The 57254-nt window shown below is 64.6% G+C and carries 45 protein-coding genes and 1 pseudogene; 11 read left to right on the top strand and 35 right to left on the bottom strand.

The genetic code is table 11. The annotated features are described in order from the left end of the window. The coding region (locus ACK6AU_RS13040) for an efflux RND transporter permease subunit (RefSeq protein WP_409299548.1) at positions 1-312 on the top strand (312 nt) is incomplete at its 5' end. A gap of 100 nt (positions 313-412) precedes the next feature. Here the strand turns inward: ACK6AU_RS13040 and ACK6AU_RS13035 are convergent. The 11 genes from ACK6AU_RS13035 to ACK6AU_RS12985 all read right to left on the bottom strand — a co-directional run bounded on the left by ACK6AU_RS13035 (position 413) and on the right by ACK6AU_RS12985 (position 11346). Then, on the bottom strand, positions 413-922 hold the full coding sequence (locus ACK6AU_RS13035) for a GNAT family N-acetyltransferase (protein ID WP_409299547.1): 510 nt from the start codon (positions 920-922) through the stop codon (positions 413-415). Between the two features lie 72 nt (positions 923-994). Beyond that, complete coding sequence (locus tag ACK6AU_RS13030) at positions 995-1972, bottom strand: LysR family transcriptional regulator (protein ID WP_185698745.1); 978 nt, start codon at positions 1970-1972, stop codon at positions 995-997. 170 nt (positions 1973-2142) lie between these two features. Next, positions 2143-3102, bottom strand: coding sequence for a peptidylprolyl isomerase (locus ACK6AU_RS13025; RefSeq protein WP_409299546.1), 960 nt, complete (start codon positions 3100-3102; stop codon positions 2143-2145). After that, positions 3099-3599: a YbjN domain-containing protein gene (locus ACK6AU_RS13020; RefSeq protein ID WP_185698743.1), complete on the bottom strand. Its 501-nt coding sequence runs from the start codon at positions 3597-3599 to the stop codon at positions 3099-3101. Before ACK6AU_RS13020 ends, ACK6AU_RS13025 begins: the two co-directional genes overlap by 4 nt. Positions 3600-3618: 19 nt before the next feature. Beyond that, entirely contained in the window at positions 3619-4266 is a 648-nt protein-coding gene (locus ACK6AU_RS13015; protein ID WP_409299545.1) for a DNA repair protein, read from the bottom strand. A gap of 17 nt (positions 4267-4283) precedes the next feature. Further along, positions 4284-5990: a putative porin gene (locus tag ACK6AU_RS13010; RefSeq protein WP_185698741.1), complete on the bottom strand. Its 1707-nt coding sequence runs from the start codon at positions 5988-5990 to the stop codon at positions 4284-4286. A gap of 39 nt (positions 5991-6029) precedes the next feature. Further along, complete coding sequence (locus ACK6AU_RS13005; protein ID WP_409299544.1) at positions 6030-6746, bottom strand: energy transducer TonB; 717 nt, start codon at positions 6744-6746, stop codon at positions 6030-6032. A 3-nt stretch (positions 6747-6749) separates the two neighbouring features. Further along, positions 6750-7172: a biopolymer transporter ExbD gene (locus ACK6AU_RS13000; protein ID WP_185698739.1), complete on the bottom strand. Its 423-nt coding sequence runs from the start codon at positions 7170-7172 to the stop codon at positions 6750-6752. 11 nt (positions 7173-7183) lie between these two features. Then, positions 7184-9001 carry a DUF2341 domain-containing protein gene (locus ACK6AU_RS12995; protein WP_185698738.1) on the bottom strand — a complete coding sequence of 606 codons (1818 nt, stop codon included), beginning with the start codon at positions 8999-9001 and terminating at the stop codon, positions 7184-7186. Between the two features lie 21 nt (positions 9002-9022). Then, complete coding sequence (locus ACK6AU_RS12990) at positions 9023-10711, bottom strand: ShlB/FhaC/HecB family hemolysin secretion/activation protein (RefSeq protein WP_260497958.1); 1689 nt, start codon at positions 10709-10711, stop codon at positions 9023-9025. Between the two features lie 32 nt (positions 10712-10743). Continuing rightward, positions 10744-11346: a transposase gene (locus ACK6AU_RS12985; protein ID WP_409299549.1), complete on the bottom strand. Its 603-nt coding sequence runs from the start codon at positions 11344-11346 to the stop codon at positions 10744-10746. Positions 11347-12150: 804 nt separating this feature from the next. Here ACK6AU_RS12985 and ACK6AU_RS12980 point away from each other — a divergent pair. Beyond that, positions 12151-12594 (top strand): hypothetical protein, encoded by a 444-nt coding sequence (locus tag ACK6AU_RS12980; protein ID WP_409299543.1) that lies wholly within the window; start codon positions 12151-12153, stop codon positions 12592-12594. 34 nt (positions 12595-12628) lie between these two features. Here ACK6AU_RS12980 and ACK6AU_RS12975 read toward each other — a convergent pair. The 7 genes and pseudogenes from ACK6AU_RS12975 to ACK6AU_RS12945 form a co-directional block, all read right to left on the bottom strand. Further along, positions 12629-12827: pseudogene (locus tag ACK6AU_RS12975) on the bottom strand (hypothetical protein); the annotation flags it as partial. Between the two features lie 127 nt (positions 12828-12954). Continuing rightward, the gene (locus tag ACK6AU_RS12970) at positions 12955-13554 is read right to left on the bottom strand and encodes a LysE family translocator (protein ID WP_185698735.1); all 600 of its coding nucleotides are present in this window, start codon (positions 13552-13554) and stop codon (positions 12955-12957) included. Between the two features lie 71 nt (positions 13555-13625). After that, the gene (locus ACK6AU_RS12965; RefSeq protein WP_185698734.1) at positions 13626-15122 is read right to left on the bottom strand and encodes an efflux transporter outer membrane subunit; all 1497 of its coding nucleotides are present in this window, start codon (positions 15120-15122) and stop codon (positions 13626-13628) included. 21 nt (positions 15123-15143) lie between these two features. After that, on the bottom strand, positions 15144-16262 hold the full coding sequence (locus ACK6AU_RS12960; RefSeq protein WP_185698733.1) for an ABC transporter permease: 1119 nt from the start codon (positions 16260-16262) through the stop codon (positions 15144-15146). Between the two features lie 4 nt (positions 16263-16266). Further along, a complete protein-coding gene (locus ACK6AU_RS12955) occupies positions 16267-17409 on the bottom strand; it encodes an ABC transporter permease (protein WP_185698732.1) in 1143 nt (380 codons plus the stop codon). A gap of 9 nt (positions 17410-17418) precedes the next feature. After that, positions 17419-19188, bottom strand: a complete 1770-nt coding sequence (locus ACK6AU_RS12950; RefSeq protein WP_185698731.1) for an ATP-binding cassette domain-containing protein — start codon at positions 19186-19188, stop codon at positions 17419-17421. Next, positions 19185-20198, bottom strand: coding sequence for an HlyD family efflux transporter periplasmic adaptor subunit (locus tag ACK6AU_RS12945; RefSeq protein ID WP_409299542.1), 1014 nt, complete (start codon positions 20196-20198; stop codon positions 19185-19187). The genes ACK6AU_RS12950 and ACK6AU_RS12945 overlap by 4 nt, the downstream gene beginning before the upstream one ends. Before the next feature lie 112 nt (positions 20199-20310). Between ACK6AU_RS12945 and ACK6AU_RS12940 the strand changes: the two genes are divergently transcribed. Continuing rightward, entirely contained in the window at positions 20311-20946 is a 636-nt protein-coding gene (locus ACK6AU_RS12940) for a TetR/AcrR family transcriptional regulator (protein WP_185698729.1), read from the top strand. 5 nt (positions 20947-20951) lie between these two features. Here ACK6AU_RS12940 and ACK6AU_RS12935 read toward each other — a convergent pair whose 3' ends face one another. The 8 genes from ACK6AU_RS12935 to ACK6AU_RS12900 are packed head-to-tail and all read right to left on the bottom strand — an operon-like array spanning position 20952 to position 40483. Continuing rightward, complete coding sequence (locus tag ACK6AU_RS12935) at positions 20952-21734, bottom strand: thioesterase II family protein (RefSeq protein ID WP_185698728.1); 783 nt, start codon at positions 21732-21734, stop codon at positions 20952-20954. 2 nt (positions 21735-21736) lie between these two features. Next, on the bottom strand, positions 21737-23233 hold the full coding sequence (gene pltF, locus ACK6AU_RS12930) for an L-proline--[L-prolyl-carrier protein] ligase (protein WP_409299541.1): 1497 nt from the start codon (positions 23231-23233) through the stop codon (positions 21737-21739). Next, entirely contained in the window at positions 23230-24372 is a 1143-nt protein-coding gene (gene pltE, locus ACK6AU_RS12925) for an L-prolyl-[peptidyl-carrier protein] dehydrogenase (RefSeq protein ID WP_185698726.1), read from the bottom strand. Before pltE ends, pltF begins: the two co-directional genes overlap by 4 nt. A 1-nt stretch (position 24373) precedes the next feature. Then, the gene (locus tag ACK6AU_RS12920) at positions 24374-26008 is read right to left on the bottom strand and encodes an NAD(P)/FAD-dependent oxidoreductase (RefSeq protein ID WP_409299540.1); all 1635 of its coding nucleotides are present in this window, start codon (positions 26006-26008) and stop codon (positions 24374-24376) included. Between the two features lie 49 nt (positions 26009-26057). Further along, the gene (locus ACK6AU_RS12915) at positions 26058-31382 is read right to left on the bottom strand and encodes a type I polyketide synthase (RefSeq protein WP_409299539.1); all 5325 of its coding nucleotides are present in this window, start codon (positions 31380-31382) and stop codon (positions 26058-26060) included. Between the two features lie 49 nt (positions 31383-31431). Further along, positions 31432-38817 (bottom strand): beta-ketoacyl synthase N-terminal-like domain-containing protein, encoded by a 7386-nt coding sequence (locus ACK6AU_RS12910; RefSeq protein WP_409299538.1) that lies wholly within the window; start codon positions 38815-38817, stop codon positions 31432-31434. A gap of 36 nt (positions 38818-38853) precedes the next feature. Next, on the bottom strand, positions 38854-40203 hold the full coding sequence (locus ACK6AU_RS12905; protein ID WP_185698722.1) for an NAD(P)/FAD-dependent oxidoreductase: 1350 nt from the start codon (positions 40201-40203) through the stop codon (positions 38854-38856). A 13-nt stretch (positions 40204-40216) separates the two neighbouring features. Then, on the bottom strand, positions 40217-40483 hold the full coding sequence (locus ACK6AU_RS12900; protein WP_185698721.1) for a phosphopantetheine-binding protein: 267 nt from the start codon (positions 40481-40483) through the stop codon (positions 40217-40219). A gap of 486 nt (positions 40484-40969) precedes the next feature. On the opposite strand from ACK6AU_RS12900, the gene ACK6AU_RS12895 reads away from it, so the two are divergent. Both ACK6AU_RS12895 and ACK6AU_RS12890 read left to right on the top strand, forming a co-directional pair. Then, positions 40970-41965, top strand: coding sequence for a LysR substrate-binding domain-containing protein (locus ACK6AU_RS12895; RefSeq protein WP_409299537.1), 996 nt, complete (start codon positions 40970-40972; stop codon positions 41963-41965). A 29-nt stretch (positions 41966-41994) separates the two neighbouring features. Next, positions 41995-43521 (top strand): NAD(P)/FAD-dependent oxidoreductase, encoded by a 1527-nt coding sequence (locus ACK6AU_RS12890; RefSeq protein ID WP_260497957.1) that lies wholly within the window; start codon positions 41995-41997, stop codon positions 43519-43521. Positions 43522-43740: 219 nt separating this feature from the next. Here the strand turns inward: ACK6AU_RS12890 and ACK6AU_RS12885 are convergent, their stop codons facing one another. Then, a complete protein-coding gene (locus tag ACK6AU_RS12885) occupies positions 43741-44961 on the bottom strand; it encodes a contractile injection system protein, VgrG/Pvc8 family (protein ID WP_409299536.1) in 1221 nt (406 codons plus the stop codon). A 218-nt stretch (positions 44962-45179) separates the two neighbouring features. After that, complete coding sequence (locus ACK6AU_RS12880) at positions 45180-46283, bottom strand: polyamine ABC transporter substrate-binding protein (RefSeq protein ID WP_185698718.1); 1104 nt, start codon at positions 46281-46283, stop codon at positions 45180-45182. A 138-nt stretch (positions 46284-46421) separates the two neighbouring features. Between ACK6AU_RS12880 and ACK6AU_RS12875 the strand changes: the two genes are divergently transcribed. Continuing rightward, complete coding sequence (locus ACK6AU_RS12875) at positions 46422-47213, top strand: LuxR C-terminal-related transcriptional regulator (RefSeq protein WP_409299535.1); 792 nt, start codon at positions 46422-46424, stop codon at positions 47211-47213. Between the two features lie 77 nt (positions 47214-47290). Here ACK6AU_RS12875 and ACK6AU_RS12870 read toward each other — a convergent pair whose 3' ends face one another. Then, positions 47291-47650: a hypothetical protein gene (locus tag ACK6AU_RS12870; RefSeq protein WP_409299534.1), complete on the bottom strand. Its 360-nt coding sequence runs from the start codon at positions 47648-47650 to the stop codon at positions 47291-47293. A 154-nt stretch (positions 47651-47804) separates the two neighbouring features. On the opposite strand from ACK6AU_RS12870, the gene ACK6AU_RS12865 reads away from it, so the two are divergent. The 4 genes from ACK6AU_RS12865 (at position 47805) to ACK6AU_RS12850 (ending at position 51932) form a co-directional block, all read left to right on the top strand. Then, positions 47805-48650 carry a Suppressor of fused protein (SUFU) gene (locus tag ACK6AU_RS12865; protein ID WP_409299533.1) on the top strand — a complete coding sequence of 282 codons (846 nt, stop codon included), beginning with the start codon at positions 47805-47807 and terminating at the stop codon, positions 48648-48650. Positions 48651-48670: 20 nt separating this feature from the next. Continuing rightward, positions 48671-49084: a hypothetical protein gene (locus ACK6AU_RS12860; RefSeq protein WP_409299532.1), complete on the top strand. Its 414-nt coding sequence runs from the start codon at positions 48671-48673 to the stop codon at positions 49082-49084. Then, positions 49081-49938, top strand: coding sequence for a tetratricopeptide repeat protein (locus tag ACK6AU_RS12855; protein ID WP_409299531.1), 858 nt, complete (start codon positions 49081-49083; stop codon positions 49936-49938). The genes ACK6AU_RS12860 and ACK6AU_RS12855 overlap by 4 nt, the downstream gene beginning before the upstream one ends. A gap of 284 nt (positions 49939-50222) precedes the next feature. After that, the gene (locus tag ACK6AU_RS12850; protein WP_409299530.1) at positions 50223-51932 is read left to right on the top strand and encodes an amidase; all 1710 of its coding nucleotides are present in this window, start codon (positions 50223-50225) and stop codon (positions 51930-51932) included. Between the two features lie 60 nt (positions 51933-51992). On the opposite strand, the gene ACK6AU_RS12845 is transcribed toward ACK6AU_RS12850, so the two are convergent. Continuing rightward, complete coding sequence (locus tag ACK6AU_RS12845) at positions 51993-52541, bottom strand: hypothetical protein (protein WP_260497956.1); 549 nt, start codon at positions 52539-52541, stop codon at positions 51993-51995. Between the two features lie 123 nt (positions 52542-52664). After that, positions 52665-53021 carry a hypothetical protein gene (locus tag ACK6AU_RS12840; RefSeq protein ID WP_409299529.1) on the bottom strand — a complete coding sequence of 119 codons (357 nt, stop codon included), beginning with the start codon at positions 53019-53021 and terminating at the stop codon, positions 52665-52667. Between the two features lie 159 nt (positions 53022-53180). Here ACK6AU_RS12840 and ACK6AU_RS12835 point away from each other — a divergent pair, with 159 nt between their 5' ends. Further along, complete coding sequence (locus ACK6AU_RS12835; RefSeq protein WP_185698711.1) at positions 53181-53678, top strand: hypothetical protein; 498 nt, start codon at positions 53181-53183, stop codon at positions 53676-53678. Positions 53679-53714: 36 nt separating this feature from the next. On the opposite strand, the gene ACK6AU_RS12830 is transcribed toward ACK6AU_RS12835, so the two are convergent. The 4 genes from ACK6AU_RS12830 to ACK6AU_RS12815 form a co-directional block, all read right to left on the bottom strand. Further along, entirely contained in the window at positions 53715-55835 is a 2121-nt protein-coding gene (locus ACK6AU_RS12830) for a TonB-dependent receptor family protein (protein WP_409299528.1), read from the bottom strand. Positions 55836-55977: 142 nt separating this feature from the next. Continuing rightward, on the bottom strand, positions 55978-56196 hold the full coding sequence (locus ACK6AU_RS12825) for a DUF4287 domain-containing protein (protein ID WP_185698709.1): 219 nt from the start codon (positions 56194-56196) through the stop codon (positions 55978-55980). Beyond that, complete coding sequence (locus ACK6AU_RS12820) at positions 56193-56696, bottom strand: hypothetical protein (protein ID WP_409299527.1); 504 nt, start codon at positions 56694-56696, stop codon at positions 56193-56195. The genes ACK6AU_RS12825 and ACK6AU_RS12820 overlap by 4 nt, the downstream gene beginning before the upstream one ends. Before the next feature lie 129 nt (positions 56697-56825). After that, the coding region (locus ACK6AU_RS12815; protein WP_409299526.1) for an FGGY-family carbohydrate kinase at positions 56826-57254 on the bottom strand (429 nt) is incomplete at its 5' end.

Below are 57254 nucleotides of genomic sequence, written 5' to 3'. Positions count from 1 at the left end.
TCCTGTGGCTGGGGGGGGAACAAGGCGAACGGGTTCTTCGAGTTCGCCAGGGGCCGGGACGGCGAGTGCGTGGACTTGCTGGACGCAGCGCTGGAGGCCTGTCGCTTGCGCCTGCGGCCGATCGTCATGACGTCCCTGGCGTTCATCCTCGGCGTGGTGCCCCTGGCCATCGCCAGCGGCGCCAGCTCCGCCAGCCAGCAGGCGATCGGCACCGGGGTGATCGGCGGGATGATCACCGCGACCCTGGCGGTGATCTTCGTCCCGGTGTTCTTCGTGGTGGTGATGAAACTGGTCAAGCGCAGCTCGCGCTAACCGCTACCCGAGCGCGCAGCGGGCGCCAGCGGTGTACCGGGCCGATCGCGGTTCCACGGCCGCTACGCGCCCGGTCGCGGCCTCGCAGGTTCGGCAGCGGCTACAGATCGCGCAGGCGCGCCATGGCCAGCGCATCGACGTAGCGGCCGTCACGTACCGCGTAGTCGCGCAACTGGCCCTCGGTCTCGAAACCGAACTTGCGGTACAGGCCGATGGCCGCCAGGTTGTCGGCGTACACCGTCAGCTCGACCCGACGCAGGTTCATCCAGTTGTCCGCCACCTCCAGCACCGCCGCCAGCAGGCGGCTGCCGATGCCCTGGCCCTGCCAGGCCCGCGCCACCCCCATGCCAAAGCTCGCGCAATGGGAGCGCCGGACCCGCCCGATCTGCTCCAGGTTGCAATTGCCGATCACCACGCCCTGGTGCAGGGCCACCAGGGCCACCAGCCGCTCGTTGTCCAGCCCGAGGCGCTTGCGCCACAGCTCGCGGGACGGGTAAGGCATCTGCAGGGTCTGGCTGGCCACCGTCGGTTCACTGTAGAGCGCGGTCAAGCCATCGAGGTGAACCTCGCTGAAACGCTCGATGACGATGGTCGCGGGAGAACTGGGCATGGCGGGGCGTCCTTGTCGTTGGAGTGGCCATCGAGTGTAAAACGCCGGTCCCGGCCATGACGAGAATCTCCCTCAGGCAAACCAGTCCTCGCGCTCGGTGAAGGCATGCAGGATCAGGTCCACCAGTTGCTGGACCTCGGCCTCGTGCTGCACCTGGGCGTTCATCGCCAGCCAGGCGCGGCGCGGCATGCTTTCGCCGAACAGCCCGGGCAAGGCGGTCAGGCCCCGGTCGAAGCGGCTGATGTACCGCGGCAGCAAGCCGATGCAGGCGCTGCAGCGGATCATCTCCAGCATCAGCTCATAGGAATGCACGTGCACCACCCCGGCCAGCCGCGAATCCACCAGGCTGTTCCAGGGGCGGAAAGGTTCGATCTGCCGGTCGTGTTGCCACTGCACCAGCATGTAGTCGGCCAGGTCATCGACGCTGTCGGGACGCGCCGCGACCCGGGAGTAGCGCTTGGCGATGTGCGGCAGGTAGTCGATGCGCGCCAGGGGCATGGGTTCACGGATGGCGAAGCTGGGCCCCGGCAAGGGCGAGTCGGCGGCCCCCAGCCACAGCACCAGGTCAGCGCTCAGGGCCTGCAGCGACAGGTCGCTGTCGATGGAGATGATTTCCAGGCGCGCACTGGCGTTGCGCCGCAACAGGGCAATCAGGTCGCGCCCCAAGATGTCATGCAGGAGGGTCTCGGCCACCGCCAGGCGAATCAGCGGCTGCTCGATCACCGGCAGGCGCCGCTGGTGGGCCAGGGCGATCAACTGGGCCTGCAATTGCAGGCCTTCGCGGCTCAGGCTCAAGGCGTTGCCCTGGTAGCAGAACAACGCACGCCGCAGGTGCTCTTCCAGCAGGGCCAGTTGCTTGCGCAGCAAGGTGGCCTTGATGTTCAGGCTGCGGGCGGCCTGCATGAAGCAACCACAACGGGCGCTCACCAGGAAATACTGGGCGACCTGCGGATCGATCCCGGCCGCCAGGGCCAGCCAGGCTTCCCGGGGTTCCTGGGGAACACTGTAGGGAACAACGCCCTGGAGTGGAGCAGGTTCGAGAAATGACATCGGTGACTCCCTGTCTTGTTGAGTGTTGCGTCCTTGGCTTGCGCCGGTGTTGGCAGCAAGCAGGCCGTGACGGCACGCCCCACTTCCTGCCCTGCCCTGAAACCGCGTGGACCGGGCCACGACGCCCCGCGAGACGGCGCCAGCCCCTGGCCCCGCTCCACGCGGGCCGGTTACTGAGTCTTTTCCTCCAATGCCTGGTTGAGCGCCGCGCCATCGATACTCAGCGTCGCGGTGTTGAGCATGCCCTCCAGATAGGCCTTGGCGATCTGCTCCTGGCGCTGGGCCCGCAGGGCCTGGACCAGGCGCTCACGCACCTCGTCCAGGCTGGCGGTACGCGCCGGTTGCAGCTCGGTCAGCTTGAGCACATGGAAACCCGCCGCGCTCTGCACCACCTCCGATACCGCGCCGACCTTGAGCCGGGCCACGGCGTCGCGCACCTGGGGCACCAACTGCTGCAGGGGCTGCAAGCCCGAGTCGCCCCCGTGCCGGGCACTGTCCGGGTCCTGGGAATACTGCGCAGCCAGGGCGGCGAACTCATCGGGCGCGGCCTGGGCCTTCCTGGCGATCTCCTGGGCCTGGCGCCGCACCTGCTCCAGCGCCTGGGGCTCGGGCACCGCCAGGAAGACCTGGCTGACCCGATACAACGGCGGGGTCAGCCAGGCCGACTTGCCGCTGTCGTAGGCCTGTTGCAGTTCGGCGGCGCTGGGGTAATCCGCCGGCACCTGGCTGACCGACTGCATGTAGTCGCGAAAGACGATCTGCTCGGTGGCAGCGCGGGTTTGCTGCTCCACTTCCGGGCGTTGGCGCCAGCCCTGGGCATCGGCCTGCTCGAGCACCGCCTTCTGTGCCAGGCGCGAACGGATCCAGGTCTCCAGGGCCGGGCGATTGCCGCGCAGTTGAGCCCGGGCCTCCTCCGGCAGGCTGGCGAACAGCGCCTGGAGCTCCGCCACCGCCACCTGCTGGTTACCCAGGCGCGCCACCGCCGGGGTATTCGCCAGTTGCTGCTGCAGCGCCGCCGGGGCCGGCTGCTGGGCCGCCACCGGATCGCTGCCCGGACGCAAGGCCAGCCCCAGGGCCAGGCCCAGCAGGGTCAGCGCCCCGGCACCGACCACCAGGGTCGGCTTCTTCACAGGACCACCGCCTCTGCCGCGCCACTGGCCTGCGGCGTGCCGGCTGGCTCGACCTGGGCTTGGGCCTGCAGTTGGGCGGCCTGCTGGCTGTACTCACGCAGGTAGACGATGAACTCCTGGAGCAGGCGGTCCCACAACTCCAGCTGGCTGCGCAGGTGGGTATCGCTGACCCCAGCCACCACCACGTCCATTTCCATCACCAGGAATTCACCCTGCAACGACAGCCGGGCGAAGCGCCGCGAGGCGTTCCACAGCTCCGCCAGGCCGGCCGGCAACTCGCCTTGGACGCGCAACGCACAGCTGTAGGTGAAGTCCACGTAGTGCCCGGCCTCTGCCGCCGGGTTGCCGAAGCGCACGGCATAGCCGATGCCCTGGCTGGCGCTGAGCAACTGCACGATACCGTTCTGTTCGGTGTGGTTGACCCGGTAACCGGCGCCTTGCAGCAGGTCGGTCAGGCTGTCGGTGGTGACGCTGGTGATCAAGGTGGCTTGTGTCATGTCTGTTCTTCCCTGGTAATCAATGAGCGCTCGCCGCCCGTGGGGCGTCGAACTGAGTCTGGTACAGGTCATCGCCGAAACCCTGGGCCAGTTCCTCGAACTTGACCCTAGCACTACCTGCGAAAGGCTGGCGGATCTTGACCACCTCGGCCACGTCGATCTTCTCGTAGGCCGTGAGGATTTCCTTGGCGACGCCGTACATCCGTTGATTCTTGACTGCGCATTGCTGCACTTGTGTGTCACGTTCGTTCAATTGCGCCTGCAGCTTGACCCGCTCGGCCTCCTTGCCCCGGGCCAGCACCAGCAGCTCGTCGTAGGCTTTCTTGAACTTGCCCAGTTGCTCGCTGTTGGCGGCAGCCTGGGCCTGGGCCTGGCTCTGCAGGTTCTGCTGCTGGCCGGCCAGTTGCTCGGCCACGCCACGGCTCCTGGCCAGTTCGGCGGTGAGCTGCTTGACCTGGGCCAGGGCCTCCTTGGCCGCGTTTTCCGCCGCCAGCCGCGCGGCGGCGGCCTGGGCCTGCTCGCTCTGCAAGGCCTGCAACTGCTGGGTAGTGCTGCGCAACTGGGTGCGCAGGCGCTCTTCCATGCCTTCGGCGGCGGCGGGCGCGCTGGCCAGCGCGCCCCAGGCCAGCAACAGGCCCACGGCCCCTGCCCTCGTCCGGCTGTTCATAACCTTCCTCCCTGCGCTTAGAAGCGCGTATTGAGTTCAAGCTGCATGACGTCGACTTCATAACGCGGCCCGTAGACTTCCGAGGCGCTCATGTAGCGGGCCGTGGCATAGATGTTCTTGTCGATGCCGTAGTTGCCACCCAGGAAGTAGCCCTTGGCGTTGGTCCCGCCCAGGTGGAACGAAGAGTCGTTGAAGCCGTCGGGCAAGGCGTCGGGCTGGATGTACTTGTAGCCGGCCAGCAGGTTCCAGTCGCCGGCCTTCTTCATTTCCAGGGCATTACCCAGGGTGAACTGCAGCATCAGCGCATTGGCGCCGCTCTCGAACTCGCCATTGCGGTTGATGTTGTTGACGATCTGGCCTTCGCTGCGCTTGAGCATCTCGGCCTTGTCGTAGGCCAGGTTGCGGATGTAGTTGCCCTGGGTGCGCAGGCGCAGGTCATCCGGCAGCTCGGTATCCCAGGCCAGGTTCAGGTCCAGCACGTCGAACTTCGAGGCCAGGCCCACGTATTGCGGTTGCGGGGTCAGGCCGGGAGTGGCCGGGTTGGGCGCGATGTTGCGCAACAGGAACACGCTGTTGCCCTTCTGCATGAAGGCCACCCGCGAGCCGTCGGTATCGCAGCCCGGGGCGCCGGCCCAGGGCGTGCAAGGGCTGGAGCGCTGGCCTTCGATATCGTCGAAGCGGTAGTAGGCCAAGGCGCCCTTGAGGCTGTTGCTGCGGTTGATCTTCCAGTGGGCGCCGATCTGCCCGCCGAACAGCCACTTGGTGTCGCTTTCGTTCTTGTCGAAGCCGTTGCTGGTGGACGTGTCGTTGGTGTACTCCACCGGGAAGGCGCCGACCGTGCCGAACAGCCCCCAGTCGCTGTCGAGCTTGTGGTTGAAGATTGCCGCCACGCCGTCGAAGTTCAGGTCGTTGGAGTACAGCATGTCGGTGGAATAGAACGGGTTGGCGATCCGTCCGCCGGTCAGGGTCAGGTCCTGGGTGGCCTTCCAGGTCAGGTAGCCCTGGTCGAGCCAGATGTCCTTCTTGCCGAAGCCGCCGCCCAGGGTCTGGGTGGTGGACACCGGGTTGTTGTCCGAGCCGGTGCCGATGCGGATGCCCGCGGTCCATTCCGGCGAGATCACCGCCTTCATCCCCAGGCGCGCCCGCAGGCGGAACAGGTTGTCGCGGTCCTCGCGGGTATTGAGCAGCGGCGGCAGCTTGCTGTTGGTGTCCTTGTTGACGTCGTAGGGGCCGCTGTCGTTGAGCTTGGCGTAGTCGACGATCTCGTTGCTGTTGTTGTCGGCGAAGAACCGCGACTCGTTGCGCAGGCGAATGTCGCCATCGAAGGTGATGCGCGAGACCCAGTCCGGGAAGGTGTTGGGCTGGGCCCAGTTCTCCTGCTTGGCGGTGGCCATGACCTCGGCCTTGACCTGGTCGCGGATCTGGTCACGGACGATGGCCGGGACGTATTGCACCCGCACGTCCCCCGGCGCGGCCGCAGGTCCGCCGGCGGCCACCGCAGCCACCGCGGCGTTGGCCTGGCGAGCCTGCTGGGCCTCCTTCTCGGCCTGGGCGATCAGGCCGTCGGCCTGTTCCTGCTTCAGAACCCCCTGCTGCACCAACAAACGGATCAGGTTGATCGTGGCGTTCTCCGAAGGCGCGGCCGCCGCGGCCGTGGCCTGGCCGGCCAGGCCCAGGGCGACCATGCCGAGCGCCAGGGTCAATCGATTCAGGGTGGAAATCATCTGCACACAACTCCTGTAGAAACTGCAAAAGGGGTTCGATCAATTCGGGCGCCGGCCCTTGAGGGACAGGCGCACAGGCAAGGTCAGGGAAGCCGGCATGCGCTCCTTCAGGCGCGGCGTGGCCCGCAGCGCCGCCAGCACCTGTTCGTCGGTCTGGGCATCGCCGCTGGAGTGGGCCAGCAGCACCCGGGTGACCTGGCCGTCAGCACCCAGCCACAGGTCCACCTGCAGCGAATAGGCCTTCTTGCGCAGCTCCGGGTCCTCGCGCAGCGCGCGCTGGAAGGTCGCCGCCAGGTATTGCTTGTAGGTCCCGGTGCCCAGGCCGCCGCCACCGGAGCCGGCCATGCCGCCGCCCTTGCCGGCGCCGATGTTGAACGCGTCGCCGCCGGCCTGGGCGTCGCCATCGATCTGCATCGGGTTGGCCAGGTCGTCCGCCGGCGATGGCGGCGCCTCTTCCTCGGGCTTGACCTCCTCGGGAGTCGGCGTGGGTTCGGGCTCCGGCACCTTTTCCTCCACCGGTTCCGGCTCCTTGGGCTTTTCCGGCGGCGGTGGAGGTGGCGGTGGTGGCGGCGGCAACGGGATGATGGTCGGCACCTTCGGCGCTTCCCGGCGCACCCCGGCCATGTCGTTGGCCCACTGCCACAGCAGCCAGGCGGCGACGCCGGCCAGCAGCAGCCCGAGGCCCCACTTGAGCAGGCGTATGCTTTTCGGCTTTTGCTGAACCGGTGGCAGCTGGATAGGTTGTTGTGCGGTCATGACTCAGCCCTGGGGTTTGCCGGTGACCAGCCCGACCTGGGACAGCTCCAGGCGGCGCAACAGGTCGAGGACCTCGATCACCTTCTGGTACTGCACCGTGGCGTCGCCGCGGACGATGATCGGGAAGTCCGGGTTCTGCGCCTTCTCGATGCGCAGGCGCTCTTCCAGCTCGCCCAGGGTCACCGGGTAGGCATCGAGGAACACCTGGCCGCCGTCGTTCACCGAGATGGCCTTGGTCTTGGCCTGCGACAACGACACCGAGGCGCTGGCCTTGGGCAGGTGGATCTGGATGCCCGAGACCTGGGCGGTGGCGGTGAGGATGAACATCACCAGCACCACCATCAGCACGTCCACCAGGGGCGTGATGTTGATGCTGTCGACGGCGGCATCGTCTTCGTCGTCATGGGAGGCGTTCACGGAAGCCATGGCAGTTCTCCTCAGGCCGGGATCGATGCGTTGCTGTGGCTGACCCGCCAGTGGGCGTTCTCATGCTGCTGGCTCTCGCCGTGCAGCTCCGCCAGGCGGGTGATGAACTCGTCGACGAACACCCGCATGTCGGCCCCCACTTCCTTGTTGCGGGTGATCAGGCGGTTGTAGCCGAACAGTGCCGGGATCGCGACGAACAGGCCCATGGCGGTGGCCAGCAAGGCCGCGGCCATGCCCGGGGCGATGGCGTTGATGTTGACGTCGCCGGCCATGGCGGTGCCGAGGAACACCACCATGATCCCCAGCACCGTGCCCAACAGGCCGATGTAGGGACCGCCGGCGATGGCGTTGGACAGGGTCGAGAGCCTGGCGCTCAGCTGCTGGTTCTCGCGAGTGCGCACCCCGTCCATGGAGCAGCGGATGGCTTCGATGGTGGCCGCCGACACCGACGAGGTATCGGCGCCCTGCTCGCGGCGGGTGCGGATCTCCTTGACCGCCACCAGGTACAGGCGCCACAGCGAGGAGTGCTCCAGGCGCACGGCCAGGGCCTGGTCATCGGCGAACATCTCAAGACGGGTGCCGACCTTGGCGAACTGCTCGCGAAACAGCGTATTGGCGGCGCTGACCCGGCTGACCATGCGGTTCTTGCGCAGCATGATCACCCACGACTGGATCATCATCGCCACCAGCACCAGGATGATCACCCAGGCGTCCACCGGCACCGCCTTGAGCAAGAAGCCCAGGCTGCCGAAGCCGAAGCCCGACTGCTCTTCATCGACACCGTAGGCCACCAGTTTCGACTCGGCGCCCTGGGCGCTGGCATCGGCCAAAAGCAGCGCCGCGGGACGTGCCACCTTGGACAGGCGCAGCTCGTCCATGGCTCCGGTGAACGGCAGGAAATGGCTGGCCTCGGCCCCTGCCGCGGCCGGCAGGTCGGCGCCGATGGCCAGCGGCGAATTGAACGACGGGATGGCCTGGGCCAGGCTCGCGGTTTCCCGGCCATTGACGTACAGCGCCAGGCGGCTGCCCTCGCCGCTCAGGGCCAGGTGCTGCCATTGCCCCGGATTCAAGGGCTGGGTGGATACGGCGCGCTGGCCGTCCACTTCCACGAACGGCATGCCCTGGTTGACCCCGACCAGCAAGCTGCCGGCGCCTTCGCGCCGGGCCAGCAGCAGCTGTTCGCCACTGGCCTGGTCCAGGCGGACCCAGGCGCTGAAGGTGAAGGCGCCGCCGGCATTGTGCTGCAGCGAGGGGCTGGCCGGCAGCAGCAATGGCTGGCCACTGAACTGCAGGGCACGGCCGATCACGCCGTCGATACTCGCCCCGGTGGCACCCTGCGCGGTGTTGCCATAGGCGGTGGTGTCCTTGGCCGGGATGCCGTTGCCACCCTCGAAATGGTAGATGGCGGTGTAGCTGGGATCGAAAGTCAGCTGGCCGTTGGCGGTGGCCGGGGCCTTCTGGTTGCCGTAGTACATCCAGATGTCCTGGCGCTGGCCACCTTCGACCTTGGGCACGTCGACCCAGATCAGCGCCATGCCCATCAGGGGGTCGAAGCTCTCGATCTGGTGGTTGAGCACGGTCTTGTCATCGGCGGCGACGAAGCGCAGGTCGGAGCCGTCTTCCTTGACCCCGTCGAAGGTGAAGTTGCCGGTATGCAGGCGTACCAGCAGCGCGGTACGGCCCAGGGCCTCGTTGATGGCCGCCCCCTGGGGCGTGGTATCGACACTGATCTGCTTGCGGTAATGCCAGTCGTCCTGCCACCAGGCATGGGCCGTGGCCGGGAGCACGAAGCCCAGGCAGATCAACAGGCTCAGGAATAAGCGTTGCATGGAAGGGTTCTCCGTAAAAAGTCAGAACGTGGCTTGCACACTGAAGTGCAGGCGCGGGTCGTATTTCTGAGTGTTGGGGCCGTCCTTGAGGGGGTAGCCCCAGTCCAGGCTGCCGGACAGCCACTTGCTCAAGCTGGCGCGGGTGCCCAGGCCGACGCTGGCCAGGCTGTATTGGTCTTCCTGCTCGGGCAGTGGCTCATGCAGGCTCAGGCGCGCCCCTTCGGCGAAGGCGTAGAAGCGCCACTCCTGCACGTAGCTGCCGAGGAACTTGGCCAGGGACGGCGTGCGCAGTTCCTGGGAGAACAACCAACCTTCGTCGCCGGTGCGCTCGGCGGCCAGGTAGCCACGCACCGAGGTGGCGCCACCGGCGGAGTACTGTTCGTTGGAGACCAGCGGGCCCGAGGCCAGCTGGAACGCGGTCTTGGACGCCGATTGCCAGTCGTTGGCGAAGGTGTAGGTGAAGCTGGCGTCGCCCTTGAGCACCGAGAAGCTGGCGCTGGCTTCGTCACGCTTGTAGTGGAACTCGCGGGCGTCACTGCCATAACCGAAGAAACGCCGGGTACCGATCACCAGGTTCAGGCCCAGGCTCAATTGCGACTTCTCGCTGTAGCGGTAGCCGTTGTAGCCGAAGGTCAGCGGGGCGTACTTGAGCGGGATCTGGTCGCTGCTGCGGCCAAAGCGCATCTCTTCATCGAAGTCCTTGAAGTCCACGCCCGCCGACAGCGAGTTGGCCCAGTTGGCGCTGGCCGGCAAGGCATAGATCGCCGCGACCCCGTAGGAATGGCCCTTGCCCAGCACGTTGCTGCCGCCGATGGTGGCGATGTTGCTGTCGGACTGGTAGCCGGAGAACTGCAAGCTCCAGCGATCGCTCAGGGGAGCGGTATAGGAAGCGGACCAGACCTTGGCGTTGGAGGTGTCCTGGGGCGCAGTGAAGAAGGTCAGGGAAACGCTGTGGCCCAGTTGCCAGAGGTTGTCGTAGCCGACACTGGCCACGGTGCGCAGCTTCTCGGTATCGGCGCTGTAGTCGTTGTTCAGGCCGATGCTGGCGCGCCAGGGATTCTTGTCTTCCACCTGCAGGTCCACATCCATGGTTCCCGGCCGCTGGCCTTCGCGCACCAGGGGCATGACCTGGCGCCCAGCACCGCGATTGAGCCCCGCCAGCTGGTCCTGCACCGTGGCGAAGTCCGGCACCTGGCCCTCTTGCAGCGCCGGCACCTGCTCGCGGATCTCCACTGGCGAGTAGTGCTTGGCGCCCACCACGCGCACCCGGCCGACCCTGGTCTCGCTGACTTGCAGGTAGACGATGCCGTCCTCGACCTTCTGCTCCGGCAACTCGACATACACCGACTGGTAGCCGCGGGCCTGGTAGACCTTCTGCAGCGCATCGCGGGCGCCCTCGATGTCGCTCAGGGCCTTCTGCGGCCCGAGGAACGGATACACCGCCTCTTCGATGGCCCGGGCGTCGAGCACGGTATTGCCGCGCACGAAGTACTCGTTGACGTCCACCAGGCGCGCCGGGGCCTGGGCCTCCTGCGCAGGTTCGGCCGGCCCCTGGCCGCCCTCCTCGGCCTGCACCGCCGGCGCCAGCGCCAGCCATGCCAACCAGCCGCACAACGGCCACCAGCGCCCGCTACTGCCCGGTCGTCCTGATTTGCCCGAATACTCCACACCGCCCCCTAGAAGTCTGAAAATTGGCGCGCGCACGCGCATTGCCGTCGCCGTCTGCACAGCGTTTGGCCGATTCAATTGCTGGTGATCGAAGTGTTGTCGTGACGTGCCAGCCAGGTATGCAGCAGCGCGAAGTTCAGCGAGAACTCCGGCATCTGCAGCAAGGCTTTGCAGAACACTTCACCGATGATCTGGTGGATCAGGTGCACCGCCCGAGGGTTGTTCAACAGCGCGGCGATATCGCGGCTCAGGACACTGAAGCTCCAGACCTTCTGGTTCAGGCCCAGGCCGACGAACCAGCGGAACAGCAGGTTGTAGTTCAGCTGTTCGTAGAGCTGCTGTTCGCTGGGCACCGAGTACAAAAGCTGCAGCAACAGGATGTGCATCACCGTGCGTGGGGCGATGCACAGGCCGGCCTCGGCATTGAGGGTCTCGAACAACTCGGCATGGCGGTCCAACAGCTCTTCGATCTGCGGGCGCAGCAGCACCAGCGAATGCCCTGGCGGGATGTAGCTGGACACCTCCTTCAAGGCGCCCTGCCAGTCATCCTGGGAGACGATCCAGACCCACGGCGCCCCATAGCGATAGACCGAGACCGGCTTCTTGCGCGCCGCCTCGACGATCTTCGACAACCGCTGGTCCAGCTCCTGCATGCCCACTTTCGAGTAGCGTTCCATAGTCCCCATAGCCTCACTCCCGGCGTCCCGCCTCGGCTTAGAAAAGTGGCCTGGCGGCCCCCTCAAGCGCGTTACATACCCAAGACGTGCGTGGCGATGGGCTACCGAACTTTTGTCATAAAAGCTTCATTCACAAGCTGGGCAGCAGCCTGAAGCCGTCCGCCAGGTGGCGCGGTGGGTCGGGGGCCTGCGGCCGCTGCGCGGTGGGTCGCAGCCCCGTGTAGCCGCTGCCGCAGGCTGCGCATGACCGCGCAGCGGGCACCCTGGCAGTGGGTCAGGTGGGTCGAGGTTCCACGGCCCCTGCACGACCGGTCGCAGCCTCGCAGGCTCGACAGCGGCTACAGCCGTTTGCAAGCCCGGAGTGGTGGGTCAGGCGGAGCACAAAGGCAGGCACGAGCCACCACAACGCAGCCCAGGCGTTGATCGAAGGCTTCGAGTCACTGTTGGGGGAAAAAACATTCTGGCAAATGGCTTCACAAGAACAGCTCTGTCCGGCCATGCGGGAAATGCTCAATTATCACGGACACGGGCGCCTGGAGCCTCGACCTGCCTGACCTCGCCCGGCTGTTTGGCGAGCATACGCAGAGCGACGGAATGACCGTCTCGAGGCTGGCCGGTTTTGCCGGACCTGGACCTTGCAGGCTACGGGTTTGCCGATCAGTGTGTTTCGACCAGGCAGTGACGACAGGATCAATGGTCCATTCCGGCTAAATGCTGTATTACGTTGCCGACAACAGCGACCGGTAAGCCCCGCTGGAAAATCACCACGACCATCCATCCCCGCGCAGGAAACGGAACCACCCCATGAAGTTCATTTCGGCAGGCAAGCGCGTCGAGCCGCGGCGGGTCGGCTATCGGAGCCTGGGTTTCGGCGAAGCCACATCCCTGGAGACAACCCCCTTTGAGCTGCTGATAGCCCCTGGGGAGCTGGCCCAGGGCTTTATCCAATGCGCCGACGGGTTCATCAGCCAGTGCCGGGACGATGACCTGGCCCAGGGTTTTGCCGACATCGTGCACTTGCAGCGACTGGGCTACCCGAAGTTCGAAGACCTGCTGGCGAACCAGCCGCAGCTGGCAGCCGGGCTGATCAAGGACTACCTCTACTTCGACCTGCTGCATGCACTGTTCCCCAACACCAGCGCACTGGCGCTGGTCATCAACGAGATCGCCAGCGTCCTCGTCGCGAAGAGCACAGTGACCATCACCGGCCTGGCGTTTCCCGTCGATCACCGACACTCAGCGCACTGACCTGCCGGCGCGAACCTTAGCTGGTCGTTTGCAACAGGCGGGCCATGTCCAGCAGGTAGGCGGCCCGGGCCTGGCTGTCGAGATCTTCCAGGCTAGGCACCACCGGCAACAGCAGGCAGTAGTCCGCCAGGAACTGCGCATCCCCCCATGAACGAGCCCGAAGGCATCCGGCCAATCACCTGGTCATTGGCGCCCTGGCGGGCCAGTTCGACACGTTGCGAAATCAGCGACATTCATTGCCCCTTGATAGGGGGCCCGGCCTCGGCCACCAAGAAGCAAGTGCTCAAGCCTCGCTCGAAAGTGAGCGGTTCCATACCGGCAACCCCATGCTTCTACAGTGGCCTGGCACCGGCCTACGGCCTACACCGCACGCACGACGGTGTAGGTCAGCGTGGCCGAGAACAGCGCCAGGACGATGGCCGTGCCCCTGGAAAACAACGGGCCCGATACCCGGCCCAGGTATTGCGCGCGAATGCCGGCACCGAGGGAAACCCAGAGCAAGGCGATGGGTGCCAGCGCCAGGAAGAATGCGCCCAATGAAGGAACGAAACTCCCCACGTTGGCAAACGAAGTGGCCGGGAAAATCACGCTGGCAAAGATCAGCCCCTTGGGATTGAGCACGGTGGCGATCAGCAAGTGGCGCGGCCAATTGTCGAAGCGCTCGACCTGATGGGCGCCACGGGTCGAGGTCTTCCAGGTCTTCAGGGCCAGCGCCGCGATGTAGCAGGCACAGGCCAGCTTGATCAAGTGGATCAGCCACGGATGGTCCTGGGACAACAACGCCAGCCCCCAGCCCCAGGTACAGATCGAGACGGTGTAGCCGAGCATCTCGATCAGCACCAGGGGCAAGGAGCGCCACACACCGAACTTGAAGCCCGAAGCCAGCAGCAAGGTATTCGAGGGGCCTGGCACTATCAGTATCAGGGATGAGAACAGCGCGATCTTGTAGAGGTCGTCCATTGGTATGTTTTCCTATTCCGTCAGGAAAGTCGTTCTTGTTCGAGGAAATGCGGCTACTGCGTTGCCACCGGTCAGGTGGAGCGCCCACCCACGGATTTGTAGAGGCTGATCAGGTGCGTCCGGAGCTGGCTGTCGCTATCGACCAGGTCGCGCTGGGCCTCGAGCAGGGAACGCTGGGCATCGAGTTGGTCCAGGTAACTGGCATCCCCGGCGGCGTGCCTGGCACGGGTCCACTCGTAGGCGCGAGCCTTGCTGTCGTAGCTGTCCTTGAGGTGTGCCACACGCCGGTACTCGTTGTGGTAGCGGCTCAGGGCATCGTCCACCTCCTGCCATGCCGCCAGCACGGTCTGGTGAAACGCCACGGCCGCCTCCTGCTGTTCGAGCTTGCGCAGGACCACGGTCTTGCTGCGTCGCCCGCGGTCGAACAGCGGCAGGTCCAGGCGCGGCCCCACCGACCAGCTTCGGCTGCTCCAGTCGGCAAACTTGCCGCCTTTATAGGATTCGAAGCCGAAGTCGGCCCCCAGCATCACGCTGGGATAGAGTTCTGCCTCGGCTACTCCGATGCCGGCCGTGGCCTGGTGCAACCTGGCTTGCGCGGCGCGAATATCCGGACGCTCGCGAGCCAGCTCGGCCGGCAGCCCCAGCCGCAAATCCGGCAATGAGTTGCCAGGAGCCGGCCCGGGTGAGCCGGCCAGCAAAGCGTCCAGAGCACCGGGACGCTCGCCCAGCAATACGGCGATGCGGTTGGCCGCCTGGGTCTGTCGTGCCTTCCAGCCGGGTATCTGGGCGTTCAAATTTGCCAGTCGCGCCTCCTGGCGCTCCACCGCAAAACCGTCCTCCTCGCCTTCACGGGCCTGCACCGTCACCACTTGCAGGTGCTCGGCGAGGATCTTCGCTTCCTGCTCCAGCAGGCTGGTCTGGCGCTGCGCGGTACGCACCTCGATGTAGTTTCTCGCCAGTTCGCTGGAGACGCTGAGCAGTACATCGTCCAGGGTCGCGGCAGCGCTATCGACCTCGGCCTCGGCGGCTTCGCCAAGGCGCGACACCCGCCCCCAGATATCCAGCTCCCAGGAAACGTCGAACCCGGCCTGGTACAGGCTGTAGGGATCGGTCAGGGCCTTTTCCAGGGTCTGGCGGTCGCCGCCCAGGGCTTCGAGCATGCGATTGTTCGGGGCATACCGGCTTTGCCGATTCCTGGAGGCCGCGCCGGAGAAAGACACCTCGGGCGTCTCCAGGGATGCGACGATCTGGCGCTGCAACCGGACCTGGGCAAACCGCAGCAAGGCGGTATGCAGGTCCGGGTTGTCCTCCCGCACCCGGGCCTGCAGGCGGTCCAGGACCGGGTCGCCAAACACCTGCCACCAATTGCCGTGGCTGCCTTGGGCGGCGGTCACGGATGGCGCTCCAGGTGCTGCCGGCAACGCCGGTCCACTGTGCCAGTCCGTCCACCGATCAGGGCTTTGCACCTGGGGCGCCTTGAAGTCAGGACCGACGGTGCAGGCCGAGACAGCCATCAGCAGGGCCGCCGCCAGCCCATTGAGCAGATATGCAGAATGAATCGTTTTCATGACGTTCCTTATCCAGCCAATTCAAACCAATCGATTGCGAAACAGCCAGGCGGCCAGTGGCAGGGTCACCAGCGCCACGGCGAACATGGGCACCAGGTTCGCCGAGACATCGGCCAGGCTCGCCCCTTCCAGGTAGATCCTCCTGACCAGGTCGATGGCGAAGCGCAGCGGGTCGAGGTAAGTCAGCCATTGCAAGGCCTGGGGCATGCTATGCACCGGGGTGATCAGCCCGGACAGCAGGATCAGCGGCATCATCAACACGAAGGTGTACACCATGGCCTGCTGCATGTTGGCCGAGAGAGCAGATATGGACAGGCCGATCCCCACGCAGGCGCTGGTGAACACGAACAACCCCAGGTACAGGTCCAGCACGGAGCCGATCATGGGGATCTCGAACCAGAACAGCCCGACCAGCAGGATCAGGCTCGATTGCAGCAAGCCGATCAGCACCGAAGGCAACGCCTTGCCCAGCAAGATCACAAAGGGGGTGAGTGGCGTGACCAGCAGTTGGTCGAAGGTGCCTTGCTCACGTTCCCTGGCCACCGAGAGCGCCGCCAGCATCAGGGTCTGGATCATGCTCAAGGCGGCGATCAGGCCAGGCACGATGTTCCAGCGGGTCTGCAAGTTGGGGTTGAACCAGGCACGTGTTTCCAGGCGTACGGGAGCGTTGGCGGCCCCCAGGAACTGCTGGTTGAAATCACCCACCAGGTTGGCGATGTGCCCGGCCGCCATCCCGGCGGTCGTGGAGTTGCGCCCATCCAGCACCAGCTGCAGGCCGGCATTGTCCTGGCGCGCCAGGCGCTCGTCGAAGTCCACGGGGATGTGCAACACCAGCAGCGCCTCGCCACTATCGATGGCCGGGGCGATCTCGCCGACGCTGGTCAGCGTCGCCGCCCGGGCAAAGACCCCGGAAGCATCGAAACGCGCGATCAGTTCCCGCGAGGCACGCCCCTGGCTCTGGTCCAGCACCGCGTATGGCACGTAGTTCAGGTCGTAGGTCGCGCCATAACCGAAGAGCAGGGACTGGACGATCGCCGGAGCGATCAGGATCACCCGGTTGGCCGGGTCCTTGACGATGGCCAGGATCTCCTTCTGGATCAGGAACAACAGCTCGCGGAGGAAGTTCATCAGCTTGTCCATTGGCTCACCCCACCTTCTTGCGCGTGCACAGGCGTGCTGCGTTCAACAGGAACACCGCATAGACCGCGAGGATCGCCAGGTTCTTCGCCACCAGCGCCCAGTTGTTGCCGGCCAGGAACAAGGTCTTCACCAACTCCATGAAATAGGTCGCCGGCAGGATCGAACCGACCATGCGGATGAAGGTCGGCACATTGCGCAGGTCGAACAGGAACCCCGAGAGCATCAACGCCGGCAGGAAGCTGAAGATGATCGCGATCTGGCTGGCCAGGAACTGGTTGCGGGTCTTGGCCGAAATCAGCAGGCCGATGCCCAGGGTCACCAGCAGGTACAGCATGGAACTGAACAGCAGGAGCAACAGCGATCCCTGGATCGGCACCTGGAACAACAGCCGCGCGGAGACCAGGCACATCACCAACCCCAGGAGTCCCACCACGAAATACGGAATGATCTTGGCCAGCAGGATCTCGATCGACTTGACCGGGGTGACGAACAACGACTCGAGGGTGCCCCGCTCCCATTCCCTGGCCAGCACCAGGGACGTCAGGAAGGCTCCCACCAGCGTCATGATCAGGGCGATCAGCCCCGGAACCAGATACCAGGTGCTGCTGTTGGCGGCGTTGAACCACATCCGCTCCACCACCAGCACCCGTCCCGAGGGTGGCGCCTGCCTGGTGCGTTCCAGGTACTGCTGCTGCCAGACCGCCAGCGCCCCCCTGACATAACGCCCGAGGGTCGCCGCGCTGTTGGCATCGGCGCCATGCAGCAACAACTGCAAGCGAGCGTCATGCCGTTCGAGCCGCCTGGAGAAATCGGCCGGAACCCGAACGATGCCATCGACCCGACGCTTGTCCATCAGTGCCTGTGCCTCGACCATGCTGGTGACCCGGGTGACCGAGAAGTAGGTCGAGCTCTCCAGCTTGGCCACCACATCCCTGGCCGTGGGCGAGCTGTCTTCCAGGACCACTGCCAAGGGCGTGTTGCGGATATCCAGCGACAAGCCGTAGCCAAATATCAGGATCAGCACGATGGGCAGGATCACACCGATGGCCATGTTGCTCTTGTCCCGCAGCAACTGGCGGAACTCCTTCCTGGTCAGTGCCAGCAGCCTGCGCCGCATACCCGATCCCGCGCCATTGAAGTCGGACATACTGGCTCCTTAGTGCGCCGCGGCCCGGGCTTGGGCCCGGGCACGCTCGACGACGGCGATGAATGCACTGTTCATGTCGTCCAGTGCCTGGTTGTCCTGGTGACGGACTTGTTCCGGGGTGCCCAGGGCCAGCAAGCGCCCGGCATCCTGAATCACGATGCGGTCGCAATACTCGGCCTCTTCCATGAAATGGGTGGTGATGACGATCGTCGTGCCGCTTGCCGCCAAGGCGGTGATCCGTCGCCAGAAAGCCCGCCGGGCCAGGGGATCGATGCCGCTGGTGGGCTCGTCGAGAAACAGGATTTCCGGCTCGTGCAACAAGGCGACCGCCATGGCCAGGCGCTGCTTGTAGCCACCTGGCAGCTCGCCGCTGCGCACATGTTGTTGTTCGCCCAGTTCGAACTGCTCGAGCATCTGCGCCATCCTGGCCCGTAGCCGGGCACCATGCAGGCCATAGGCGCCGCCGAAGAAACGCAGGTTCTCCACGGCCGACAGGTTGGCGTACAGGGCGAACTTCTGCGACACGTAGCCGATGCGACGGCGTGCCGCGGCCCGCGCGGTGCGCAGGTTGACCCCGGCCACCTCCAGGTAGCCACTGGAAGCCGGGAGCAAGCCGCAGAGCATGCGGAAGGTGGTGGTCTTGCCCGCCCCGTTGGGACCGAGCAAGCCGAAAATCTCGCCCTTCAGGACTTGGAACGAGGTGCTTGCGACTGCCGTGAAATCGCCGAACTTGCGCACCAGGTCGCGCACCTCTATGACCACCGGACGCTGTAGGGCGGCCTTTTCCTGGCTGTCGTTGGCCGCTGGCTGTTGCGTCCCATCGACCGCGACGGTTTCCTTGGCCTGCTGCCTGAGCAGCACCATGAAACCATCCTCCAGGCGCGCCGCCAGGGCCTGGGGCGCCGCCAGGCCGGCCAGGGACTCGATCTGCGCCAACTCCGCCTGGGCGCTGCGGATGAAGCGCACCTGGCCACCTTCCGGCACCGCATCGACCACGTGCTCGCGATCATCGAGCAGGCCGGCCTGCAACGCCCTGGCGGGGGTACCGTTGGGCGGTGCAACGCCATAGCACATGCCTTGCGCCAGCTGGCACAGCTGTGCGGGTGGCCCCTGGGCGATCATTTGGCCCTGGTACAACACGAAGACCTGGGCGCAGCGCTGGGCCTCGTCCATGTAGGCGGTACTGATCAGCACCGTCAGGTTCTCCTGCTCGATCAACTGCTCGATGATGCTCCACAGCTCCCGGCGCGACAGCGGGTCCACCCCTACCGTCGGCTCATCGAGCAGCAACAGTTGTGGGGAGCGCACCAGAGTGCAAGCCAACCCCAGTTTCTGTTTCATGCCGCCGGAAAGCTGCCCGGCCAGGCGTCCACGGAACCGCTCCAGGTCCATCATGTGCAAGAGCCGGGAAAAGCGCTGGTCGCGCTCCGGACCGCAGACACCGTGCAGATCGGCATACAGTTCCAGGTTCTCCTGGATGGTCAGGTCCTCATAGAGCCCGAATTTCTGAGGCATGTAGCTGATGCGGTCCTGCACTTGCTGTGGCTGCGCGCCGACATCCAGGCCCAGCACGCTCAACTGGCCCGCGTCGGCCTGCATCAACCCGGCGATCAGCCGCAGCAAGGTGGTCTTTCCCGCGCCGTCAGGACCGACCAGGGCACTCAACTGGCCACTGGGAACCTCCAGGGATACCCGGTCCAGGGCTAGCTGTTGCCGGGCGCCGGCCTTGAAGTGCTTGACCAGTTCGGACGCCTGGACCGTAGCCACCGCGGCGCTCATGGCGTGTCCTCGGCACCCGGCGCCTGGTCGAGGTAGACGGTAGCCGGCATGCCCAGACGCAAGCGATCGCCAGGGTCCTTGACCAATATCCGGATCTCGTAGACCAGGCTGGTGCGCAGGTCCTCGGTCTCGACCGACTTCGGGGTGAATTCGGCGACCGAGGAGATGTAGCCCACCCGGCCGTCGATGGCCTGGTCGGGAAAACTGTCGGTGAACACCCGCGCGGGCTGGTCCGGTCGGACCTGGCCGAGCTGGCGTTCGTTGACATAGGCGCGGACCCATTTCGGATCGGTCAGCGCCAGGGCGAATACCGGTCGCGCCGGGGAAGCCATGTCGCCGGGTTCGAGCAGGCGGGTGCGTATCCGGGCCTGGGTCGGGGCCTTGAGCTGGGCCCGGGCGAGGTCATGTTCCAGCAGATCGAGATCGGCCCTGGAGACCTGCAGGTCGGCTGCTGCCTGGGCGATGTCTTCGTCCCGTGGGCCGATCTTGGCCAGGGTCCAGGACTCACGCTGTTCCTGGACCTGGGCCTTGGCCACTCGCAAGCGAGCGGCCGCCTGATCCAGGCGCTGCTGGCTCACGCCCTTGCCCTGGGTGTCGTCGGCGATGCGCCGCAGGCGTTGGTGTTCCAACTGGGCCAATTGTGCTTCGGCCTGGGCTGCCTCGAACCGCGACCGGGCCTGCTCGACCTCCTGGGGCCGGGTACCATTCTTCAAGCGCAGCAATGCCTGTTCCTGGGCATTGATCCGGGCCCTGGAGCGGGCAATCTCCAGACGCAGCGTGCGAGTGTCGAGCTCGGCCAGAACCTGGCCGGCCTGCACCAGGTCGCCCTCCTCGGCATGCAGCGCCGCGATCCGTTCACTGCCTTCGAACGCCAGGGACACCTGGCGGATGTCGACGTTGCCATGGAGCTTGAGGCGCCCGTCCGACTCTCCGGGCTGGAGGAGAAACCAGGAAACCCCTGCCGTTACCGCCAGCAGTACGGCAACCCCTGCAATCAACTGCTTCTTCATCCATGAGTCCTTTGTTTGCCAAGGCCTAATTAAAATTCAATTTGAATTGAAATTGAAAAATAACAGATACTGGCCGTGAAGCAACCCCCTATGCCCGACCATGAGGAACCCCATGAGCACTCGACGCAGAGCCGGCAGAAGCGACGGCGAACACACCAGAATCCGCATCCTCGAGGTGGCTGCCCGGCTGTTCGCCCAGCACGGCTATGCCGCCACCGCGAGCAAGCTGATCTGCGAAGAAGCCGGCGCCGACCTGGCCGCCATCAACTACCACTTCGGCAGCCGCGAGGAACTGTACAAAGTGGTGCTGATCCAGGGGCACCAGCAGTTGGTCGACGTCGAGATCCTGGCGCGCATCGCCCACAGCGAGGAACCGGCACAGGCCAAGCTCGATGTGTTCATCGACACCCTGGTCGACCGGGTACTGGATGAGCAAAGCTGGCAAAGCAAGGTCTGCGCCCGGGAAATACTGTCGCCTACGGTTCATTTTTCCAGCCTCATCCAAGAGGAAGTGATGCCCAAGTTCCGCCTGCTGGAGGCCATCATCAGCCAGATCACCGGCTTCGCTCCCGGCGATCCCGCGCTGGCCCGCTGTGTCATCAGCATCATTGCACCGTGCCTGATGCTGGCGGTGATCGACCGCCAGCAGGCCAGTCCGTTGCAGGCCGTGCTGCGGCACGATGCGCACGCCCTGAAAACGCACCTCAAACTGTTCGCCCGATCCGGCCTGGCGTCCATCGCCCCATGAGCCACTCAACTCACCAGGCTGCCGGCCGCTTGGTGCAGGGCGCCCCCCAGGACAACCTTCACCCGGGACATGACCTGGCCATCGAGGAAGAAATGCCCACCGGGAAAAACGAACTGCTCGAAACCGCAGCCCGCGTACTCCCGCCATTGCCCCATGGGCTCGGGCGGAGCGATCAAGTCCTGGGCGCCGCTCAGGCACGTGATGCCGACCTCCAACGGCCCGGGGTGGGCACGGCCATAGGAATGAACCATCGCGATATCCGCCTGGATGATGGGCAAGTACATCTGCATCAGGTCTTCCTCGGCCAGCACCACCGCTGGCACGCCTCCCATGGCTTGCAGCACTGCGATGGCCTGCTGCGCGGGCAGTTGGTGCAAGGGTTCCACCCGCTGCGGCAGATGGGGCGCGACCATGCCTGACAACACCAGTTGCAAGGGCAGGCGCTGCCGGCGCTGCTGCTGCACATTGGCGACCGCGAACGCCAGCAATGCCCCCATGCTGTGCCCGAAGAAACAGCAGGGGATATCGTCGCTGAACTGCTCCAGGCAATCAGCCACGGCCTGGGCCGCGACCTGCAGGTCGACATAAGGGGCTTCCCGGCTGCGCCCTTCCCGTCCCGGCAGTTGCAGCGCATACAAGTCGACCTGGTCGTACAGCGGCAGGAACCAGCGATGGAACACCGATGCCCCGCTCCCGGCGTAGGGGAAGGTGAACAGGCGCATCTTGCCCCGTGGCCGGCTGGCATAGGGAAACCACAACTCCTGGTCCAGGCGTGACGCAGTCCGCATGTTCAGCCCTCCACTCGCCGGGCCAGGGCGAAGCGATCGACCTTGCCGTTGGCGTTGCGCGGTAGCGCCTCCAGGCACAGCAGTCGGTCGATGATCATGTAGCGCGGCAGGCGCTGGGCGCAGTGGCGCTTGAGATCGATGATCGACAGCCGAGCCTGGCCCTGGGGAACCAGCACCGCCCACAACTGGGCGGTCATTCCCTCCCCGGTCACCAGCACCGCCGCCTCGCTGACCAGGGGATGGGCGAGCAACGCGGCCTCCACCTCCCCGCGCTCGATGCGGTTGCCACGCAACTTGAGCATGTCGTCGCGCCGCCCCAGGTATTCGTAGTTGCCGTCCGCCAACTGCTTGACCATGTCACCGGTCTTGTAGGGCCCCTGGTGCGCTGGCTTGCCGAAATAACCCAGCATGACCGTGGGGCCCTGGACGATCAGTTCGCCCTCTTCGCCAACGGCGCAGGGGCTGCCATCGTCTTTCTGCGCCCAGATGCGGTTGCCGGACGCCGCAGTGCCGATGGGCACCGGCAACAGGCGCTGGGGATCGATGGCAGTCACCTCGAACGCGGTGCACACGTTGGTTTCCGTGGGACCGAACAGATTGGCCAGGCGCACATCGGGATAGGCGCCACGCAGTTCGCGCAGGTGCTTGATCGGGAAAGGCTCGCCGGCGAACAGCACGACCCGCAAGGTGCCTTGCAGATCGCTCAGGAGGTCGCCGTCCTGCATCATCAGCATGAGCACCGAAGGCACCGAATACCACACCGTGATCTCGTGGAGCCTGACGAACTCGGTCAGCAATCGCGCAGAGTAGGCGCTGGACTCGGGCACCAGGTAGACCGTCCCGCCGCTATTGAGCGCGCCATAAAGATCCAGGACCGAGAGGTCGAAGTGAAACGGCGCATGGTTGGCGAAGCGATCGCCCGCCTCGAAGCCGTAGCTGGCGCACGCCCAGTCGACGAATGCCAGGGCGTTGCGATGGCTGAGGGAAACCCCCTTGGGCACGCCGGTGGAGCCGGAGGTATAGAGGATGTAGGCCAGGTCATCGGGCTGGATCTCGAGTGACGGCACCACACAGGAACCGGCCTCGATATTGCGCCAGTGGCGCGCGTCGGCCGCATCGTCCAGCACTACGCAGCGCACCTGCTGCAGTTCGGAAGCGACGAGTTCCTCCAGGCGCGCACCGGTGCAGATGAGCAGCACCGCCTGGGAGTCATGGACGATCTTTTGCAGACGCGCCACCGGGCTCATCGGATCGACCGGCACGTACACCACGCCCAAGCGCAAGGCGGCCTGCATCACCGCCACCAGGTCGACCGACTTGTGTGCCCACAGCACGACCCGCTGGCCCTGGCGCACCCCCAGGGCACAGAACATGGCGACGAATTCCCGGGTCCTCGCCTCCAGCGCTTCGTAGCTCAGTCCCTGGTTTTCGTCCACCACGGCCAAGTGCTGCGGATAACGCGCAGCGCTATGCATCACCCGTTCATGTAGCAGCCTCATAGCTTCAACTCCCGGGCGATGATCTCGTGTTGCATGTCGGTGGTGCCGGAGAAAATCGTGGTGCCGACGGAATCACGCAGCATCGACTCGATACCGAAGGACTCCAGGCAGCCCCTGCCGCCGAAGATCCTGATCGCATCGATGCTCGAAGCCAGCGCCCCCTCGCTGATCGCCAGCTTCGACAAGGCGATGTTCAGTTGCCCCGGATCGCCCTGGTCCATGCCCCAGCACGCCCGGAACAGCAGCAACCGGGCCGACTCCAGGCGCAGCTTCATCTGCGCGATGCGGTGCGAGACCGCCTGGTTGTCGCCGATGGCCTTGCCGAACTGGCGCCGGGTCCGGGCGTGCTCGATGACCTGCTCCAACTGCCGTTCCATCATTCCCAGGAATCCCGCGAACAGGCAGGCACGCTCCCAGCCCATCGAACTCTGGAACACCTGCCGGCCCTGCCCCTCTTCCCCCAGGCGATTGGCTTCGGGAACCTGGCAATCGTCGAAGAACACTTCGCCGGCCGGGCAACTCTTGAGGCACACCTTGGCCAATGGATCGCTGACCCTGATGCCTGCGGTATTGCGTTGCACCACGAACCCGCTGACGCCCAGGGCGCCGTACTCGGGGTTACTGGTGGCATAGGTGACGAAGATGTCGGCGATCGGCGCATTGCCGGCGAAGCTCTTGTGGCCGCTGAGCCGGTAGCTGCCGTCTGCCTGGGGCCAGGCCCGGGTCTTGAGGTTGCTGGAGTCCGAGCCCGCTTCGGGTTCGGTGATCGCGTTGGAACCGATGAACTCGCCACTGGCCAGCTTGGGCAGGACCTCGCGCTTGACCTGCGTCGAGGCGAACTCGGCGATGGGCATGGCGCAGGCGAACTGGTGCGCCGCAGCCGCGAAGACCAACCCCATGTCGGTGCAGCCCAGGCCGAAGGCATGCATCGCGATGGCCGTCGACAGCGCCCCCAGGCCCTGTCCGCCGTACTCCTGGGGAATCGACAAGCCCAGCAAGCCCGCCTCGCCGCAGGCCGCCCACTGCTGTGCGGTGAAGTAGCTCGAATGCGGGTTGCGACTCTCGGCCAGCGGGCCGGCACACAGCTCGGCAATCATGGCGACGTGTTTTTTCTGGGCGACATCATAGTTGAAGTCCATTTCAACTCTCCTTGCGCATGGAAGGTTTTCTGAAGGATCGATAGAAGATCAGCCGGCCGACCTCCGAAGGCACCTGCATCAGGCCCCACCAGAGCGCCTTGAGCTTTCGCAGGGTGGTCAGTTGATAGACACGAGCGTGAGGATTAGCAAAATCAAAAATAGGCGGAACAAAACTGGCCTTGGCCAACTCCGCAAAAATGCGGCTTGCAGCGTGCGCCGCAGAAACCTGGGTGCCTTGGACGTCATCACAAAGGTCCAGCGTAGTGTTGAGAATATCCTTGTACCCCTGGTACAGCGGCATCCAGAAACCATCCTCGGCCAGTCGGTCGATCTCCTCGAAAGCCTGTGGGTCCAGGGACTTGGCGAAAGCATCGTTGACCTTGCGCGCGGTGATGGTGGCGGCGATCGACTGCAGCAGCCAGACCCGGGCGAAGGCGTTCCATAGCTCGGGGTCGCGAAACGCGACATAGGCGCCTGCAGCTATCCGATCGCTCAGCTTGATGATGCTGTCCTGGGTGACAATGAACTCGCGCAGCGCCCGGCTGCGGTAATCCCCGCTGCGTACCGCATCGATCAAGCGATGGGCCAGGCCCAGCACCAGTTCCGCGCCATTGGAAAGCTTGCGCGAGAACAGCAGGTCGTTGGTCGCCGCGCCTTCGTCGAACATCAGGCAGCGGCGTTCGAGCGCCGAAGGGCACACTTCGCGCAGCGGCTCGCGAACCGTCCATTCCCGTACTCGCCGGGCACCGCCCAGGTGCTTGGCCAACCCGGGATACTTGTCGACCAGCCCAGCCAGCACCTGGTCGCCGTCAGCGCCCTGGCAAGCATCCTCGCGTACCGACACCAGCACGCTGACCAGCGGGTTGCGCGAATGCGCGTGGTTGTCGAAGGGAATGACGCCGACCCAGCCTTCCTCGAGCACATGGTGCAGCGTGCCGTCATGCCACTGGCCGGGGAAATCGTCTTCGACGCAGGCATCGAACGGCACCACCCCGAGCATATGGGTGGAAAATCCCCGGGTCCGGGCCTGCAAGGTGCAGGCCTCCGAGGGCAAGCCGGCGTGGCGGGCGACCATCTGCCCGGCCGGGCTGCCGTCGACGATGAAATCGGCGCTGACCCACCCTCCCTGCGCCACCGCGACCCTGGCTCCGCGGTCGTCGAGCACGACCCGCGGGGCATCCTCCACCTCCACCAGCTGCACGCCATAACGCACCGCCGCAGCCAGCAGGTAGGCATCGATATCGGGCCGGAACAGGTGGTTCTCACCATGTTCGGAAGGCACGTTGAATTGCAGCGCCTGGCCCATGTCCACCGCCCGGCCCGGCTGGTGGTAGATGAACCCGAGGTTCTTCTTGACCCCGGAAGACGGCATGACCTTCTGGTGGATATCGCGGGTACGGGCAATATCCTTTATCTCCGGCACCGAATAGCGGTCGGCGATCAACTCGAAAATCATCGACGTATAGGGAATCGTCGCCTCGCCCGTCAGGTCCGGCGGCAGGTGCCGGTTGCGCAGCAAGCCGACACGGACATCGTTCCTGGCCAGGCAGGCAGCGAGCATCGTCACGCTGATACTGTTGCCAGCCAAAAGAACGTCGTAATGGTTTGGCACCTGGCCAAACAGCGCATCATTCATAACCACCTCAATGGCAGATCATTCTTCAGGTATCGGTGCCACAGGCCCGTCAGGCCTCGGCCAGGCAGCCCTGTTCCCTTATGGAGCGGGCCAGGAAATCCGGCCACATCAGGCCCGGGCATTCGAGAAACTCACGAGCCTTGATCTCCAGCTTCAGATCGCGGCGACAACGGGCCACCATGTCCATGACCAGCAACGAATCCAGGCCGTAGTCCATCAGGCTGCCGCCGTCTTCGAGCTTGGCCCGCACCTGCTCGGTCTTGACCCCGAGCAGTTGGGCGTACTGCTCCCAGACATAGTCATCGAGCAAGGCCAGCACCCCGGCCTCGTCGCTGGCCGAGAGCCGCTCCAGAATGTCGCCACCGGTGCTTTCGGTGGCCCTGGCGACCGGCGCCTGGCTGCGGATGTACTCCAGCAGGGGCTGCGGGCCGCGAGACTCCAGCAACGGCTTGAAGCGATTCCAATCGACCCCCGACACCACCAGCTGGGTCATGCCGCTGGCCAGGATCCGCGACAGCAGGCCGATGTTCTGCGCCGGCACGATCTGCTTCAGGCCGACACTGGTGAGGAAGTTCAGGACCTGCTCGTCGAACAGGTGGCTGCCTCCGGCCCACAGCCCCCAGTCGATCACCAGCGCCTGCAGGCCCTGGCTGCGGCGATGCCACGCCAGGCCATCGAGGAACTGGTTGGCGGCGGCATAACTGGCCACGTGTTGCGAGCCCCAGACGCTGGCGATCGTCGAGCACATGACGAAGAAGTCCAGGTCCTGGCCCAGGGAGAGTTCATGCAGCAACCAGGTGCCCTGGACCTTCGGCCGCATGACCTGGTCGAAGCTCTCGCTGTCGATATCCCCGAGGTCCTGGGGAATGGAGATACCCGCCGCATGGAAGATGCCCTTGAGCTTCAGGCCTGGCGCTGCGCACCCGGCGAATACCCCGAGCATGTCCTGGCGCGAGGTGATATCGGCCTGCACGTAGCGAACCTGCGAAGCCTGCGCACCGAATCGCGCCAACTCGGCGCCCACCCGCTCCAGCGGACGCCGGCCGGTGATCACCACCTCGGCGGCCCCCTTGTCCAGCAGCCACTGGGCCATGGCCAGGCCGATCCCGCCCATGCCGCCGGTGATCAGGTAGCTACCCTGGGCGCAAGGCACATAACCGCGGCTGGGCAAGCGAGCCTCACTGAAGTGATTCAGGCGCTGGACATAACGCTTGCCTGGGCGCAGGCAAATCTTGTCTTCCCCATCGGGATCGATGACTTGTGCAGCCAACGCCCGGGCCCAATCATGATCGTCGGGAGCCAGGTCGATCAGGCCGCCCCAGTGCTCGGGATGCTCCAGGGCGATGGTCTTGCCAAGCCCCCACAAGGGTACCGTCGCCACCTGCATGGCCTGGCCGGGCTCCAGGCCGACCGCGTTCGCCCCCTGGGTGACCAGCCACAGCCGGCCGCCGCGCTCGCCCAGGGCGATCAGCGCCTGGACCAGTTCCAGCACCGGGTGGAACAGCTGCGCCGACAGGTTCGACAGCTCCTGCAGGCTGGTGCCATGGGCATCGACGACGCCCTTGCCGTCGAGCACGACGATCTCGGCGGCCAGCGCCTGGCTGTCCAGCGAAGGTGACTGGCCCGGGGCCTGGGCCAGGGCGACTCGACTGGCTTCGAGCAGTGCCTGGGGCGACATGACCAACGCTCGGTGCCCGGCCGACTGCAACTGCTCGACCAGTGGCTGGGCCAGCTCCGGTGAACTCGCGACCAGGGTGAACAACCGATCCGGACGGGGCGCCTCGGCCTGTTTGCGCGGACGCTCCAGCCAGTCGAGGCTGTAGAGCACATCTGGCTGGCAAAGCGTGTCGCGCAGTGCCTGCTCGTCGCCAGCGACGTCCAGGCTCACGCCTTCCAGCCGCCCCACGGGCTGGCCGGTGCTGCCATACAAGATGCAATCGAACTGTTGCGGATCCGCCGGGCTGGCGACCAGGGCCAGGCTTTGTACCTGGTGCATGCTGGCCCGCGTGCACGTCCAGCGCCGGATACCTGCCACCGTTGCGCCCGCGTTATCCGGTATCGCCTGGCCGAGGTACTCCAGGATCTGGGCCAAGCGGTTGCCTTGGCATTCGGCTTCCGCCGGCAGCTGCATGTGGTAGACGAACCCCGGTTCCTGCGTCGGCTCCTGGGCAGCGTCCGGCAACGACCCGGCGCCGTCGGGGTGCGCATCCAAGGTCAGCGACAAGACCGCTTGCCAATCGGCAGTGGCGGCTTTGGCCGCGTCGCTCAAGGCAAAGCAGCGCACTTCCCAGGCCGAGCCTGCAAGCGGCTTGAGTTCGGTGAACAGGTTCAGTTGGTCATCCGGATGCATGACCAGGGCCCGGGGCATGCTTGCCAGGCTGACGACACAGGACTCCAATTGCAGCTGGTCGATGATCTCGGCCGTGAGAAGCGCCAGCAACCGAGTGGGCCGCAGCACCACCAGGTCCTCGCGGCACTGCGCGCCCAGCGCCTGCAGCCGGGCACTGTCCAGGGTCGCCTCGAACGCCGGGGTCGGTGCCTTGACCGGGTGCCCCAGCAAGCCCGAAGAACCGGGCTGGGCCGACGAGCCGCCGGCCGATGCGCCCTGGGCCACGTCGAACCAGTAGCGCTGGCGCTGGAACGCATAGCTGGGCAGGGGTTGGCGCAACGCGCCGTCGTGTTCGTGCAGTCGCGCCCAGTCCAGATCGTAGCCGGCGACATAGAGCTGCGCCGCAGCGATACGCAGGTCCCGCGAGGGCTCGCCGGTGCGACGCATGCTGGCAATGGCCAGCATCTCCTGCGCCCCTTCGTCACGACCGACCAGCGGCGTCAGCACCGCATCGCCAGCCACCTCGAGGAAAGTCCCGATCGACAGCGCTTCACGCAAGGTAGTGATGCCAGCGCTGAACCGGACGGCCTGGCGGGTATGCATGCACCAGTAGTCAGGCGAACTCAGGCTCGACAACGTATGCACCTGCCCCGTGACACCGGCGATGACGGGCATGCGTGGCTCGCTGAAGCGCAGCTGCTTCACCGTCTCGCGGAATGCTTCGAGCATCGGCTCGGTGGCGGCGCTGTGGAAGGCATGGGACACGGCCAGCTCGCGCACCTTGCAACCACCGGTGCGCAGGCGCTCGGCCAGGGCCCGGACCTCGGCCTGCGGCCCCGCTACCACCACGTCCTGCGGGCTGTTGACCGCGGCCAGCTCGACGCTGGTTCCCGGCGACTCCCGGAGCACTGCGGCCAACTGCTCTTCGCCCATGCCCAGGGCGCACATCGCCCCACCCGCGGTCATCAGTTGCTGCGCCAGGCGACCACGCGCCTCGACCATGCGCAAGGCATCGGCGAGGGAAATCGCCCCAGCCACGCAAATGGCGCTGATTTCACCAAAGCTGTGCCCGAACACCGCATCCGGGGCGATTCCCCAGTGCATCCACAGGCGAGCCAGGGCGTACTCGACGGCGAATATGGCTGGCTGTGCGTACCGGGTCTGCTCCAGGTAGCCTTCGCTGGCGGCCGAATCGTCCAGCACCAGGGTGAGCAGATCCACCTCCATCATCGGGCCGAGCAAGGCCCGGCACTCGTCGATCCGTGCCTTGAAGAACGGTTCGTGCTCGTACAGGTCCCGGGCCATGCCGCGGTACTGGCAACCCTGGCCGGGAAACAGCATGACCAGCCCCTCGCCGGCCCCTTGGCAGCGTCCGTCGAAGACGTTGCCGATGATCTTGCGCGATGCATAAGCCGCCAGCTGCTCGCGCAGCCCTTCGCGGCTATCGGCAACGGCGGCGAAGCGATGGCCGAAATGCGCGCGGCCCAGGTTCGCCGTGTAGCACAGGTCGCGCAATTCGAGTTCGTCATGCTCGGCGATGAAACGCTCGTAGCGCCCGGCAACCTGGCGTCGCGGAGTTTCGCCCTTGGCCGAGATAGTCAACAGCTGCCAGGGGCTGCCACGTCCCGCGGCGCGCGTCCTGGGCGGCGGGTCCCCCACCACCACATGGGCGTTGGTCCCGGTGACACCGAACGAACTGACCCCGGCGTGCCGCGCCTTGCCCTGGCGCGGCCAGGCCGTGGCCTCGGTGACCACCTTCAGGGCCAGGCGATCCCACTCCACCCGAGGGTTGGGATTATGGAAGTGCACTTGCGGCACCAGGGTTTCCTGCTGCATGCACAAGAGGATCTTCGCCAGCCCGGTGACCCCGGCGACTGGCTCCAGGTGCCCCATGTTGGCCTTGATCGAACCGACCAGCAGCGGTGCCGCGCTATCACGCTGCTGACCCAGCGCGGCATGCAGTGCCCGCAGTTCGATCGGATCGCCCAGGGCCGTGCCGGTGCCGTGGGCCTCGACATAGTCCACCTCCGGGCCTTGGAGCCCGGCCTGGCCCAACGCCAGGCGGATGACTTCCTCCTGGGCATGGATATTGGGCACCGTGATCCCACTGCTGGCCCCGTCGTTGTTGACCGCGCTGCCCTCGATCACCGCCATGATCGGATCCTGGTCGCGCACCGCATCGCCCAGGCGCTTGAGGGCGAGGATCACGCAGCCTTCAGCACGCCCATAGCCATCGGCCGCGGCATCGAAGGTCTTGCAGCGCCCATCGGGCGCTACCGCGCGCAGCTTGCTGACCAGGATGAAACCGTAGGGCGACAGGATCAGGTTGACCCCACCGGCCAGCGCCACGTCGCTCTCGCGATTGCGCAGGCTGTTGCAGGCCTGGTGCAGGGCCACCAGGGACGAAGAACACGAAGTGTCGAGCACTACCGCCGGCCCCCTCGAGCCCAGGGTGTAGGCGATGCGCCCGGCGACGAAACTGGTCTCGCCATAGAACTGGTAGGCATTGACGTCCTCGGCCACGCCCAGTTGCTGGCGCAGGCGCACGTAGTCATTGGTGCTGACGCCCATGAACACTCCCAGCTTCTTGTCGTGCAGGCTGTCAGGGGCGATAGCGGCATGTTCCAGGGCCTCCCAGGCCACCTCCAGGGCCAGCCGCTGTTGCGGGTCCATCCCTTGCGCCTCCTTTGGCGAGATGCCGAAGAAAGTCGGGTCGAACTGGTCCACCGCGTCGATGAACCCACCGCGCATGACATAGGCCTTGCCGGGCGCCTGCGGATCGGGATCGTAGTAGTCGGTACCGTAGAGTCGGTCGCTGGGCATGTCGCCCACCGCATCGGTGGCGTTCTTCAACAGGTTCCACAAGCGCCTGGGGTTATCGGCGTTGCCCGGCAGCCGGCAACCCAGGCCGACGATGGCGATGGGCTCGCCGGATGCCTGGGACTTGCCGGCGACCTTGTCCTTGAGCGCACGGATGGTGGTGATCGCCTGAGCAAGGCTCTCTTGCAGCTGGTCCTTGCTTACATCGCGGATATCGTTATCCATAAAAGGCCTCGATCGATGATTCTCTGGCAGTTGGCGCGCAACTGCCGGGCTAGTAGTTGGCCAGTTCCCGCAACTCATCCTCGAGTGCGCCAATCAGCTCGGCCCGGGACAGTTGATTCAGGTCCTGCTGTTGCGCTGCCTGCGCGCCGGGCTCGGCAGCGACAACCGGTGCGGGCTCCAGGAGCTGGTCCACCAGGTAATTCGTCACCTGCTCGATGCAGGTGTACTCGAAGCCGAAGGTGGACGGCAGGTCGATGCCCAGTGCTCGGTTGAGCCTGGCGCGCAGATCCAGCGACATCACCGAGGACATGCCCATGTCGAAGAACCCCTTGCGTACGTCCAGGTCCCGGCCATCGGTGATGCCCAGCACCTGCCCGACCATTTCGCAGACCAGCGCCTGCATCGCTCGGCGCTGGCGCGCGGGAGGCATGCCGGCGAACGCGTCCAGGCGCGGGCCTTGCTCGATGTCCTGCATGCCTACGTGCTCCAGCAGCGGCCAAGGCAGGATGCTCTGGTACAGGCGCTTGAGTTGCGGCCACTGGACGTCGAGCAGGCCGCGTGGGCCATGACCGCCCTCGAGCAGGCGCAGGATGCCCTGCTCGATTCGAACCTGGCTCAGCGGTTGCAGCCCACTGGCTTGCAGCGCCGCCCTGGCGTTGGCGTCGTGCTCCAGCTCGCGCTCGCTTTGCGTCACCTGCAGCAGTTGGCAAGCAAGACCTTGGCGGCGGCGCTGATCGTGGATCCAGGTGGCATAGGCATCGGCGATGGCACAGGCGGCAAAACCCGCACCGCCGAGCAGGGAGGTGACGCTGCCGATGATCAGGAAGAACGCCCGAGGGTCGTCCAGCGCCTGGTGGATCTGTTGCAGGACTTCAAGCTGGCGGGCGAGCGCCCGCGCCTGGGAACCGAACTCCGGTTGGGCCAGGGCCACGGTGCGCCAGTCGGTGCCGAGATGAACGAATCCGGCGATAGGCCCCTGTGCCCGCAGTGAGCCAAGAAGCTGCGCCAGGGCCAAGTCTCCCTCCTGCGCAAGCATGACTGTCGACAGCGGCAGCGGCGTCGGTTGCGGCCTGCGCACTTGGTCCGGGGCCTGGCTGAGCAGCAACGCGCGCTGGGCGCCGCGCCGGGCGAGCGCCAGCAACACCGGTTCCAGGTCGCTGCCGGGGCAAGCGTGGATCAGTACCGTTCCGGCCAGCGGTGGCAGGTCCAGCGGCCATACACCAGCGGCTGGCTCCTCCACCAGGTACTGGGCCCGGACCCGAACACCCTCGATCGCCAGGTGGTCATGGCTGGGTTGTCCCCGCAGCAGCTGGCAAAGGCTGGCGTAGCTTCTGCTGTCGCGTCCATCGAGGCTGACCAGGCCACCCCACCAGGCCGGATGTTCCATGGCGAAGATATGCGCCGCACCTTGCCATGCGGCGTGGATCACGGCCGCTACCGGTTCACTGGCCTGGCTGCCGGCCACGGCAAACCAGATCGGCTTGGCGGGCTTGGCGCTGCTCGCCGTCGCGGCGGCCAGGGCCTGCATGAAGTCGGTGCCGGCCAGCAGCGCCGGCGACAGGCCACCTTGCCCCACCCCGGTACCGGTGGTGCCGAGCACTACCAGCCCACGACAGCCAGCGTCCGCGCCGACCCGGCGCAACACCTGGGCAAGCCGCTGCGGTAACGGCTGTGTGTCGTCCTGCAAGGCGATGACCTCGACCGGGCAATGCCCTGCCTGGCAGGCCGCTTCCAGCGGGCGTGCATCCTCGGCCTGACACGCCAGTACCAGCCAATGTCCCGGAGCCGGTTCGCTGGCCTCGGGCAACGGATAGTCGCGCCATTCCCGGCGGATCATCGGTACTTCGGGGGCCGCCTCGGCGATCTCGGCCAGGTACCGCGAACCAGGTTCGGCCAATAGTGGAGCCTCGAACAGAGCGACCCGGCAGCCCTGCAAATCGAAAGCTTGCAGGCAGCCCGCCTGGCCATCCGCCCCAGGAGCCAGCACGACCCTCAGGCTTGATGGCAGGTCGGCAAGCACCTGGACCCGGGCAAACCCGAGCAGGGCCGCGGCATGGGCACCCTCGAAGAGCTTGATCGCGTTTTCCAGCAAGTCCGCCTGGCGTTGCTCCGGCGCCAGGGACGCCGCGAAGTGGCTCAAGGCTTGTCGCGGCCCTGCCGCCGAGCTTGCCGACAATCCGGGCAAGCCCTCTTCGGATAGCTCCAAAGGCTGTTCGCCAGGCACTTGCAACTCGCCCGGCAGGTGCATCTCGCAATCCTGTAGCGTTCCGCTCATGCACACGTGGCGGATTTCGTCATGGACGCCCTGCACGGCCAGCTCGAACGTGGCACCGCACGCCTGGAGATGCAGGGTCAGATGCGAGATCAGAGGTTGCCCGGTGGCCAGGCCCACGCGGGCAATGCGCAGGTCGCGAATCTGCTGCGGGCCCCGTGGTGTTTCGCGGATGGCCTGCAACAGCGCATCGAGCAGCCAGTACGGCTTGAGCCCCTGGCCCCGGCCAGCGAGGGGCTCGTAGTAGTCACCCTGCGGATCGAGCACCGCGGACCAGTACCAGATGTCGCCCGTCGGACGTGCCAGGGAATGCAGGCAGGGATGGGCCGGTAGTGCTCGCGACGACGGGCCGGACAACGCCGGGGCGACGGTCTCGATCCAGTAGTCGTTGAGCTGCCAGGGGTAGCCCGGGAGCTCGAGTGCCCGATGCCCCTCTGGCAAGCGCTCGGGACAGGACGACCGGTCCCCGCGCATGAAGGCGTCGGCCAGGAGCGCCCAGGGCTCATCGCATGAGACCTTGTCGCCAATCGCTGAAGAGCCCTCGAGCCAGGCCTGCAACGCCTCGCGCAATTCCTGGCAGTTGCGCCCATGGACCACCAGGCGTTCCTTGAACCAGGTACGGCGCACCAGGGCGTTGGAGCAGATCTCCTGGGCGGCATGCCCGGTCTCGGCCAGGAAGGCCAGGTAACGACCGGCCAGGGCCGACAAGGCCGCCGGCGTGGCCGCGGATAGGCACAAGGCCACAGGTTCGGCGCCGTCCGACAGGGGCGCGACCGGTAGCGGCCGGTGGCCCTTGAGCAGGACATGCACGTTGGTGCCGGTAAAGCCGAAGGCACTGACCCCGGCAATGCGCGCTTCGGCCGGTTCCGGCCAGGCCACGGCCTGGCGCGGCAGCTTGAGGTTCATCTGTTCCCACGCCACTCGGGTATTGGCGGTATGCAGATGGGGCTGCGGCGGCACCAGGCCCCGCTGCGCCACCAGGCAGGCCTTGATCAGCGAGGCGATGCCGGCGGCTGCCTCCAGGTGGCCGATATTGGCCTTGACCGAGGCGACGGTCAGCGCCGGCGTGCCCTCGGCGCACCCCTGGCGATAGGCGTTATGCAAGGCATTGAGTTCGATGGGGTCGCCGAGCACGGTGCCGGTACCATGGGCCTCCACGTAGCCGACTTGCTCGGCCCGCACCCCCGAACGGGCCAGTGCGTCCCTGACCAGCGCCTCCTGCGCCGGTCCGTTGGGAACCGTCAGGCCGGCACAGGCACCGTCATGGTTGATCGCCGAGCCGAGGATGGTGGCGACGATGGGGTCCCGATCCTGTTCGGCGTTGGCCTGGCGCTTGAGAATGACCACGCCGCAACCTTCTCCCCGGCCATAACCATCGGCACGGTCATCGAAAGTCTTGCTGATACCGTCCGCCGCCAGTGCACCGGCCTGGCCCATGGACTGGAAGATCGACGCCGAGGCAATGACGTTCACCCCGCCAACGATGGCCACATCGCACTCTGCGCTGCGCAGGCTGTTACAGGCCAGGTGGATGGCGGCAAGCGATGACGAACAGGCGGTATCGACGGTCAGGCTCGGCCCGCGCACGCCGAGAAAATGCGAGAGGCGCCCGCACATGGCGGAAAACGAACTGCCGGTGCCGTAGTTGGCATCCACGCCTTCGGGGCAGTTCAGGACCCTGGCTTCGTAGTCATGGGAGTTGGCTCCGACAAACACTCCGACCCGCTGGTCGAGCAGTTTTTCCTGGCTCAGGCCGGCCCGCTCCAAGGCTTCCCAGGCCACCATCAGCAGCAGGCGCTGCTGCGGATCCATGCTACGGGCCTCCTTGGGGGAAATCCGGAAGAAATCTTCGTCGAACCCCTCAGGGCACTCGATCAGGCTGGCAAAGCGCGGGAAGCCATCGCTGGCCGCCGCACCGATCAACCGTTGCTGGGGTACTGGCACCACGGTCGGGGTCTGTTCGAGCAGCAGTTGCCAAAGCGCCTCGGGGCTGTCGGCCTGGGGAAACCGACAGGCCATGGCCACCACGGCGATCTGCGCCGGGCAATCACTCGCGGCTGAGTTTCCAGGCTCGCCCTCAGTGCCCGCCGGCGTGGCTTGCGCTTGGCTGGACAACAACCCTTGCAGATAGTGGCTCAACCGGTTGAGCGTGGGATGGTCGAAACCCACGGTCGCCGAGAGCTTGAGGCCAAGGCGCTGCTCCAGCTTGCGCTTGAATTCGACCAGGGAAATGGAGTCCAGGCCCAGCTCGAAGAAACCGCGATCAGGGTCCGGGTCGACACATGCCGCACCGATGATTTCGCTCAGCAAGGCCTTGATCTGGCCGGGCACGTCGATGGCCAGGGCGGTCCTCGCCGGCTCCCGTACCGCAACCGGCATCGCCACCTGCAAGGCAGGTTCCGGCTGCCCGGGCTGGCTCAGCGGCACATCGCGGGCCTGGGCACGGATATTGCCCTGGGCGTCATAGACCACCACTTGCGCCCGCAGGTCCGCCAATGGCTCGACCAGGGGCGCCACCGGCGCGGGGGTGAACCAGAAACGCTCGTGCTGCCAGGGATAAGCCGGCAGGTCGATGGCCTGTTCCTTGGGCTGATAGGCTTGCCAGTCGAGCTTCACGCCCTGCTCGTACAGTCGAGCGAGGATTGTGGCCAACTCGGTGGCGGCGTCGCCCTGCTTGTGCAGGGCCCCGCAGACCAGCCCCTCGACACCGCGGTCGGCCAAGGCCTGGTTGATCGAGGCCGCCAACACCATGTGCGGGCCGAGCTCGACGAACAACCGGTGCCCCTGGTCGACCAGGTGCTCGATGGCCCGGTCGAAGCGCACGGTGCCACGGGCATTGTCGAGCCAATACTGAGCGTCGGCCAGCGCCATGACGTCAGGCATGGCGCTGGTGGACACCCAGGGGATCGATGCCGGTACAGCCTCCAGGCCGTCCAACCCCGAACGGATGGCTTCCAGGCAGGCATCCATCTGATAGGAGTGGAAGGCATATTCGGCCGGCATCAGGTAAGTGAAGACGCCTTCCTCGCGCAACTGCCGATCCAGCTCCAGTACCGCTTCGGGGCTGCCGGACACCACGCAGCTGGTGCGGCTATTGACCACCGACAGCTCCAACTGCCGGTCCTCCGCCAAGCGCGCCTGGAGCGGTTGCGCCGCCAGCCCCACCACCAGCATGCGGCCCCGGCCCAAGGTGCCTTTCATGGCCTGGGCGCGGAAGTGGATCACCCGTACCGCCGATTCCAGGTCCAGGGCTCCGGCGCAATAGGCGGCAGCCACCTCGCCCATGGAATGCCCGACCACAGCCGCGGGCTTCACGCCCCATTGGCCCAGACACTCGGCCAGCGCCACCTGGATAGCGAAGATGCACGGCTGGGCGAACTCGGTGAGGTGCAACCGGGACGCGCTTTGCGCACTGCGTAATTCGGCCTCGATGGACCAGTGCGCCCATTGCGCCATGGCCTGGTCGCAGCGCTGGATCATCGACAGGAACACCGGTTCACGCTCCAACAGGTCCCGGCCCATGCCGACCCATTGGGCGCCCTGTCCGGTGAAGACGAAGACCGCCGCTGGTTCGCTTTCCTCGTCCGTGGCGCATGCCGCGCAGGGGACCGTCAGCTGTGCAAGCTGGTTCTTCAACTGAGCACCATCGACACCGACCACCGCACGACGGAAGGCAAAATGTTCCCGGCGATGCAGCGCGCTGGCGACGAAAGCTCGCAGCTGCCGGTCATCCTGCTCTGGCAACTGGCCGGCATAGGCCCTGGCCTGGTCCGACACGCCTTGGGCGGACTTGGCCGACACCGGGAGGATCCAGGGCCGAGGCCGCGCCGCGGGCACCTGTTGCGAGCGCGCCTGGCGATAGGCGCTGGCGTCTTCCAGGATCATGTGAACATTGGTGCCGCTGAGTCCGAAACCGCTGACTCCGGCCAGCAGCGAGCGCTTGGGCAAAGCTTCGAGCGTCGTGGGGATGCAGAGCATGGAACGCTTCCAGTCCACCAGCTCGTTCAAGCGCGTGAGATGCAGTTGCGGGGGAACCTCGGCATGCTCCAGGACCTTCATGGTCTTGAGCACGCTGGCCATGCCGGCCGCCGCGTCCAGGTGGCCCATGTTGGCCTTGACCGACCCGACCATCAGCGAACGCTCACGGCCCTGGAAGACCCGGGCCAGGGAAGACAACTCGATGGGATCACCCAGGGGCGTGCCGGTGCCATGGGCCTCGATGTAGTCGATGTCGTCCACCGACAACCCGGCGACCTGCAACGCCTCGGCGATCACCGCGGCCTGGGCGTTGGCATTGGGTACGGTCTGGCCAGCGCTGGCGCCATCCTGGTTGATGGCCGAGCCCCTGATCACCGCCTGGATCGGATCGCCATCGCGCATGGCATCCGCCAGGCGCTTGAGCACCACGACTCCACAACCTTCGCCTCGGACGATGCCGTCGGCGGCGGCATCGAACACCCGGCACCGCCCGCTGGGGGAAATCGCCCGGATCTGGCTCATGTAGATCGTCAGGTCCGGGGCCAGCATCAGGTTCACCCCGCCCGCCAGGGCCAGGTCCGCTTCACCGGCTTGCAAGGCACGACAGGCCAAGTGCATGGCGACCAAGGACGAAGAGCAGGCCGTGGTCACGGTCATGGCCGGGCCATGCACCCCCAGGTGATAGGCGATACGCCCGGCGGCGAAGCTGAACTCCTTGCCGGCGGCATAGTAGGGATCGATCTGCCCGACCCCGGCCTCGCGTGAATGCAGTGCCAGGTAGTCCATGCCCAGCATCCCCACATATACCGCGGTGCGGCTGCCCTTGAGCTGTTCGCGAGTCATGCCGGCACGCGCTACGCCTTCGCAGGCGACTTCCAGCAACAGGCGCTGCTGGGGGTCCATTTCCCTGGCCTCGGAGGCCGAGATGCCGAAGTAATGGGCGTCGAAGCGATCGACATGTTGCAAGAACGCCCCGACCTTGCAGTAGGTCGTACCGGTTTGCGCGGCGGACTCGTCGTAGATTGCCTCCGAGTCCCAGCGCTGAGTGGGTACCGGTCCGATGAAATCGGTCCCAGTACGAAGGAGTTGCCAGAATGCTTCGGGAGTCGTTGCGCCTTTGGCGAAGCGGCAACCACTACCGATGATGGCAATGGGTTCAAAATCCATGGGCGCACGGGCATCCATTCAGTCATCTCCTTCGACTGGGGTATGTGTCGTTTCCTAGAAAGCAGGCTTGGCGGTGGGGACCTGCATGTCGCCCAGGTACTTGTGCCAGAGGTGGTCCGGATCGCTTTCGACAGCGGCGATGATCTCGCGCATCTTGTCCAGCACTTCCAGGCGTTTGCCGCTGTAGACGTCACCCTGGAGCAACTGGAGGATATCCAGGCGATAGCGTGGGTCCTGGACGAACGCGGTGAACAGGATGTTCAAGCGGTAGTAAAGAGTGATGAACTCGTACCAGTTCTTGATGCCATTCCTGATCATGCCTTCGTAGCGGGTGAAGCTGGATTTCTGGAAGTCGTTGTTCCTCACCGCCTCGATGATGTCGCCGCTGGCGATACGCGCACTGTTCAAGGCCACGCTGACACCACTGGAGAAGATCGGATCGACGAACCGCGCGGCATCGCCGATCAGGACGAAGCTGTCGCCACACACTTCCTTCATGCCGTAGCTGTAGTCCGCCTCTTTCTTGAATGGGCGCAACTGCTCCGACGCCTTGAGAGCGTCATGGAGGTTTTCCCGGGTCTTGACCGCTTCCCAGAAGAATTCCTCGTACGAAAGATTGGAGTTGGTGTAGTTCTGCTTTTGCGTGACCACACCGACGCTGGTGATGGTCTCGGTGATCGGAATCTGCCAGACCCAGGTATTGGTCAGTGGCAGGAAGTGAATGAAGATGTAGTCGACCTTCTCCGGATTCTGGGTCGCCGACCTGCGGTCGAAATTATCGAACCAGGAATGGATGGCGAACTGGTTGAACACCGGGTCTTTTTCCCGCAGGCCCAGGCGCCGGCCCAGCAATACGTTACGACCACTGGCGTCGACTACCATCTTCGCCTTGATCTCGACACTGCGCTTGCCCAGCTTCGCGTTGACGATGACATTGCCTGGACTGATGAACTCGACGTCGGCGACTTCCACTCCCTGGAACACCTTGGCCCCCAGCGAACCGGCATGCTCCAGCAGGATGCGGTCGAACTTGCCGCGATCGACGTGGTAGGTGAAATCGCGGTCGACGCCTTCCTGCTTGCGTTCGTTGAACAGGATTTCCGCTGAACGGAAATCATGGTCCAACCCCTGGAAGCCCATCTTGTCTTCAGGGCCCGAGTCGGCCGAAGTCCAAGCCGCCCCGAACTTCTTCGGAAAGTTGGCCTTCTCGATCTTCTCCATCACGCCGATGTCCAGCAATACCGGAGTGGTGGCAGGAACCAGCGACTCGCCGACATGCTCGCGCTCGAACAGGTCCTTCTCGAACACCGCGCACTTGACCCCTTCCTTGGCCAAGTAGGAGGCCATCGTCGAACCGGCTGGCCCGCCCCCGATAATTACTACGTCATAATCATGATCGTTCATTGCACACTCCCTGTTATGCGCACTCGGCCTTTAATTGTTCGACTGTTCTGGATATTGCATTCAGATCTTTGAAGTACTTGCCGGTAATGTGCGTACTTGGAATCGAAACACCCATTTCATCCCTGATGTAGACCATCAGCTTGACGATATTCATTGAGTTGAGAATGCCCCACTCAAGTAGTGGAGTCTGGTCATCCAGTTCGTCATCTTTCGCACTTGGTCCGATCAAGTCCTCCATGATGTAACGACGAATTCGTTCCTTTATTTCCGCTCCGTCCATAGACGTACACTCCTGAAGTCGACACTCGTGGGTTGGAAAAACCCGTACAAGATCAACAATAAGAATGCACTTGTGAATAGTCTGTTTTGCAAAGCGCCTTTGCACATTCGCAAAGGTGAGAAGCCTTGTGGAGGCAACTGGGATGACAACTAACGACTTCTCACCGAAATGACAGAAAAATCCCGCCAGGCATTGGCCCGAAGGGCCGCCCAAGCATAGATCGGCCATCTATTGCAATTAGCCACTAGGCTCATTTCTCCGGGATAGCGCAATCTCACCCTGTACTTTAAGGGCAGCAACGATTCGTTCTGGAACATCAGTACCGCTTTGAAACCTTATGTATTGATTTTCATCAAGCGCAATAAAAACGACAATCCGCGCGACTTGACAAAAAAAAAGGCTGGCCTTACTAAGGAGGAGGACATGATTTATCTGTAAACCGTCCTTACAAAAATAAGACACTACAGGTTCTAAAAGGATTTAGAAATGAAGGCGCTAGGCGTTGTCAATGACATAGACCTTTATATATCCGTGACCAAAACGGGTAGCTTCTCCGAGACTGGCAGGTTACTTGGAATCCCCCCTTCCTCGGTCATGCGTAGAATAAACAGTCTGGAAAAAGAGCTGGAGACCTGCCTGTTCAACCGTTCAACGAAGAGCTTGATACTGACTGATATAGGGCTGATCTTCCTTGAACATGCAAAAAACATCTCCAGGAGCATCGTACATGCCAGGGCCGAAGTAAAAGAGCATACGGCTTCGACGATGGGCGTACTCAAGGTTTCCGCTCCAGTCGCCTTCGGTAGACGCCATGTCGCCCCCTTGCTGAGTCGGATCCTGAATCATCATCCGGGTTTGAAGATCGACTTCTCCCTCGACGACAAAGTGGCCGATCCGAGGACCGACAATGTCGACGTGTGCATAAAGCTCGGCATCTTGCCGGACAGCGACCTGATCCCTTCGAGGCTCGCGGACATGCGCCGCGTGCTGTGCGCAAGCCCCGAATACATCAGGCAGCACGGTTGCCCGCAAACCCTGGACGACTTGTACAAACATGCCTGCCTGATCCACAGCAGTTGCAGCAATCTGTCCCTCAGCTGGCAGTTCAAGGTCGGCGGAGTGCTCAGGAAGCTCACCCCCGATAGCCGGCTATCGGTCAATAGCGCGGAGTTGCTGGTCGATGGTGCCCTCCAGGGCATCGGCATCATTCATGCGCCAACCTGGCTGGTGCATGAACAGATTGCCGGTGGCCAACTGGTTTCCTTTCTCGATGAATACAGCGTGAGCGCTCCCCAGCATGGCGCGATCTATGCCCTGAGAGCCCGCGGCAGCGTGGTCCCGGCCAAGACCAGCCTGTTCATCAACGAACTGAAACGTTCGATCGGCAGCCCGCCGTACTGGGACCTGCCTTTTACCAAGACGGCGCCCCTGGCCATGCCGCCCCTGCCCTTCGACAGCGCGATACAGGCCGCGTTGTCCTGAACCTCCACCCTGCAGAACAAGAGCCGAGCATGATGAACAAGTACGACGTGATTATCATCGGAAGCGGGATCAGCGGCGCCCTGACGGCGGCTGTCCTGGCGAAATCCGGCTTGAAGGTGCTGGTGCTGGATGCAGCCCAGCACCCCAGGTTTTCCATCGGCGAAGCCATGACGCCGGAAAGCGGCTTGCTGCTGCGCTTGCTCTCACAGCGCTTCGGCATACCGGAAATCGAGTACCTTTCGAGCCCGGACAAGATCATCCAGCACGTTGGGTCGAGCGCCTGTGGGCTCAAGCTGGGGTTCAGCTTCGCCTGGCACCAAGAGGGCACGCCTTCTTCCCCCGAGCACCTCGTCGCGCCCTCGCTGGATGCCCCGGAAGCACACCTGTTCCGCCAGGACGTCGATGCCTTCGCGCTGCTGATCGCCCTGAAGTACGGTGCCGAGCTGAGGCAGAACATCCGGATCGAGGGCATCGAACTGGGTGCCAGCGCGGTACAGGTCAAGTTGCCTGCCGACCAGGTCGTGCAAGCGTCATTCATCATCGATGCCGCTGCCCAGGGCGCCCCGCTCGCCCGCCAACTGGGCGTACGCACCACCGAGGGCCTGGAGACCGATACCTGCTCGTTCTTCACCCACATGCTCAACGTGAAGAGCTACGAAGACGCCCTGGCCCCTTTGTCGCGCAGCCGCTCGCCCATCCAGCTGTTCCAGAGCACCCTGCACCACATCTTCGAAGAAGGCTGGCTGTGGGTCATTCCCTTCAACAATCACCCCCAGGGCACCAACCTGCTATGCAGCGTCGGGTTCCAGTTCAACCACGCCAAGTATCGTCCCACGGAGTCTCCCGAGGTCGAATTCCGCAAGCTGCTGAAAAAGTATCCGGCCATCGCCGAGCACTTCAAGGACGCGGTCAACGCCCGGGAGTGGATCTATGCGCCGCGTATCAACTATCGCAGCACGCAGTGCGTCGGCGATCGCTTCTGCCTGCTCCCGCAAGCCGCGGGCTTCATCGATCCGCTGTTCTCCAGGGGGCTGATCACCACCTTCGAGTCGATCCTGCGATTGACTCCCAAGGTGCTCCAGGCCGCTCGCGACGACGATTGGCAAAGAGCGCATTTCATCGAGGTGGAACAGCATTGCCTGAACGCGGTGAGCACCAACGATCAACTGGTGTCCTGTTCATACGAAGCATTCAAGGACTTCCATCTGTGGAACGTCTGGCATCGGGTCTGGCTCAGTGGCTCCAACCTGTGCTGCGTGTTCCTCAAGGGCCTGCTGGACGAGCTGGAACAGCACGGCGACGGCCCACGGTTCGACCTGGCGCTCCAGGCTGCACGCTTCCCGGGCTGCGTCTCGCTGGATTCGCCCACCTACGAGCATCTGTTCGCGCAATCGTGCCAGGTCGTGCGCCAGGCCAAGGACCAGGGATGGCCAGCCGCCGATACAGCCCGGGCCCTGCATGACCTGCTCAAGGAGCACGAGCCCCAATTGCTGCCCTTTGGCTACTCGAAGATTTCCAATCGGTTCATCGTCAAGGCCCCGGTGACGCCAGGTTGATCAATCACCGCCTGGCCAGGACGCCACTGCCATCGAGCGGCAGGAGCCCTGCCGTACTGCGGCCTGCCAGCAACCCCCTGGGTCAGCGACAGATACCCCCGCTGCATGCTCGCCCTGGCAAGGCGGGCGAGCTTGACCGAAGAGCGGGTGGTGACGGCCGGCAACACCCCGAGCGCAGATCTGACGCAGCCGGTCACAAGGTCGACCCGGGCCCCCGGTTCATTGTCGCCTGGGCCTTGCCCAGGCACCGGCGAACGGCGCAAGCTCCTCTGGGCAACACCGGCAACCGCTGATCAGCGGATGATCGGGGTCGCTGTCGGGAAAGGTGACCGTGACCTCAACCCCTGCTCGCAGCGGCGTCCGTTCACAGCCCCAGCTGGCCACCCCCGACAACCAGCAACGGCTCTTGTCGTCGAATCGGCCTTCGCGATCCCAGGGAAACATGACCTCGATCCTTTCCGGGGGCCGCCCCGACAACCTCTCCTGCTCATCCAGGGCGATCACAACAGCTCGCTGATCCGGCACCTGGGGTTTGCGGTGGATCAGGACAGGACGGTAGGTCGTGTTGCAGGCAAGGACCGTGAAACGGCTGCGGTATCCCTCCAGCAAGCCGTCCTCGTCTACGACGCTGCCAGCATCGTCTCTTGGTACCTGTGGCTGCTTGCCTTCATGGGTGACCTCGGTCAGTAGCCATAGATCCTTGCACTCCCGGCCCGGATAACCAGAAAGGCCCACGACATGCCCACTGGCCAGGCCCGGTTGTTCGCCTTGCCCTTCATGGCGATCGCTCCAGTAGCGGCGCTCCGCGGCGGGCAACAGGGTCGGCCCGACCGACCCGCCGGCCTCCCGGCCACGCATGTGCCCAAAGGACGCAGGCGAGCCAATACGGGGAAACACCGCCTGGTCATCCCCAAACACCAGTACATGGCCCTGGGCACTGTGCTGGAAGTGGAAGTGAATGCCCTCCTCCTCGCACAAGCGCTGGATAAAGTGCAAATCCGTTTCGTCGTACTGGGTGCAGTAATCGCGCGCGCGATAGCTCGCCTTCAACTCAAGCCGATAGGCATCGCCCAGGATCCCGTGCTCTTCCAGGATCAAGGCGATAATCTTCGGCACCGGGAACCGCTGATAGATCCTGCGGTTGACGCCGTGGCGCAAGTAGGACAAATGCGGTACGAGCACCAGGTTGTAGCGATCCGCATTTTGCTGAATGTGGTAGATCCGCCCATGAACACCGTTGCCCCGGGTGTCGAAGGCCAGGAAAGCCTCGGCATCGACAAGGCGCTGGAGATCCATTCCAGGCCGCCCGCCCACAAGCTCCACCGTAAAGAAATAAGGCTTGCTGATCGCCTCCTCCCCAGAGAAGGCAAGCACGTGAAAATCGTGCTCGAAGCCGTCGATCGTCAAACTGAAATGGGTCTGATTGGCTGGGACGAACATCCGCTGTTCTCTTCCTGCATGAAGCGTTGATTGACACTGTCACCGACAGCAATGCCAGAAACCGGGCACATCGGCCCAGGACCGCTGCGAAGAGCCTGCGTGTCCAGACATCAGAATGAGGAGCGAGGAAACTTCACGCTTGGGGCTCGCAGCAACGGTTCATTGCAGAACACGGGGGGACACGTCCGCCCCCACCCGTTCAGCACCGCCAGGTCCGGTTAAATACTGCTCTTGACCTTGGTCCAGACTCGCGTGCGAATTCGTTCCAGCTTCAACGGCAACGGTTCGAGGGGAACCAGGGTGGCTACTGTCTTTTTGTCTGGATAGATCCACGGATTGTCTCGCAACTTCTGCTCGACGAACTCGGCGGCATCTTTATTGGCATTCGGATACAACGTGTGGTTTGAAGTCTTGGCGATAACTTCCGGCCGCATCATGTAGTTAATGAACGCCATTGCTTCCCGGGGGTGCGGAGCGTCTTTCAGCACTACCAGATTTTCCGACCAGACCAGTGCACCTTCGCGAGGCAGGCTGTAGGTGATCCTGCGCCCGGTGTTGCTCTTTTCATTGAGCGCCTGCGCTGCAAGTGCACCATTGGCCCAACCCACTACTGCACAGATATTGCCGTCCGCCAGATCGGTATCGATTTTGGATGAATCGAAATAGACGATGTAAGGGCGGATCTTCAACAGTAACTCTTGAGCTTTTTGATAATCGTCCGGATTGCGACTGTTGCTGGGTAATCCCAGGTAATGCAAGGCAATCGAAATGATTTCGCTGGAAGAATCAAGCATTGCCACGCCACAGGATTGGAGTTTGCTGATGTTCTCTTCCTTGAAGATCAAGTCCCAGCTATCGACTGGAGCATCATCGCCCAATGCCGCTTTGACTTTATCCACATCGTAACCAATGCCGGTAGTACCCCATAAATAGGGTACGGCATAACGATTACCAGGATCATTGACGGCGAGTTGGGCCAGGATATCAGGGTCGATATGCGACAAGTTGTCCAGTTGACTGCGATCCAGCGGTTGCAGTACCCCCGCCTGGATCAGGCCTGGCAGCACATTGGAGGTTGCCACGACCACGTCATATCCCGTACGCCCGGCCATGACCTTGCTCTGCATGATCTCGGCACTGTCAAATGCATCCATGTGAATCCTGACGCCTGCTTCGCGCTCGAACTCCTTGGGAGTCTGGGGTGCAATGAGCCCGAACCAGTTGTACAGGTACACTCCGGGCTCTGCAGCAGCCGCCGATGTGTTTATTCCTGCACAGAGAAACACGGCCGAAAAAATGATTCGCAAATGTGATTTTCTCATGCAACATCCTTGTCAAGACGACGTGCCTTCATGGCTATCGTGAACCCCGGCAGTGAATATACCGGTCGTTAACGAATAGTAAATACCTACGAATACTTACCCTTTACCTACGACTTGTTAACCCTAAAGGGGTAGAAAATGTCACTCGACCTTCAGAATCTGGCCTGGCATCGATCGATCGGAAAACTGATCACGCAGTTGAATCGCCCGGACTTCTGGAGTTCGCTGGTGCGCACATTGAATGAGCATGTGCCAATCGACAACTGGGTGGTATTGATCTTTAGCGACAAACACGTTCAGGTGGTCAGCCTCCCTGAAGTAGCGGATATAGAAGAAGTCGACGCCTTCACCCAACGCTATATCAAAGGACTGTACCTGCTGGACCCATTCTACATAGCCAATCGAGAGAACCCGCAAAGCGGTTTCTTTCATCTTCTGGATATTGCGCCGGAGTACTTTTTTGAAACCGAGTACTACAACGAATACTTCGCGCAGTATATTTCCGTGGATGAAGTGCAATACAACGTCCAACTCGATGCAGAGAGGACATTGTGTATTTCAATTGGCAGCCGTAGCTATTTCAATCAGAACCAGATCACCGTGCTCGACATCATCAAGCCGTGGGTCATGGCACTCATGCAGCAGCGCATGCACTTCGAGGTCGACGTAGATAAAAGCGTCCATGCACTCCACCCATGGTCAGCAACGATTACCCAGCTGGGCACACAGATAACCACGCGTGAAAGCGACGTGCTGCGGTTGTTGCTGAGCGGGTTCTCCAGCAAAGAGATCGCGGGGAAACTCTCCCTCTCGGCAGAGACGATAAAGGTTCACCGCCGCAATATTTACGCAAAACTGAAGATCAAGTCGCAGTCCGAACTGTTCGCGCGCCTGTGCATGCCCAAACAGGATATTTCGGCTCCGGGTTGAACCTGGCGCTCACGCCTCGAACGACCTGCAGCTCGCCATGGCGGCCCTGTTCGATCGGGGAGTGCAGGTGACTGGCGCTAGGCGACGCCGGGCGGCCATGGTTTGGCGTCGTTCCTGTCCGGTGGACCGAACAACTCCACCTCCCACTCCTCGAACCCGGGCCGGGCCTGATAGTGCGGATCACAGTACTGGCGGATGTGCTGGGCGGCCCGGTACTCGGCATATTTGGCATTGACCGGTACGCCCTGCTCGTCCAGCTCCAGGACATTGGCGAAGATCGCATAGGCGACTTCCAGCATGCTCGGCTCCTCTACCATGCAGGCACGGTAGTCGATGCCCTCCAGCAACGGATGGCCAAGGGTGCCATTGGCCACCCAGAAACTGAACGTGCGCAAGGCTCCGGAAAATTCCGGGCTGAGCTTCTTCGGATAACGCATCAGATACACCTGTGCTTGATCGGGGGCGCATTCTCGTTTGCCAGGCGCCAGGAGCACAAGCCTATGCCGAACGGTTCACACGCCCTCCCCAACCCGGCACAATGCGCCCCGGCCAGCGCCCTCGAACCACTCCCATGCCAGCAAGGACCGCCCGTTGAATCTCCTGCACAAACTGCTCAGCGCCTTCAAGCCACCTGTCGCCACTCGCCAAGAAGCCCAACCCCAGAGCGAACCCGAAGGCTCCAGCCTGGCCCCGACGCCTCATGAGCCCAGCGCCGAGGAGCAGGCACTGATCGCCCTGCTCGACGCTGGCACCGCCTGCCTGGACCGCCATTGGCAAGGCATCGGAACCTGCGAACAGGATGTGCTGGGCTTCGCCATCAGTCCAAGCTTCATGGGGGGCCCCCACTGGCCCTCCACTCGCCAGGCCTATCGCGTCGTGCGTCGGCCCCACAGCATCATCCTGGCCACCGAGGGCCTGTCCGATCCGTTCGATGGCGTCGAGGGCGAAGGCCTGGGCAACGGCTTCGAAATGGAGCTGTTCATCGATACCCCGGACATCCCCGCCCACGCCCAGGGGCCACTGGGCCACGTGCATCCCTTCGCGGCCAGCTGGTGCTTCGAACTGCTGCGCTGCGTGGCGGCGACGGTGGCCGATGCCGGTGGCTATCGCTCGCGCCTGGAACGTCATGGCGTGCTGTCCCTGGAGTTGCCCGGGGTCAGCGAGTCCCGCGCCATGAGCGAACAATTGCCGGCGCATTTCGTCAGCGCCGATGACTGCGCCGGCGTGCTGATCGGCGGTCCCACGGCCAGCTTCCCCACCACCGTGGCCGACATGCCGCTGTCGCCGGTGCTCCTGGTACCGGTGGTGCTGATCACCGCCTCGGAACTGGACTACGTGCGCAATGGCGGCGCCCAGGCCCGGGCGGATCTGGTGGCGCGCCTGGATGCCTCGGGCCTGGGGCACGTGAGCCATCTGCAACGCGCCAGCGTGATCTGAACCGACCAGGAGCCTAGCCAGTGCCGGAGCATTATCCGTACTTCACCTTCCATCTGTTCGCCGCCCGCTTCGCCAGCCACGCCGAGGCCGAGCTGTTCGCCTTCGAACAATGGGAAGCCGAACCTGGCCCCGAGGCCAGTGCTGCCCAGTACCAGGCCTGGGAAGACCACAACCCGACCTGGCGCCTGGCGCAAGAGCTGGAGCGGCACCTGGATTCGGATTTCATCGAACTGCTGCCCCGGGAAGAGCACCCCCACTACCTGGAGTCGCTGATCCACAGCGACGTCGAGCGCCAGCGGCTGCACTCGCAGGTCGCCAGCGACCATAGCCACTTCATCCTGGTCGCCAGCGCCGCGCTGGATGACCAGCCACCTCCCCGGCAGGGCACCAAGACCCTGGACTACCTGGGCGTATTCAATCGAAGCCTGCCATGAACAAGATCCTTGCCTTACTGCTGCTCGGCAGCCTGCTCGGCGGCTGCCAGAGCGACACCAGCGCGCAGACCGACGCCATGGTCGGCCTGCGCTGCTGGCACTACCGCGACCAGGAGTCCCTCTCGCGGGAGATGCTCAACTATATCCGCCGCCAGGGCGAAGCCGGCAACCCGATGTGCCAGACCCTGCTCGCCACCCTGTACGAACGCGGTCATGGAGTCGTGCAGGATACGGCCCGGGCCAGAGCCTTGTATCTCTCGCAAGCCCAAGCCAATCCCGGGGCCTACTACCATCTCGGGCGCCTGGACGAACAAGAGGCCGACTATCTCCGGGCCAGGGATCACTACCAGCGTGCCGCGGCGGCCGGGAGCAGGGAAAGTGCCCTGGCCCTGGCCAGGTTGATGGAGGAAGGCAAAGGTGGCCCACAAGACCTTCCGGGGGCGCAGCAGTTGTACTTCAGCGTTCTCAAGCAGAGCGGCGACGATGCCTGGAAAGGCATCGACCGGCTGCGTGGCCAGGGCCTGGAGCTCAATGCCGAGCAGCAAGCGCGGTACAACCAGGTCTGGACCGCCTCAGCCAGGAGCCGGCTCAGCCGCAAGCTCCGACTGCTCCAGCATCGAACGCTCGGCAAGCTCAAGCTCGGACCTGATGTGAAGCCAGCCGTGGTCGAGGTGCGGTTCGTGCCCGGCTCCGCTGAACCGCGGCTCAAGCTGCTGGAAAGCTCTGGCGATACGCCCCTGGACCAAACCATCCTCCAGGCCCTGGGCAGCTATCGTTTTGTCGGCGAGCCGATCCCCCAGGCCGGCCAGGATGACTGGCGGGTCAAGGCCCATATCGACCCACACGCCAGATGACCCGGCCTTTTGGCCCAACGTGCGCACCTGCGATCGAGCGGAGATTCCGCTGACGGACACTTGGTGCTAAAAAGGCCCCCAAGCCCCAATGCCGATCAGTCAAGGCAAGGGTAGGAGCGAGGCTAGCCCGCGATGGACTTCAGCGCGCTGGGTTTATCCCGTCAATACGCGCTGCCGTCCACGAGCATCGCGAGCAAGTTTCGCTCCTGTAAGGATCACCCCACTTGACTGACTGGCGCCCCGACTCAACCCTTGCCGCGCCAAGCCGTACCACGAGAACCCGCATGATCGAAGTCACCGAAGTCTCCATTGCCCAACTGCGCGCCGCCCTCGAGTCCGGCCAGACCACCGCCGTGGAACTGGTCCAGGCCTACCTGGCGCGGATCGATGCCTACGACGGCCCCGCCACGGCCACCGCCCTCAACGCGGTGGTGGTGCGCAATCCCCAGGCCCTGGAGGAAGCGCAAGCCTCTGATGCCCGCCGCGCCAGGGGCCAGCTCCTCGGGCCACTGGACGGCATCCCCTACACCGCCAAGGACAGCTACCTGGTCAAGGGCCTGACCGCCGCCTCCGGCAGCCCGGCCTTCAAGGACCTGGTGGCCCAGCGCGACGCCTTCACCATCGAGCGCCTGCGCGCCGGCGGCGCCATCTGCCTGGGCAAGACCAACATGCCGCCCATGGCCAACGGCGGTATGCAGCGCGGGGTCTATGGCCGCGCCGAAAGCCCCTACAACGCCCAGTACCTGACCGCGCCCTTCGCCTCTGGCTCGTCCAACGGCGCCGGCACCGCCACCGCCGCCAGCTTCAGTGCCTTCGGCCTGGCCGAGGAGACCTGGTCCAGCGGCCGTGGCCCGGCCTCCAACAACGGTCTCTGCGCCTACACCCCCTCGCGCGGGGTGATCTCGGTACGCGGCAACTGGCCGCTGACCCCGACCATGGACGTGGTGGTGCCGTACGCCCGGACCATGGCCGACCTGCTGGAAGTGCTGGACGTGGTGGTCGCCGAAGACCCGGATAAACGCGGCGACCTGTGGCGCCTGCAGCCCTGGGTGCCGATCCCCGCCGTGGCCAGCGTGCGCCCCGTTTCCTACCCGCAACTGGCGGCCGACGCCAGCGCCCTCAAGGGCAAGCGCTTCGGCGTGCCGCGCATGTACATCAATGCCGACCCCGAGGCCGGCACCAGCGCCAAGCCAGGAATCGGCGGCCCCACCGGCCAGCGCATCGTCACCCGCGCGTCGGTCATCGAGCTCTGGCGCCAGGCACGCCAGGCCCTGGAAGCTGCCGGCGCCGAGGTGCTGGAAGTGGACTTCCCGCTGGTGTCCAACTGCGAAGGCGACCGCCCCGGCGCGCCCACCGTGTTCAATCGCGGCATCGTCAGCAAGGAATTCCTTCATGACGAGCTGTGGGAACTCTCGGGCTGGGCCTTCGACGACTTCCTGCGGGCCAACGACGATCCCAAGCTCAACCGCCTGGCCGATGTCGACGGGCCGCGGATCTTCCCCCACGACCCGGGCACCCTGCCCAACCGCGAGGATGACCTGGCGGCGGGCATGGACGAGTACGTCAACATGGCCAAGCGCGGCCTCAAGACCTGGGACCAGATCCCTACCTTGGCCGATGGCCTGCGCGGCCTGGAGCAGACCCGCAAGCTCGACCTGGAAGACTGGATGGACGCCCAAGGGCTGGACGCGGTGCTGTTCCCCACCGTCGCCGACGTCGGCCCGGCGGATGCCGACATCAACCCCGAGTCGGCCGACATCGCCTGGAGCAATGGCATATGGGTGGCCAACGGCAACCTCGCCATCCGCCACCTGGGCGTGCCCACCGTCACCGTGCCCATGGGCGTGATGGCGGACATCGGCATGCCGGTGGGCCTGACCTTCGCCGGCCGGGCCTATGACGATGCGAACCTGCTGCGCCTGGCCTCGGCCTACGAGTCCACCGGCAGCAAGCGCCTGGTGCCGCCGCGCACGCCCAAGCTGGCCGTGCAGTAACGCAAAAAACGCAATCGGGGCCGCCGTGGCCCCGATCCTCATTCCTGCCCGCTCAAGGCCTCACTGCTCATCCCCGGGCTGCAGCGGCGAATGCTGCCAGTCGAACCGCGCGATCAACTGCCTGCACAGCTCATCCAGCTGCGGATGGTAGTAATGCATATGGGGCACCGGCATCTGCGCTTCGCCCAGGCCAAAACCCAGGGCATACAACGCGCTGGCATAACGCTCCAGCGGGCCATAGGCGTAGATCAGGTTGTGCCGATCCCAGGCCACCGTGGCCTGGTCTTCGGGCGAGTGCACCCAGAAATCGAAGCGACTGTCGCCACACAGCAATGGCTTGAACTCATCGATGAAGTCCGCGACCTCGGCCAGGGACAACGGCGGGCTCATGTAGCGGCCTACCGGCACCCCCTCGCGGCTGGTATGCAGTACGAACAACAACAGCAGCGGCTGGGTGAGGCAACGGGCCAGGCTGAGCAACACTTGCGGATCGGACCCCGGCACGCCGGCTACCACCCGCTCGCCGCCATTGAAGGGCGCGATCTGGAAAACCGGCGGGTAGCTGTGCTCGACCCACTGGTCATCGATCATGTGTGCAAATCTGTGCATAACGGCCTGATCCTCCCGATCAACTCTCACACCTGGCCTGACGTCCATTCGTCAGGGCGGCGAATGTAAAGCACTCGGGGCAAGCTAGATAGCCTTATCGAACACGACCTTGAGCCGTGGCGGCTACTGCACCTCCAACAGCCTGAACTGCAGCGGCGAAGCGGCCTGGCCCGGGCAATAGTCGGCCGTCAGGCTCAGCTCGCCGGGCCGGCCCGCGGACCACAGCCGGCATGTCACTCGCAGCGTGCCCGGTTCCTGGGTCGGGTAGCAGTCGAAGTCCACTCGCCCGCTCCTGTCGGGCGTCGGCGCCCTCTCCCAGGCGGGCAGCGCAAGACTGGCCAGGCAGGCCGCGCCCGCCTCGAGCTCCTCGAGCTCCTCGAGCTCCTCGAGCATTTCCTCATAAATCGCGGCACTGATGCCGTACTGCGCCAGAGCCCCGGGCGCGCCGCCCTGGATCGCTCGCAGCAATCCGGTCAACAAGTCGTAGATCCGTTGCAGGTCCCCTGCGGGCAGGGTGGTTCTCCTGAAATTGCACGGCGACCATGCCAAGGGATGCCCCCCGGCACCAACAGTCCAGCCTCGTCAAACCTCGCTGGCGCCCTGTACCCTACTGCCGACCCTTTTTCCCATAGGACACCGATGAACGACCACCCTGTTCCCCTGGCCAACGGCTGGACGGCCCGGTTCACCTACCGTGGCGAATTTCGCATGGGCGCCGAAGGCTGGAGCCTACTCTTGGAAGGCCCCGGGCAACAGCGCATCGGTTACTTCGACAGCCAGATCGTGCTGGTCAACGACGAAGATGGCGCCCAGGCCCGCTCCTGCATCAGCCTCTGCGAGGACGGCACCCAGGGCTACCTGGCCATGGGGCCGGACCAGGGCTGGGTGCTGGACTTCACCCGTTCCATGCTTGCCCCGCACCGGGTGCGCATCCATCACCACCACCCCGGCTACGATGAAAGCGTCTCGGTCTGCGAACAACCGGCCTTCAAGCGTGAGCGCCAGTACATCCGGGTGGCTGGCCAGTTCATCTACCTGACCTTCCCCCTGACCCGGGACGAGGACTTCCCCAAGGTCTGGGAGGAGTACCTGGCGATACGCCGGCGGCAACTGGACGAGCTGTACTTTCGCAACTGACACCGCGCGCCGTCGCGCCCGGCCCAACCATCGGCCCTAGCGCAGGCTCCAGGACATTCCGACATACACCCCCAGGCCTTCGCCCGGGGTCGAACGGGCGGCATCCTGGCCCTTGTCGTCGTAGCCCGGGGTAACGGTGGCGGCATAGCGCTGGCCGGTCAGGTTGCGCAGGTCGACCCAGGCCTGCCAGTCGTTCTTCGGCGCGTTGTAGCCCAGGGTCGCGCCGAACAGGGCATAGGGGTCGGCGTAGTAGCTGTTGGCGTAGTCCACCGCCACCTTGGACACCAGCTGGGTGTTGACGGCGGCGAAGAAGCCCTGCGGCCAGTCGTAGCGCAACTCGCCCTGGTAGTAGTGCATCGGCAGGCCCGGCAGGCGGTTACCGCCAAAACGTGGATCGTCGCGGTAGTGGAAGTCGCTGAAGGTATAGGCCTGGCGCAGGCCCAGGCGCCCCACCCCGGGCCGCGACCACAGCTCGCTCTCCAGGCTGGCCTCCACCCCCTGGTGCACCGTGGGGCTGGCGTTGACTTCATAAGGTCTGGTGGCGTTGGCATCCGGCCATACCGACAACAGTTCATGGCGAACCTGGGCGTAGTACCAGGCCAGGCTCCACTGGCCCAGGGCGCTGTCGCCACGGCCACCCAGCTCCAGGGTGGTGGCGGTCTGATTGCGCAATTTGATCGGGTCGCGCTGAGTACCCTGAGCCACACCACTCTGGAAGTAGGAGTTGGAGCTATAGATCAGCGACCAGGGATGCGGCGCCTCCACCGAGCGGCTGAGGTTGCCGAACAGCTGCACATCGCGGTTCAACTGGTAGCGCAGGCCCAGGCGCGGGGCATAGTCCCAGTCGCCGAGGCTGGTCTTGCCGCCGCCCTCGGGATAGGTCACCGCGCTCTCGCGGCGGGTGTAGATGGCCGCCAGGCCGGTGGTCAGCCACAGGTCGTCGGCGATCTCCAGATCATTGCTGAAATGCAGGACGCTGTCCGAACCCTGGTAGGTGAAATTGCGCATCCGCGTGCCCGGTGCGTAACCACTGGTAGTGCCAGTGGGGATACGCACGAACTCGCTGGCGCCGTCGTTGGGCAGGTGCTTGGTCACCCGCAGGCCCAGGGTGCTGCGGCTCTCCAGGCCCCAGAGGGTGTCGCGGCGCTTGTAGTCGAGGGTGCCGCTGACATCGCTATACGCCACCTTCAGGCGGTTGGGGCCTTCGCGCAGGTCCATGGGGTAGTCGTGGTAGACCAGGCCGGCCTGCAGGCTCGAATCGTCATCGATGTACCAGGTGGTCTTGTTGCCGACGAAGGTGCTGCCCGGCTGCTTGCGCCGGTCGTCCCGGGACACATAGGCCGGGTTGGCCGCCCGGGGGGAATGTTCGATGGAATGCTTGGTCACCCGCCCGGCCAGGTCGTTGTCGGTCTGCCGGTAGCGCAGGTAGAAACGGGTTTCCAGGTTCGGGTTCAAGCGATAGCCGAAGTTGGCCACCACTCCCCGGCTGTCGCTGGCGGTATGGCGCTGGTAGCCGTCGGCGTTGGAATCGGTCAGCGAGACGTAGTAGTCGAAGTCCCCCAGCACTTGCCCGGAACTGACCTGGCGCTGCTGGTAGCCGTGGCTGCCGGTGGCGTAGCGCACCTGCAACAGCGGCGCGTCGTAGCCGGTATGGCTGATGTAGTCGATGGCGCCGCCCAGGGCCAGGGCGCCACGGTCGAAGCCGTTGGCCCCGCGCAGCACCTCCACCCGGTCGACCCACAGGGGCTCCAGCAGCTCGTAGGGGGTTCCGCCAGGGCCGCTCAGGGGCAGGCCGTCGAGCAGGGTGTAGAGCCCCGAGGCGTGGGCCCCGGGGGCACGGTTGATGCCCGAGCCACGGATCGAGATCTTCACCCCCTCGTTGCCCGCGGACTGGGCATAGACCCCGGGCTGGTAGGCCAGCACGTCCTGGTTGCTGGCCACCCGGCCCTGCAATGGCCGGCTCATCTGCACCAGGTTGCTTCCGCCGGGAACCTGGGCCAGCTGCGCCCGGGATTCTTCAGCCCCCTGCCCGGCGTCCTCCTGGCCTTGTCCCAGGACCTGCGCCGGAGCCAGCTCCACGGCACGGGTTTCGGCAAACGCCGGGCAGGCCAGGGCCAGGCCCAACAGGGCCGTGGGCAAGGATTTTGGCGCAGACATCGAGAAAACTCCGACAGGCAAAAAGAGAGCAATGCAAGGTGCGACGCAGGAAAGAACGAAGAGAACACAGAGGAATTTGGCTTATTTCGCCAGGAAAGCGGATGTCGGCAGTCAGGCGTTCACAGAAAGGCACGCGGGGGGACTAGCGGTCCTGGGTGCCCGCCAGGAAGTGCGCCACCAGGGCATTGGCGTGGCCATGGCCCATGCCATGTTCGGTCTTGAGCCAGGCCACCAGCTCCATGTGTTTCTTGCCGCCGCCCCTTGCCAGCAACTCCAGCCAGTGGCCGTATTTCTTTTCCTGGCCGTAGTTCTTTTCAATGGAAGGGAAGTACGACGCCGGCCCTTGGCGCTGTTCATTCATGGCTGATTCTCCGTCTTCTGGCTGCCCTTGATGTTATCGATCAGGTCCACCACGTAGTTCTGGTTGAACCCCGCGACAAAGGACCAGAACAAGAGCTTGGCGTAGGCGGCATAACCACCGGCGTGCTGGCAGAAGATCACGTAGAAGCTGTTCTCGCGATAGCCACAGGTTTGATCGGCAACGATCGTTGGAAACAGCTCCCCTTGCACCACCCCGGAGATGAACAGGATATACAGCAGGCCGGCGAGGATGCCGCCGATGAACGACGGCAGTACCAGGCTGAACCAGGAACTGCACAAGCCGATGATCTGCTCGTCGCTGAGGGTGGAAAGCTGGCGGTGAAAGCCGACATAGCCGCCGATGTTGCCGGCAATGAACACCACCGAGGGAATGGTATAGCCGTCGGCCATGGCCACCGACACCAGGGACGCCGCCAATAGCAGCACAAAGATGAGGAACAGTCGTTGCCACAGGATGTTCAGCGCTTCCTGGCGGTTCATGCTCGTCTCGTAGGCGTGGGTGGTCGAAGGGGCCCTGCCCCTTGATCACGATAGATCAGCCCTGGCGCCTGGGAGGACTTTTTACCCAGGAGGCGTTCGCCCGCTCCTGGCCGCTGGCCGGCACTTCCGCTAAGCCGGGTAACCGGTGATCTGGCGGATGCTCTGGTACAACGGCTTAAGCTGGCGGTACATGCGCAGGTACACCTGGCTGTACAGTCGCTGGTACATCTGCCGGGCCTGGGGCTGGGGCTCGAACACCGCGCCGACCCGGGTCATGGCGCTGATGGCCGTGGCGAAATCCGGGTACAGCCCCAACCCCACCGCACAGGCGATCACCGCGCCCAGCCCCGAGGCCTCGTAGACATGCGGACGCTCCACCGGCAGGCCGAAGATATCGGCGGTCAGTTGCATCCCCCCCTCGCCCTGGGAACCGCCACCCGCCCCCCCCCGGCGGGGGGTCTTTAGGCTTGAGCGTTTCTTCCTTGCCCCCCATCCCCGGCGCCGGGCGGAAGACCAGGCCCCCGGGGATGCCCGGGAGATATTTGCCCCGGGGTGTGC

Source organism: Pseudomonas sp. KCJK8993 (assembly GCF_046230915.1).
Lineage (GTDB): Bacteria > Pseudomonadota > Gammaproteobacteria > Pseudomonadales > Pseudomonadaceae > Aquipseudomonas > Aquipseudomonas piscis.
This window is presented reverse-complemented; position numbering and strand designations above follow the sequence as displayed.

Excerpts from the sequence above, each read along its gene's own strand:
- ACK6AU_RS13035 (WP_409299547.1), bottom strand. The coding sequence starts at position 922 with ATGCCCAGTTCTCCCGCGACCATCGTCATCGAGCGTTTCAGCGAGGTT.
- ACK6AU_RS13030 (WP_185698745.1), bottom strand. The coding sequence starts at position 1,972 with ATGTCATTTCTCGAACCTGCTCCACTCCAGGGCGTTGTTCCCTACAGT.
- ACK6AU_RS13020 (WP_185698743.1), bottom strand. The coding sequence starts at position 3,599 with ATGACACAAGCCACCTTGATCACCAGCGTCACCACCGACAGCCTGACC.
- ACK6AU_RS13015 (WP_409299545.1), bottom strand. The coding sequence starts at position 4,266 with ATGAACAGCCGGACGAGGGCAGGGGCCGTGGGCCTGTTGCTGGCCTGG.
- ACK6AU_RS13010 (WP_185698741.1), bottom strand. The coding sequence starts at position 5,990 with ATGATTTCCACCCTGAATCGATTGACCCTGGCGCTCGGCATGGTCGCC.
- ACK6AU_RS13005 (WP_409299544.1), bottom strand. The coding sequence starts at position 6,746 with ATGACCGCACAACAACCTATCCAGCTGCCACCGGTTCAGCAAAAGCCG.
- ACK6AU_RS13000 (WP_185698739.1), bottom strand. The coding sequence starts at position 7,172 with ATGGCTTCCGTGAACGCCTCCCATGACGACGAAGACGATGCCGCCGTC.
- ACK6AU_RS12995 (WP_185698738.1), bottom strand. The coding sequence starts at position 9,001 with ATGCAACGCTTATTCCTGAGCCTGTTGATCTGCCTGGGCTTCGTGCTC.
- ACK6AU_RS12990 (WP_260497958.1), bottom strand. The coding sequence starts at position 10,711 with ATGCGCGTGCGCGCGCCAATTTTCAGACTTCTAGGGGGCGGTGTGGAG.
- ACK6AU_RS12985 (WP_409299549.1), bottom strand. The coding sequence starts at position 11,346 with ATGGAACGCTACTCGAAAGTGGGCATGCAGGAGCTGGACCAGCGGTTG.
- ACK6AU_RS12980 (WP_409299543.1), top strand. The coding sequence starts at position 12,151 with ATGAAGTTCATTTCGGCAGGCAAGCGCGTCGAGCCGCGGCGGGTCGGC.
- ACK6AU_RS12970 (WP_185698735.1), bottom strand. The coding sequence starts at position 13,554 with ATGGACGACCTCTACAAGATCGCGCTGTTCTCATCCCTGATACTGATA.
- ACK6AU_RS12965 (WP_185698734.1), bottom strand. The coding sequence starts at position 15,122 with ATGAAAACGATTCATTCTGCATATCTGCTCAATGGGCTGGCGGCGGCC.
- ACK6AU_RS12960 (WP_185698733.1), bottom strand. The coding sequence starts at position 16,262 with ATGGACAAGCTGATGAACTTCCTCCGCGAGCTGTTGTTCCTGATCCAG.
- ACK6AU_RS12955 (WP_185698732.1), bottom strand. The coding sequence starts at position 17,409 with ATGTCCGACTTCAATGGCGCGGGATCGGGTATGCGGCGCAGGCTGCTG.
- ACK6AU_RS12950 (WP_185698731.1), bottom strand. The coding sequence starts at position 19,188 with ATGAGCGCCGCGGTGGCTACGGTCCAGGCGTCCGAACTGGTCAAGCAC.
- ACK6AU_RS12945 (WP_409299542.1), bottom strand. The coding sequence starts at position 20,198 with ATGAAGAAGCAGTTGATTGCAGGGGTTGCCGTACTGCTGGCGGTAACG.
- ACK6AU_RS12940 (WP_185698729.1), top strand. The coding sequence starts at position 20,311 with ATGAGCACTCGACGCAGAGCCGGCAGAAGCGACGGCGAACACACCAGA.
- ACK6AU_RS12935 (WP_185698728.1), bottom strand. The coding sequence starts at position 21,734 with ATGCGGACTGCGTCACGCCTGGACCAGGAGTTGTGGTTTCCCTATGCC.
- pltF (WP_409299541.1), bottom strand. The coding sequence starts at position 23,233 with ATGAGGCTGCTACATGAACGGGTGATGCATAGCGCTGCGCGTTATCCG.
- pltE (WP_185698726.1), bottom strand. The coding sequence starts at position 24,372 with ATGGACTTCAACTATGATGTCGCCCAGAAAAAACACGTCGCCATGATT.
- ACK6AU_RS12920 (WP_409299540.1), bottom strand. The coding sequence starts at position 26,008 with ATGAATGATGCGCTGTTTGGCCAGGTGCCAAACCATTACGACGTTCTT.
- ACK6AU_RS12915 (WP_409299539.1), bottom strand. The coding sequence starts at position 31,382 with ATGGATAACGATATCCGCGATGTAAGCAAGGACCAGCTGCAAGAGAGC.
- ACK6AU_RS12910 (WP_409299538.1), bottom strand. The coding sequence starts at position 38,817 with ATGGATGCCCGTGCGCCCATGGATTTTGAACCCATTGCCATCATCGGT.
- ACK6AU_RS12905 (WP_185698722.1), bottom strand. The coding sequence starts at position 40,203 with ATGAACGATCATGATTATGACGTAGTAATTATCGGGGGCGGGCCAGCC.
- ACK6AU_RS12900 (WP_185698721.1), bottom strand. The coding sequence starts at position 40,483 with ATGGACGGAGCGGAAATAAAGGAACGAATTCGTCGTTACATCATGGAG.
- ACK6AU_RS12895 (WP_409299537.1), top strand. The coding sequence starts at position 40,970 with ATGAAGGCGCTAGGCGTTGTCAATGACATAGACCTTTATATATCCGTG.
- ACK6AU_RS12890 (WP_260497957.1), top strand. The coding sequence starts at position 41,995 with ATGATGAACAAGTACGACGTGATTATCATCGGAAGCGGGATCAGCGGC.
- ACK6AU_RS12885 (WP_409299536.1), bottom strand. The coding sequence starts at position 44,961 with ATGTTCGTCCCAGCCAATCAGACCCATTTCAGTTTGACGATCGACGGC.
- ACK6AU_RS12880 (WP_185698718.1), bottom strand. The coding sequence starts at position 46,283 with ATGAGAAAATCACATTTGCGAATCATTTTTTCGGCCGTGTTTCTCTGT.
- ACK6AU_RS12875 (WP_409299535.1), top strand. The coding sequence starts at position 46,422 with ATGTCACTCGACCTTCAGAATCTGGCCTGGCATCGATCGATCGGAAAA.
- ACK6AU_RS12870 (WP_409299534.1), bottom strand. The coding sequence starts at position 47,650 with ATGCGTTATCCGAAGAAGCTCAGCCCGGAATTTTCCGGAGCCTTGCGC.
- ACK6AU_RS12855 (WP_409299531.1), top strand. The coding sequence starts at position 49,081 with ATGAACAAGATCCTTGCCTTACTGCTGCTCGGCAGCCTGCTCGGCGGC.
- ACK6AU_RS12850 (WP_409299530.1), top strand. The coding sequence starts at position 50,223 with ATGATCGAAGTCACCGAAGTCTCCATTGCCCAACTGCGCGCCGCCCTC.
- ACK6AU_RS12845 (WP_260497956.1), bottom strand. The coding sequence starts at position 52,541 with ATGCACAGATTTGCACACATGATCGATGACCAGTGGGTCGAGCACAGC.
- ACK6AU_RS12835 (WP_185698711.1), top strand. The coding sequence starts at position 53,181 with ATGAACGACCACCCTGTTCCCCTGGCCAACGGCTGGACGGCCCGGTTC.
- ACK6AU_RS12830 (WP_409299528.1), bottom strand. The coding sequence starts at position 55,835 with ATGTCTGCGCCAAAATCCTTGCCCACGGCCCTGTTGGGCCTGGCCCTG.
- ACK6AU_RS12825 (WP_185698709.1), bottom strand. The coding sequence starts at position 56,196 with ATGAATGAACAGCGCCAAGGGCCGGCGTCGTACTTCCCTTCCATTGAA.
- ACK6AU_RS12820 (WP_409299527.1), bottom strand. The coding sequence starts at position 56,696 with ATGAACCGCCAGGAAGCGCTGAACATCCTGTGGCAACGACTGTTCCTC.